This window comes from Pseudomonas sp. TE3895 (assembly GCF_056278855.1).
Window position 1 is genome coordinate 5,419,202 of sequence record NZ_JBWBQE010000001.1, and the last position, 57,671, is coordinate 5,476,872.

Annotated in this window: 45 protein-coding genes and 2 pseudogenes (2 of these 47 running past the window's edge); 11 read left to right on the plus strand and 36 right to left on the minus strand. The window is 59.6% G+C overall.

Annotation, left to right across the window (positions count from 1 at the left end; translation table 11 throughout):
• From ACZ889_RS24540 to ACZ889_RS24555, 4 genes are all read right to left on the minus strand, one after another.
• Positions 1-222, minus strand: partial view of a hypothetical protein gene (locus tag ACZ889_RS24540; protein WP_338443895.1) — the beginning only. Its footprint begins 771 nt before the window's first position; the window shows 222 of its 993 coding nt (coding positions 1-222); its start codon is at positions 220-222; its stop codon lies beyond the left edge, outside the window.
• A gap of 546 nt (positions 223-768) precedes the next feature.
• A complete protein-coding gene (locus tag ACZ889_RS24545; protein ID WP_338443896.1) occupies positions 769-1,290 on the minus strand; it encodes a hypothetical protein in 522 nt (173 codons plus the stop codon).
• Positions 1,283-1,495, minus strand: a complete 213-nt coding sequence (locus ACZ889_RS24550; RefSeq protein WP_209871603.1) for a hypothetical protein — start codon at positions 1,493-1,495, stop codon at positions 1,283-1,285. The genes ACZ889_RS24545 and ACZ889_RS24550 overlap by 8 nt, the downstream gene beginning before the upstream one ends.
• Before the next feature lie 448 nt (positions 1,496-1,943).
• Positions 1,944-2,252: a hypothetical protein gene (locus ACZ889_RS24555; RefSeq protein ID WP_476257899.1), complete on the minus strand. Its 309-nt coding sequence runs from the start codon at positions 2,250-2,252 to the stop codon at positions 1,944-1,946.
• A 136-nt stretch (positions 2,253-2,388) separates the two neighbouring features.
• Between ACZ889_RS24555 and ACZ889_RS24560 the strand changes: the two genes are divergently transcribed.
• Positions 2,389-2,547: a hypothetical protein gene (locus tag ACZ889_RS24560; protein WP_476257900.1), complete on the plus strand. Its 159-nt coding sequence runs from the start codon at positions 2,389-2,391 to the stop codon at positions 2,545-2,547.
• A 7-nt stretch (positions 2,548-2,554) separates the two neighbouring features.
• Here ACZ889_RS24560 and ACZ889_RS24565 read toward each other — a convergent pair whose 3' ends face one another.
• From ACZ889_RS24565 to ACZ889_RS24615, 11 genes and pseudogenes are all read right to left on the minus strand, one after another.
• Complete coding sequence (locus ACZ889_RS24565) at positions 2,555-2,986, minus strand: hypothetical protein (RefSeq protein ID WP_338443900.1); 432 nt, start codon at positions 2,984-2,986, stop codon at positions 2,555-2,557.
• Positions 2,987-3,547: 561 nt separating this feature from the next.
• Positions 3,548-3,874, minus strand: a pseudogene (gene tmk, locus ACZ889_RS24570) (dTMP kinase); the annotation flags it as partial.
• A gap of 9 nt (positions 3,875-3,883) precedes the next feature.
• Positions 3,884-5,119, minus strand: a complete 1,236-nt coding sequence (gene mltG / locus ACZ889_RS24575; RefSeq protein WP_104962282.1) for an endolytic transglycosylase MltG — start codon at positions 5,117-5,119, stop codon at positions 3,884-3,886.
• Positions 5,120-5,123: 4 nt separating this feature from the next.
• Positions 5,124-5,939, minus strand: coding sequence for an aminodeoxychorismate lyase (gene pabC / locus ACZ889_RS24580; protein ID WP_108190437.1), 816 nt, complete (start codon positions 5,937-5,939; stop codon positions 5,124-5,126).
• On the minus strand, positions 5,939-7,183 hold the full coding sequence (gene fabF / locus ACZ889_RS24585) for a beta-ketoacyl-ACP synthase II (RefSeq protein WP_003247162.1): 1,245 nt from the start codon (positions 7,181-7,183) through the stop codon (positions 5,939-5,941). Before fabF ends, pabC begins: the two co-directional genes overlap by 1 nt.
• A 188-nt stretch (positions 7,184-7,371) precedes the next feature.
• Positions 7,372-7,608, minus strand: a complete 237-nt coding sequence (gene acpP / locus ACZ889_RS24590; RefSeq protein ID WP_012053292.1) for an acyl carrier protein — start codon at positions 7,606-7,608, stop codon at positions 7,372-7,374.
• 203 nt (positions 7,609-7,811) lie between these two features.
• The gene (gene fabG, locus ACZ889_RS24595) at positions 7,812-8,552 is read right to left on the minus strand and encodes a 3-oxoacyl-ACP reductase FabG (protein ID WP_003247160.1); all 741 of its coding nucleotides are present in this window, start codon (positions 8,550-8,552) and stop codon (positions 7,812-7,814) included.
• Between the two features lie 15 nt (positions 8,553-8,567).
• Complete coding sequence (gene fabD, locus ACZ889_RS24600; protein WP_012053294.1) at positions 8,568-9,506, minus strand: ACP S-malonyltransferase; 939 nt, start codon at positions 9,504-9,506, stop codon at positions 8,568-8,570.
• A 127-nt stretch (positions 9,507-9,633) separates the two neighbouring features.
• Positions 9,634-10,644 carry a phosphate acyltransferase PlsX gene (plsX, locus tag ACZ889_RS24605; protein WP_021784981.1) on the minus strand — a complete coding sequence of 337 codons (1,011 nt, stop codon included), beginning with the start codon at positions 10,642-10,644 and terminating at the stop codon, positions 9,634-9,636.
• Positions 10,645-10,647: 3 nt separating this feature from the next.
• Positions 10,648-10,830 carry a 50S ribosomal protein L32 gene (gene rpmF / locus ACZ889_RS24610; RefSeq protein ID WP_003247154.1) on the minus strand — a complete coding sequence of 61 codons (183 nt, stop codon included), beginning with the start codon at positions 10,828-10,830 and terminating at the stop codon, positions 10,648-10,650.
• 13 nt (positions 10,831-10,843) lie between these two features.
• A complete protein-coding gene (locus ACZ889_RS24615) occupies positions 10,844-11,371 on the minus strand; it encodes a YceD family protein (RefSeq protein WP_003247153.1) in 528 nt (175 codons plus the stop codon).
• Positions 11,372-11,467: 96 nt separating this feature from the next.
• Between ACZ889_RS24615 and ACZ889_RS24620 the strand changes: the two genes are divergently transcribed.
• Positions 11,468-12,046 (plus strand): Maf family protein, encoded by a 579-nt coding sequence (locus ACZ889_RS24620; RefSeq protein ID WP_014859694.1) that lies wholly within the window; start codon positions 11,468-11,470, stop codon positions 12,044-12,046.
• Between the two features lie 321 nt (positions 12,047-12,367).
• Here the strand turns inward: ACZ889_RS24620 and ACZ889_RS24625 are convergent, their stop codons facing one another.
• Genes ACZ889_RS24625 through rluC form a run of 3 tightly spaced genes read right to left on the minus strand, consistent with a single transcriptional unit; the run spans position 12,368 to position 14,998 of the window.
• A complete protein-coding gene (locus tag ACZ889_RS24625; protein WP_180689467.1) occupies positions 12,368-13,357 on the minus strand; it encodes a S49 family peptidase in 990 nt (329 codons plus the stop codon).
• A 6-nt stretch (positions 13,358-13,363) separates the two neighbouring features.
• Positions 13,364-14,038 (minus strand): HAD family hydrolase, encoded by a 675-nt coding sequence (locus ACZ889_RS24630; protein ID WP_014859693.1) that lies wholly within the window; start codon positions 14,036-14,038, stop codon positions 13,364-13,366.
• Between the two features lie 3 nt (positions 14,039-14,041).
• Positions 14,042-14,998 carry a 23S rRNA pseudouridine(955/2504/2580) synthase RluC gene (gene rluC, locus ACZ889_RS24635; protein ID WP_003247149.1) on the minus strand — a complete coding sequence of 319 codons (957 nt, stop codon included), beginning with the start codon at positions 14,996-14,998 and terminating at the stop codon, positions 14,042-14,044.
• 797 nt (positions 14,999-15,795) lie between these two features.
• On the opposite strand from rluC, the gene rne reads away from it, so the two are divergent.
• Both rne and ACZ889_RS24645 read left to right on the plus strand, forming a co-directional pair.
• Entirely contained in the window at positions 15,796-18,978 is a 3,183-nt protein-coding gene (rne, locus tag ACZ889_RS24640; RefSeq protein WP_476257901.1) for a ribonuclease E, read from the plus strand.
• A gap of 340 nt (positions 18,979-19,318) precedes the next feature.
• Positions 19,319-20,688 (plus strand): IS3 family transposase gene (locus ACZ889_RS24645; RefSeq protein ID WP_372340364.1). Its coding sequence is split into 2 segments (ribosomal slippage): positions 19,319-19,816 and positions 19,819-20,688, totalling 1,368 coding nucleotides; the frame shifts between segments, so codons are not numbered across the junction.
• Between the two features lie 163 nt (positions 20,689-20,851).
• Here the strand turns inward: ACZ889_RS24645 and murB are convergent.
• The 8 genes from murB to ACZ889_RS24685 all read right to left on the minus strand — a co-directional run bounded on the left by murB (position 20,852) and on the right by ACZ889_RS24685 (position 27,762).
• Positions 20,852-21,871 carry a UDP-N-acetylmuramate dehydrogenase gene (murB, locus tag ACZ889_RS24650; protein ID WP_476257902.1) on the minus strand — a complete coding sequence of 340 codons (1,020 nt, stop codon included), beginning with the start codon at positions 21,869-21,871 and terminating at the stop codon, positions 20,852-20,854.
• A complete protein-coding gene (locus tag ACZ889_RS24655) occupies positions 21,868-22,332 on the minus strand; it encodes a low molecular weight protein-tyrosine-phosphatase (RefSeq protein WP_004575950.1) in 465 nt (154 codons plus the stop codon). The genes murB and ACZ889_RS24655 overlap by 4 nt, the downstream gene beginning before the upstream one ends.
• Complete coding sequence (kdsB, locus tag ACZ889_RS24660; RefSeq protein ID WP_003247143.1) at positions 22,332-23,096, minus strand: 3-deoxy-manno-octulosonate cytidylyltransferase; 765 nt, start codon at positions 23,094-23,096, stop codon at positions 22,332-22,334. Before kdsB ends, ACZ889_RS24655 begins: the two co-directional genes overlap by 1 nt.
• Positions 23,093-23,278: a Trm112 family protein gene (locus ACZ889_RS24665; RefSeq protein WP_003247142.1), complete on the minus strand. Its 186-nt coding sequence runs from the start codon at positions 23,276-23,278 to the stop codon at positions 23,093-23,095. Before ACZ889_RS24665 ends, kdsB begins: the two co-directional genes overlap by 4 nt.
• A 44-nt stretch (positions 23,279-23,322) precedes the next feature.
• A complete protein-coding gene (gene lpxK / locus ACZ889_RS24670) occupies positions 23,323-24,324 on the minus strand; it encodes a tetraacyldisaccharide 4'-kinase (protein ID WP_180689465.1) in 1,002 nt (333 codons plus the stop codon).
• Positions 24,324-24,758: an ExbD/TolR family protein gene (locus ACZ889_RS24675; protein WP_014859651.1), complete on the minus strand. Its 435-nt coding sequence runs from the start codon at positions 24,756-24,758 to the stop codon at positions 24,324-24,326. The genes lpxK and ACZ889_RS24675 overlap by 1 nt, the downstream gene beginning before the upstream one ends.
• Positions 24,755-25,390, minus strand: coding sequence for a MotA/TolQ/ExbB proton channel family protein (locus ACZ889_RS24680; protein ID WP_003247132.1), 636 nt, complete (start codon positions 25,388-25,390; stop codon positions 24,755-24,757). The genes ACZ889_RS24675 and ACZ889_RS24680 overlap by 4 nt, the downstream gene beginning before the upstream one ends.
• 155 nt (positions 25,391-25,545) lie before the next feature.
• Positions 25,546-27,762: a DNA internalization-related competence protein ComEC/Rec2 gene (locus ACZ889_RS24685; protein WP_180689464.1), complete on the minus strand. Its 2,217-nt coding sequence runs from the start codon at positions 27,760-27,762 to the stop codon at positions 25,546-25,548.
• 142 nt (positions 27,763-27,904) lie between these two features.
• Between ACZ889_RS24685 and ACZ889_RS24690 the strand changes: the two are divergent.
• A pseudogene (locus tag ACZ889_RS24690) lies at positions 27,905-28,411 on the plus strand (DUF2062 domain-containing protein); the annotation flags it as partial.
• Between the two features lie 9 nt (positions 28,412-28,420).
• On the opposite strand, the gene ACZ889_RS24695 reads toward ACZ889_RS24690, so the two are convergent.
• From ACZ889_RS24695 to ACZ889_RS24705, 3 genes are all read right to left on the minus strand, one after another.
• Complete coding sequence (locus ACZ889_RS24695) at positions 28,421-29,200, minus strand: ABC transporter permease (protein ID WP_003247128.1); 780 nt, start codon at positions 29,198-29,200, stop codon at positions 28,421-28,423.
• Positions 29,197-30,129 (minus strand): ABC transporter ATP-binding protein, encoded by a 933-nt coding sequence (locus tag ACZ889_RS24700; RefSeq protein WP_476257903.1) that lies wholly within the window; start codon positions 30,127-30,129, stop codon positions 29,197-29,199. Before ACZ889_RS24700 ends, ACZ889_RS24695 begins: the two co-directional genes overlap by 4 nt.
• A 133-nt stretch (positions 30,130-30,262) precedes the next feature.
• Positions 30,263-30,886 carry a glutathione S-transferase gene (locus ACZ889_RS24705; RefSeq protein ID WP_003247126.1) on the minus strand — a complete coding sequence of 208 codons (624 nt, stop codon included), beginning with the start codon at positions 30,884-30,886 and terminating at the stop codon, positions 30,263-30,265.
• A 392-nt stretch (positions 30,887-31,278) separates the two neighbouring features.
• Between ACZ889_RS24705 and ACZ889_RS24710 the strand changes: the two genes are divergently transcribed.
• The 4 genes from ACZ889_RS24710 (at position 31,279) to ACZ889_RS24725 (ending at position 35,779) form a co-directional block, all read left to right on the plus strand.
• Positions 31,279-33,726 carry an acyl-CoA dehydrogenase gene (locus ACZ889_RS24710; RefSeq protein ID WP_476257904.1) on the plus strand — a complete coding sequence of 816 codons (2,448 nt, stop codon included), beginning with the start codon at positions 31,279-31,281 and terminating at the stop codon, positions 33,724-33,726.
• A gap of 79 nt (positions 33,727-33,805) precedes the next feature.
• Positions 33,806-34,216 carry a PA2817 family protein gene (locus ACZ889_RS24715; protein WP_003247124.1) on the plus strand — a complete coding sequence of 137 codons (411 nt, stop codon included), beginning with the start codon at positions 33,806-33,808 and terminating at the stop codon, positions 34,214-34,216.
• Between the two features lie 214 nt (positions 34,217-34,430).
• Positions 34,431-34,979: a fimbrial protein gene (locus tag ACZ889_RS24720; RefSeq protein WP_180689461.1), complete on the plus strand. Its 549-nt coding sequence runs from the start codon at positions 34,431-34,433 to the stop codon at positions 34,977-34,979.
• Between the two features lie 77 nt (positions 34,980-35,056).
• Positions 35,057-35,779: a fimbrial biogenesis chaperone gene (locus tag ACZ889_RS24725; protein WP_372340169.1), complete on the plus strand. Its 723-nt coding sequence runs from the start codon at positions 35,057-35,059 to the stop codon at positions 35,777-35,779.
• A gap of 5 nt (positions 35,780-35,784) precedes the next feature.
• On the opposite strand, the gene ACZ889_RS24730 is transcribed toward ACZ889_RS24725, so the two are convergent.
• The 7 genes from ACZ889_RS24730 to ACZ889_RS24760 form a co-directional block, all read right to left on the minus strand.
• Positions 35,785-37,281: a hypothetical protein gene (locus ACZ889_RS24730; protein ID WP_180689460.1), complete on the minus strand. Its 1,497-nt coding sequence runs from the start codon at positions 37,279-37,281 to the stop codon at positions 35,785-35,787.
• 60 nt (positions 37,282-37,341) lie between these two features.
• Positions 37,342-39,540 (minus strand): autotransporter outer membrane beta-barrel domain-containing protein, encoded by a 2,199-nt coding sequence (locus ACZ889_RS24735; protein WP_476257905.1) that lies wholly within the window; start codon positions 39,538-39,540, stop codon positions 37,342-37,344.
• A 137-nt stretch (positions 39,541-39,677) separates the two neighbouring features.
• Entirely contained in the window at positions 39,678-41,696 is a 2,019-nt protein-coding gene (locus tag ACZ889_RS24740) for a hypothetical protein (RefSeq protein WP_476257906.1), read from the minus strand.
• A gap of 204 nt (positions 41,697-41,900) precedes the next feature.
• Positions 41,901-45,890 (minus strand): RHS repeat domain-containing protein, encoded by a 3,990-nt coding sequence (locus ACZ889_RS24745; RefSeq protein WP_476257907.1) that lies wholly within the window; start codon positions 45,888-45,890, stop codon positions 41,901-41,903.
• A gap of 90 nt (positions 45,891-45,980) precedes the next feature.
• On the minus strand, positions 45,981-48,821 hold the full coding sequence (locus ACZ889_RS24750) for a hypothetical protein (protein WP_476257908.1): 2,841 nt from the start codon (positions 48,819-48,821) through the stop codon (positions 45,981-45,983).
• On the minus strand, positions 48,818-51,181 hold the full coding sequence (locus ACZ889_RS24755; protein ID WP_476257909.1) for a hypothetical protein: 2,364 nt from the start codon (positions 51,179-51,181) through the stop codon (positions 48,818-48,820). The genes ACZ889_RS24750 and ACZ889_RS24755 overlap by 4 nt, the downstream gene beginning before the upstream one ends.
• A 59-nt stretch (positions 51,182-51,240) precedes the next feature.
• Positions 51,241-53,085 carry a hypothetical protein gene (locus ACZ889_RS24760; protein ID WP_476257910.1) on the minus strand — a complete coding sequence of 615 codons (1,845 nt, stop codon included), beginning with the start codon at positions 53,083-53,085 and terminating at the stop codon, positions 51,241-51,243.
• Between the two features lie 331 nt (positions 53,086-53,416).
• Between ACZ889_RS24760 and ACZ889_RS24765 the strand changes: the two genes are divergently transcribed.
• Both ACZ889_RS24765 and ACZ889_RS24770 read left to right on the plus strand, forming a co-directional pair.
• Positions 53,417-54,619 (plus strand): hypothetical protein, encoded by a 1,203-nt coding sequence (locus ACZ889_RS24765; RefSeq protein ID WP_476257911.1) that lies wholly within the window; start codon positions 53,417-53,419, stop codon positions 54,617-54,619.
• A 23-nt stretch (positions 54,620-54,642) separates the two neighbouring features.
• Positions 54,643-57,671, plus strand: the 5' portion of a protein-coding gene (locus ACZ889_RS24770) for an RHS repeat domain-containing protein (RefSeq protein WP_476257912.1). Its footprint extends 2,182 nt past the window's final position; 3,029 of the gene's 5,211 nt are visible here — the first part of the coding sequence; its start codon is at positions 54,643-54,645; its stop codon lies beyond the right edge, outside the window.

Below are 57,671 nucleotides of genomic sequence, written 5' to 3' on the forward strand. Positions count from 1 at the left end.
CACCGCAAAATTGGGCTCCTGCTTCTGTGATTGCAGGGCGGCTGCAGCCCCCTTGGTAGGCTTAGGGGCTTTGGAATAATGCTTGTTGATCAGCGGTTGAACGGTTTTCCTCCAGGTGTTGATGAGCTCCGGTGTCATATCCACGAAATGGACACCCAATAGGAGCTTCTCTCCTTTCGCATTTTCTGCTGGAAGATGTGCAACGTGATCGGCTTGACGCATTGAAGAATCGTTCCTGATCCAAATCCCTAGTAACGCTCAGTACTCATTCTGAGCGGCCCTCACACCTACGACACAGTGCGGGACTGATATGCTCTCCAGAATATCATTGTGCCACCAAGCCTCATAGCTACATGCAGCCTTGAGCCCTTAGTTTTCACCTTAGTGTGCGACTTTTCATGATTTCCGGTGCGCTCCATGCATCGTCCTAGCCTGTGAAGTGTAAGACTTTTCGCTTTCCCAGGCTGTGGGAGTGTAGGAGTTTTTGCTCTGGCAGGTGGGGAAAGTGTGGGATTTTTCACGATTGCGCCATCTGAGCGCGCGTTGTTCGAGATCGCACGCTAGGTCGGCGGAGATAGTCAGTATTCGACTGGATGTGCGTATATGTGGGATGGGTGTTTTTGAGTGGTTTGCTATTGAGTTGCTTGCCTTGGGAGGCTGGGCTTTGAGAGGCGTACCCTGGAGAAACCTTTAGTGATTACAGATCAAGATGAGCATGCGCCGACCACGCCACTGAGGGTGTCGGCACATGAAATGATCTGGGAGCAGTTACTGAGCTGGAAGCGCAGCTGTCTCTGGCGCTGAAGTCGCTTGGGGCTGGCCGTTGACGCGCGAAGCAATTGTCTTCAGCGCACTGTCCTTCGCCTCGCTCCATATCGATGGGTCAGAGAAGGCCCACACAAAAACCGCCACAAAAACCGCAGTCCAGAAGTTTCCGACAATGCCCGCAGAGCCAGAGGCATGCCACTTCCAAAGGTTTTTGAACACGCCATTCTTGGGAAGCGAGTCCAAGGTCAGGTTATTGATCTGGTCGGCCAAGCGGGACTGAACCCCCTTCAGCTTCTCATCTGCAGCAGTCTGGAGGAACAGGGTAGCAAGGCCGTCGGCTTCGTCACGGTACTTCTTGATCTCGTGCGGCTGGATCTTGATGCTGGTAAAAGCACCGATGTCCATGCCCCGCTTCACAGCCTCGCGCTTCTCCGTCTTGTAGATCGAGTAGGCGATCATGCCAACAAAGTCTTTCTTGTGCTTAACCAGCTTCTCATGCATCTGGTTGTACTTGTTACTCATCCTTGAAGACCTTGTTCTCATTCTCTCGATTGTACTTGTCGCGCGCTTCGATCATGAAATCGTTGATCTTTTTGGAGGAGAGCTTGCCGACAATTGCCTTGGCCATGTCGCTGGGAATGTAGCCTGACATGACCTTGTCGTTGATTCTTTCCGCAAGCGACTTGTGGCGAAGCCCTAAGGTTTTGAGAATCGTGTCGATAGTCATGTGTGCGTACCTCCAGTCCGTTGTCCTACCAATCATAGCTGCCGCGTATCCATTGAGAGCTGAAGTTGAGCGGTAGGTGTCCTCACCCGCCGCACCGTACACCTTCCTACAGGCGCACGAAGTCCATCTAAATCTTACAATGGATACTGGCATATTGCCATACCCCTACTGGGAAAAAACCCTAAATCCCTGTTACAGCTACTCTTTTCGACTGCCGGATGGGCGGAAGGTTCACCAAGCCACGGTAATGGCCATGTGCCTTCCCAGGCTGAGCTCCCGGTCTTAGCGCCTGCTTAGGGTGACCAGCGGTGCATGCATTTGTAATGCTAAAGCCTCGTATTGAGTGACCTGGCCGAGTAATGGCTAACGGCCATCCTCCGGTTTAAAATCGCATTTCCGACAGAGGCTGTCATGCTGTCATGCGGGCTTGCTCGGGAGCGTACTGGTGCTATGGGAAGACAGCTGGCGGCTGGGATGATGTGACAACCTCTGCGTAGATGAACCCTTCAGTGGTGGTGATTGGGACGCTGAACGGACTGCAGTAAACATCGTGCTTGGGAATATTCATCTCCGCACTGTAGGACAAGTCCAGATCCTCGATGACCTTCTTACTCTCCAACTCGGGAATTTCCCTGCACTTGTCCGCGATAACATTGGTTATATTAAAAACAAATTTGTACATATCAAAACCTAACTCGTAGTTTTTGCCATCCAGATTCAGACTGGGCTTCTTGCAATAAAACAGAAGCCCGCTCATTAATGTAGCCGTATAATCAAACACTTCAGTTATAGCCGCCATCTCGCCTGATACAAATTTAATTTTGGACGTTATTATCCACAAAGGACTTAACACTCTTCGCGAACACTTCCAGCGGTATCAAAAGATGTTGACTATGGCTAACAAATACATTTTCTTGAACCTTGACGTGCAGCCGGATCTCATCGACATCGCCAACGTGGTGAAAATAGTTTCTGATGATTCTGAGGAGCTTGAATTCAGGGATATTCTTGATATTACAGCCAAACAACTCATGCAGTTTATCCGCTGTTGAATGCAGGTTATTGAGATAAGTAAATAGCGTGTTTATGTCGCGCTCTTCGGAATAACGGATATCCATCAATTCGCGTTGACTGTGAAAATACCGGTCGATGAAGGTGTGCTTTTCCATAGGCTTTCCCTGCTTTTCCTGGTGTTTCTTTTGCATTCAAGGGTGAGTTTTCAGCGGTGCGTGCGTATTCATGCACCCAATCTTGAGCATCATCAAGTGTGAGATAGGCCATCCACTTGGCCGCCTCAACCGAGGCTTGCCAACGCGGGAAAGGCGGGCTGTATTCATCCGCATGCTTGACGACCACTACCCAGCGTCCACGAGATTTCGGCGTCAACGTCAATCTGAAGTCATCCACCTGTGCGGTGTATGAACCGTCAGCGAGCGTCGACCAGGCGGTGTCACTGTACGTGCGCAGCAGGCGGCGCTGGAAGTACATCATCTACCTCACCAAGGCGAGAAGTTCACCGGATGGCCTCACCTCCCCTCCAGGGCGCGATAGATACCCCTCAGGATGGTTCTGGGCTTTCGGTAGCCTCCCAGGGCTCTCATTCGATCATCAGAGCAGCCGGCGTCCAACCAAGCTCGTTCAAGCTGCTGTGAAGCTGCTCCATTGGATGATCTGTTTGAATCCGGTTTTGGTGTTCTGTTTGGTCGTGTGGGGTGCGGTTTTTGCCAAGGAGGTGGCGTTTTGTGAAGGCGCTCGGGAAGGGTCTGATTAGGACAACGTAAACCCACAGAAGGCCCGTGTTTACTGGGCTTAGGCGAATTCGCGGTATTTGAGGATGAGCTGCAGAGAAGGGTTTTGAGGGTGAAACGGGCTTTTAGGGTTTACGTTTGCCCTTCAAGCGCTTTTTTTTCGCCAGGGGGTTTACTTTTTGGATTTTTCAGGTGTTAAACTAGAGACACGGAACAAGACACTTCTTTCCAGATCCCTTTATTTACTTGGGTTCTAGGCAGCAAGAACGGTTTTGGCAGGTGGGTGGGGTGAGCATTTTTAGTGTTTACCTTGACTACCAACCGAAACTAAGGCGTCCGTGAAACGGTCACACAGCACCACAGCCCCGCGGGCCAGCGCCGGGCGGATGACCTGCGCCAGGTGCTGGGCGCGAGCGGCGAACACCAGCAACAGCTCGGTGTCGGCCGCCATGCCTTCGTCGCTGGGCGTCAGCAACAGTTCACGCACCTTTTCCGCCAGCGGCGTACCGCCTGGCTCACGGGTCAGTACCACGTCCAGGCCGTGCTCGCGCAAGCGCGCGGCCAGGTAGTCGCGATTGGTGCTCTTGCCCGCGCCTTCGGGGCCTTCCAAAGTAATAAACAAGCCGCTCACAGGCAGTCCTTAATGTTGTTCGTCAGGCGTCGGCCGCTCGGCCGCTTGCGCACCGCCGGCAGGGGCATCCTGCGCGGGCGCTTCATCGGGGGCTGGCTGAGCAGTTGGCTCGTCCGCTGCTGACGGGTCCGCTGCTGGGGGCTCAGGGCGCTGCGCATCGTCGGCGCCCGATGCCTGTTCGGCATCATCGGCACCTGGCTTGGCCTCTTGCTGCGGCGCGGGGCTGGAGCGGTAGTCCGACCGGCGCTTGAGCTGGAACTCGCGCACTGCCGAATTGTGGTCGTCGAGGTCGTCGGAAAACACATGGCTGCCATCGCCGCGGGCGACGAAGTAAAGGCTCGTGCCATTGGATGGGTTCAGCGCCGCGTGAATCGCCTCGCGGCCGACCATGGCGATCGGGGTCGGCGGCAGGCCGGTCATGGTGTAGGTGTTGTAGGGCGTTGGCTCGCGCAGGTCGGCGCGGGTGATCTTGCCGTTGTAGCGCTCACCCATGCCATAGATAACCGTCGGGTCGGTCTGCAGCATCATGCCCAGGCGCATGCGCCGCACGAACACGCCGGCGATCTGCCCGCGCTCCTGCGGAATACCGGTTTCCTTTTCGACCAGGGAGGCCATGATCAGCGCCTGGTACGGGTCACGATACGGCAGGTCGGTGGAACGCTCGGCCCACTCTTTGGCCAGCACTTCGTCCAGACGCATGTAGGCCTGCTGCAGCAACTCGACATCGCTCATACCCCGCACGAAGCGGTAGGTGTCGGGGAAGAAGCGGCCTTCGGGGAACACACCGGTATGGCCGAGCTTGTCCATGACCTCGGCATCCGACAAGCCGTCCAGGGTATGCTTGATCTTTTCATGCTTGGCCACGGCCGCACGCACCTGGCGGAAGGTCCAGCCTTCGACCAGGGTGAGGTTGTACTGCACCACGTCGGCACGGCGCCAGGCGTCGAACAACTGCTCGACGGTCATGCCAGGGGTAAGACGGTACTCGCCAGTGTGCAGGGGGGTGCCGGCCATGTTGAAGCGCCAGTACAACCGCAACCAGACAGCGTCGTCGAGCAATCCTTCCCTTTGCATGCTGTAGAACATGCGGTTGGGGTTAGTGCCATTGGGCACATCCAGCAGGCGTTCCTGCGTGACGTGCAAGGGCTGCTCCAGGACCGAGTTGACCTTCCAGGCCGACCAGCCAAACGCCAGGCCGGCAAGGATCAAGCCCATTTCCAGCAACAGCAGGAATTTACGTCTCACGAATTCAGGTTTCCAGTAACGTACGGGCAACGGCCTGCAGTTTACGAGTGAGCGGGCCCGGCGACCAGTTTAGCGCGGCTACGCCACACACGGGCCAAATGCCGTAAACGCTATTGCAAACAAATACTTCATCCGCTTGCTCCAGCGCCTCGAACGACAGGTCGCAGACCTGTACCCCAATACCCAGCAGCGGGGCCTGTTCCAGCAGTGCGGCACGCATCACGCCCGCCACGCCACAACGGCTAAGGTCGGCGGTAAGCAGCACGCCATCGCGCACCAGAAACAGATTGCTGTATACGCCTTCGATCACCCTGCCCTGCGCGTCACGCATCAGGCCTTCGGCATGGTCGCTGTCCTGCCATTCGGCACGGGCCAGCACCTGCTCCAGGCGGTTAAGGTGTTTGAGGCCGGCCAGCAGTGGTTGTTCCCCAAGCCGGGTCTGGCAAGGGAACAAACGCACGCCATGCTCGGCATGCTCGACAGGATAACGGGGTAATGGGCTGCCTTGCAGGATACGCCGCGGCGCTGCATCGACAGCTGGCGCATAGCCACGCTGGCTATCGCCACGGGTAAGGATGAGTTTGACGACACCCTCACCCAGTTGGCTGGCGTAGCGCAGCAGCTCGTCGCGTACCAGCGCCAGATCGGCGTTGATCGCCAGGCGCTGGCAGCCCAGTGCCAGGCGTGCGAGGTGGCCGTCCAGCAAGCTGGGCCGGGCACCTCGCACGGCGATGGTTTCGAACAGGCCATCGCCGTAAGCCAGGCCGCGATTCTGCAGGTTGAGTGCAGTCGCCGGCTGGCCGTCGATCCAGCTGTGCATCAGTCGGCAAACCGGCGGAATACCAGCGAGCCGTTGGTGCCGCCAAAGCCGAACGAGTTGGACAGCACCACGTCGATCGGCATGCTGCGCGCCTGGTGGGGAACGAAGTCGAGGTCACACCCTTCGTCCGGCTCGTCCAGGTTGATGGTCGGTGGGGCCATCTGGCTATTGATTGCCAGCACGCTGAAGATCGCTTCCACCGCGCCCGCGGCGCCCAGCAAGTGGCCCGTCATCGACTTGGTCGAGCTGACCGCCAGCTTGTAGGCATGCTCGCCGAACACGCGCTTGATCGCCGCCACTTCGGCCACATCGCCGGCTGGGGTAGAAGTGCCATGGGCGTTGATGTAGCTGACGTCTTCCGGCTGGATACCGGCATCGCGCAAGGCGTTGGCCATGCAGCGGGCAGCGCCTTCGCCAGAGTCGGGCGGCGAAGTCATGTGATAGGCGTCGCCGCTCATGCCAAAGCCAACCAGTTCGGCATAGATAGTCGCCCCGCGGGCCTTGGCGTGCTCCAGCTCCTCGAGCACCAGGGCTCCAGCACCGTCGGACAACACAAAGCCGTCACGCCCCTTGTCCCACGGGCGGCTGGCCCGGCTTGGTTCATCGTTGCGGGTAGACAGCGCGCGCGAAGCGCCAAAACCACCCATGCCCAGACCACAAGCAGCCATTTCGGCGCCACCGGCGATCATCACATCAGCTTCACCGTATGCGATATTGCGCGCGGCCATGCCGATGCAATGGGTGCCGGTGGTGCACGCGGTGGCGATGGCATAGTTCGGCCCTTGCAGGCCCAGGTGGATCGACAGGAAACCGGAGATCATGTTGATGATCGAGCCCGGCACGAAGAACGGCGAAATGCGGCGCGGCCCTGAATCGTGCAGGGTGCGGCTGGTTTCTTCGATGTTGGTCAGGCCACCGATACCCGAGCCCATGGCCACGCCAATACGCTCGCGGTTGGCATCGGTGACCTCCAGGCCGGCATTACGCACGGCCTGGAAACCAGCCGCCAGGCCGTACTGGATGAACAGGTCGAGCTTGCGGGCCTCTTTGGCCGACAGGTACTGCTCAACCTCGAAGCCTTTCACCGAGCCGCCAAAACGGGTGGAGTAGGCAGACAGGTCCGTGTGTTCGATCGGACCAATGCCACTGCGGCCAGCCAGAATGCCCTGCCAGGTGCTCGGTACATCGGTACCCAGTGGCGACAGCATACCCATACCGGTGACCACGACGCGTCTACGCGACACAGTACTCTCCTTTTCTAATAACAGAGTCTCTTGCCATTGCATTCAAGTGCTGGAATGAAATGGCAACAGGCTCTTGGTGCGCGGTGAACGAAGCCGCCTGAAAAAATGCGAGGCGCTCGCAAAGAAAAAACCGCACGCCGGCGAAGGCAGTGCGGTTTTCCCCGACAAGAAACGTCGACTGTAGCGTCTTAGGCCTGGTGGGCTTTGACGTAGTCGATGGCAGCTTGAACGGTAGTGATCTTCTCGGCTTCTTCGTCAGGGATTTCGGTCTCGAATTCCTCTTCCAGAGCCATCACCAGTTCAACGGTGTCAAGCGAATCGGCACCCAGGTCATCGACGAAGGACTTCTCAATAGTCACTTCTTCTTCCTTGACGCCCAGTTGCTCGGCGACGATTTTCTTGACGCGTTCTTCGATGGTGCTCATACCTAGTTTTCACTCCTAATGGATATATGTCAGGCAGCTGGCCGGTGGCTAATTTTATAGAAAGACGTTCGCTTTTCAAGCGAAACGCACCTTCAGGCTAGTCACCACACCCGCTGCCTGGAATCTGGTTGCAGCTTTATAACGGATTTTAGGCTCGCAGTATGACTCTTTTTTTACGAAACCCGTCACATTGAGTTGCAGTATTACATGTACATCCCGCCGTTGACCGGCACGGTAGCGCCGGTCACGTAGGCGGCGCCGTCGGACGCCAGGAACGAAACCACCTTGGCAATTTCGTCAGCCTGGCCCAGGCGGCCCAGCGGAATCTGGGTCTGCAGGGCTTCGCGCTGAGCCTCCGGCAGCTCGCGGGTCATGTCGGTATCGATGAAGCCCGGGGTCACCGAGTTGACGGTGATGCCACGCGAACCCACTTCACGCGCCAGGGCGCGACTGAAGCCTTCCAGACCGGCCTTGGCAGCCGCGTAGTTGGCCTGACCTGCGTTACCCATGGCACCGACGACCGAGCCGATGCTGATGATACGACCCCAACGTGCCTTGGTCATGCCACGCAGCACGCCCTTGGACAGACGGTAGAGGCTGTTCAGGTTGGTGTCGATGACATCGAACCACTCGTCGTCTTTCATGCGCAGCATCAAGTTGTCGCGGGTGATACCGGCGTTGTTGACCAGAATGGCCGGCGCACCGAACTGCTCGCCAATGGCGGCCAGCACGGCTTCAACCGATTCGGCGCTGGTCACGTTCAGCTCCATGCCGGTGCCGGTGATGCCGTGTTCTTTCAGGGTGGCAGCGATGCGCTCGGCGCCGGACGCCGACGTGGCGGTACCGATCACGGTCGCGCCCTGGCGGCCCAGCTCGAGGGCGATGGCCTGGCCAATGCCACGGCTGGCGCCGGTAACCAGTGCAACTTTACCTTGCAGGCTCATGCAAGCTTCTCCAAATCAGGCCAGTGCCGCGCGGGTGGCAGCAACGGCGTCAGGGGTGTTGAGGTTGTAGGTGGTCACGCCGTCGGCGCAACGCTTGTTAAGGCCAGCCAGGACCTTGCCCGGGCCACACTCGACCAGGTTGACCGCACCGTTGGCGGCCAGGGTCTGCACGCACTCGACCCAGCGTACCGGCTGGTACAGCTGTGCCAGCAGGTCGTGCTTGAGGGCATCGAGGTCGGCGGCGACGGCGGCAGTGACGTTCTGTACCACCGGAATCTGCGGGGCCTTCCATTCGATGGCATTGACCGAATCGGCAAAGCGCTCGGCGGCGGGCTTCATCAGGGCGCAGTGCGACGGGACGCTCACCGCCAGTGGCAGGGCGCGCTTGGCACCTTTGGCCTTGCACAGTTCCATGGCGCGATCTACCGCTGCCTTGTTACCGGCGATGACCACCTGACCAGGCGAGTTGAAGTTCACGGCACTGACCACTTCATCCTCAGCGGCTTCGGCGCAGATCTCCACGACCACAGCATCGTCCAGGCCGAGAATGGCAGCCATGGCGCCGTGACCGGCCGGTACGGCTTCCTGCATCAGCTGACCGCGGCGCTCGACCAGGCGAACGGCATCTTTCAGGCTGATGCTGCCGGCGGCGACCAGGGCGCTGTATTCGCCCAGGCTGTGACCGGAAACGAAGGCAGGCTTGGCACCGCCCTCTTCCAGCCACAGGCGCCACAGTGCGATGGACGCAGTAAGGATCGCCGGCTGGGTCTTGTCGGTCTGGTTAAGTTGCTCTTCCGGGCCGTCCTGGACCAGCTTCCACAGGTCATAGCCGAGCGCTTCGGACGCTTCCTTGAAGGTTTCGATGATCACTGGCTTCTCGGCGCCGAGCTCGGCGAGCATGCCCAGCGACTGGGAACCTTGACCGGGAAAGACGAATGCGAGGGATGCAGACATTGAACAAGCCCTTATGATCTTGTCGTCGGATAGTGTGCGCCAGGCCCGAGGCCAGGCGCGGAATCTGAAAACTTGGATGGAAACATAGACCAAGCGGTCACATTTAAGCACTTCATCGGCGAAATGCCTAAGGCAACAGATCTTCAAGGCGGCCGTGCAGCCGCTGCGGCAGGTTTTCCTGAATTTCGATCAGCGCCCGCTGGATGGCACTCTGAAACCCCTGCACGCCCGCCGAGCCATGACTCTTGATGACGATACCCTGCAGCCCCAGGAAGCTCGCCCCATTGTGCCGCGCCGGCGCCAGGTCGGCCTGCAGACGCTTGAGCAGCGGCATGGCAACGGCCCCGGCAACGCGGGCAAAAGCACCGCCCTTGAACAGTTTTTCGATGCGCGCACCGATCATCGTCGCCAAGCCCTCGCTGGACTTGAGCAGTATGTTGCCGACAAAACCGTCGCACACCACCACGTCTGCCTCACCCCGATACAGGCCATCCCCTTCGACGAAACCGACATAGTTGAGGCCGCGGGCGTTCTGCAACAGCGTGGCAGCCAGCTTGACCTGCTGGTTACCCTTGATGTCCTCGGTACCGATATTCAACAGCGCCACGCGTGGCCGATGCACACCCAGGGCCTGAGCGGCCACCGAGCCCATTACCGCGAACTGGTAGAGGTTTTCGGCACTGCAGTCGACATTCGCGCCCAGATCGAGCAGTTGGCAGTAACCCGTCTGGGTCGGGATCGCCGCCACCATGGCCGGCCGGTCGATACCCGGCAGTGTCTTGAGCACGAAGCGCGACAACGCCATCAGCGCCCCGGTATTGCCGGCACTGACACAGGCCTGGGCTTTTCCGTCGCGCACCAGTTCGAGGGCGATGCGCATCGACGAATCCGGCTTGCCGCGCAACGCCTGGGATGGCCGCTCGTCCATGCCGACTACCTCACTGGCGGCCACAATCTGCAGGCGCGCGCGATCCGCAGCTGGCAGGCCACTGACGAGATCTTCAAGGAGGGAGGGTTGACCGACGAGGGTCAGGTGAAGCGAGGGAGTAGCCGAAAGGCAGGCAATGCTAGCCTGGACAATGCTGCGGGGACCGAAGTCCCCGCCCATTGCGTCGATCGCGATGACCTGAGCGGACAAGGATTACTCGTCAGCGCCCTTGTCGACCACTTTACGACCGCGGTATACGCCTTCTGGCGAAACGTGGTGACGCAGGTGAACTTCACCGGTGGTTTTCTCTACCGACAGCGCGTTTTCCGACAGAGCGTCGTGCGAACGGCGCATGTCACGGGCAGAGCGGGATTTTTTGTTCTGCTGAACAGCCATAATTGATTAACTCCTAAACGTTTGGGTCACGCTTTAACTGCGCCAAAACACTGAACGGGTTGGACCGCGATACCTCGTCCTTGCTCGATTCGGGCTCGTCTGCGCCCGCCGGCTGCTGGCATTCTTCCGGATGATGAGCAGGCACGATTGGCAAGGCGAGCAAAAGCTCCTCCTCGACCAATGCCTGCAGATCCAAAGGATCTTCGCCCAGTTCCAGCACGTCATAGCCTTTCGGCAACGACTGGGTATTCGCACCCTCCTTCACCACGGCGTATGTACATTCGCTGTGGACCGGTAGGGTGACCAGCTCAAGACAACGCTGGCAAACCATCTTGACTTCGACGTCCAGCTCGCTGTGGATAACCACCACGTGCTGTTCATCTCGTTCAAAATCGAACTTCGCCTGCACCGTACCGACATTGTCGGAAAGCGGGTCGCAGAGTCTTTCCAAATCAGCGAGTTGCAGCGAACCGTTAAGGGTTACGCCACGATCGGCTAATTTGCGCGGGTCAACGTGAGGTGGAATCGGGTCATTCAACATAGGCGCAGCATTCTAGGGATGCCCCCCGCCCCTGTCAAAGGAAATTAGGCGGCATCGTGCGTGATAGAATTGGTTCAACCGAACCCGGAGTCTACCATGCTTCCTTTGTTACTGGCTTCCAGCTCTGCCTATCGCCGCGAACTGCTCGCACGCCTGCACCTGCCCTTCACCTGGGCAAGCCCCGATATAGACGAGCAGCGCCGGGAAGACGAGCCAGCCGTTGAACTGGTACGCCGCCTTGCCAGGCAAAAGGCCGAGGCCTTGGCGGGCAGCCATCCCGGGCACCTGATTATCGGGTCGGACCAGGTAGCCGTGCTGGGCGAACAGGTGCTGGGTAAGCCGCACACCTTCGAGCGGGCTTGCGAGCAACTGCTGGAGTGTAGCGGGCAGCAGGTGAGCTTTCTGACCGGGCTGGCACTGCTGAACAGCGCCACCGGGCAATGCCAGGTGGATTGCGTGCCGTTTACCGTCACGATGCGCGAATTGAGCCGCGAGCGCGTGGAGCGCTATGTCGCGACGGAACAGCCGCTGGATTGCGCGGGGAGCTTCAAGGCGGAGGGGTTGGGGGTGAGCCTGTTCCAGAGCACCCATGGGTGCGATGCAACCAGCCTGATCGGGCTGCCGCTGATTCGGCTGGTGGATATGCTGACCAAGGAAGGGGTGATGGTTCCGTAACCTGGCTGGAGATTTTGGCGCCCGACAGATCGAGCGCCGCCCGGGAGGGTGAACGATCGGGGATATTGGACGGCGGATCCGGCCTATTCGCGGGTAAACCCGCTCCTACAACGGGCGTAGTGACACCACCTCATGCCCGCGAATGCGATGGTGCTGCGACGGTGAATGGCCAGGGATATTGGCCGGCAGGTCCGGCCTATTCGCGGGTAAACCCGCCCCTACAACGCACCGCTGGGCACCCCGATCGATGAGCGAACCTGCGCGCAATGCGCCGCGCGGGCGGCGCTCGATCTGCCAGGCACTACAAAAACTGCGACGAACTCAACGCAACTGCGGCCCCTGGAACCCCATCCACATCGCCAGGTGCTCAGCCACGCTGGCACCCACGCGTTTGGAGAAGCGATCGAAAGGCGACTCCTGAACGGTGAAGTCAACCAACTCCTTCTCGCCCACGACCTCACGCGCCACATAGCTGGCACTGCCCAAGCCATCCACCAGCCCCAGCGCCTTGGCCTGCTCACCCGACCAGATAAGGCCACTGAACAACTCCGGGTGCTCCTTGTCCTTCAGACGCTCGCCCCGCCCCTGCTTGACCATGGCGATGAACTGCTGGTGCGTGGTATCCAGCACACCCTGCCAGAACCGGGTCTCTTCTGGTTTTTCCGGCGAAAACGGATCAAGGAACGCCTTGTGCTCACCCGATGTATAGGCACGCCGCTCGACCCCTAGCTTCTCCATGGTGCCAACAAAGCCATAACCCGCCGCCGTCACACCAATGGAACCCACCAGGCTGGCCTTGTCGGCATAGATCTCGTCCGCCGCACTGGCGATGTAATAGGCACCGGAAGCACCAAGATCAGCGATCACCGCATACAGCTTGATGGCGGGATATTCGGCACGAAGGCGGCGGATTTCGTCATACACATAACCCGCTTGCACCGGACTGCCACCCGGGCTGTTGATGCGCATCACCACAGCCTTGGTCTTGTCGTCCTTGAACGCTTCGCGCAGGCTCTTGACGATGTTATCGGCGCTGGCAGCCTCCTGATCGGCAATCACCCCGCGCACTTCGACCAGCGCGGTATGGCTGGCACTGCGCGAAGCGGCCTTGTCCATGTCCATCAGCGGCGAGAACAACGCCAGAATGCCGAACAGGTAGACGAAGGTCAGCAGCTTGAAGAAGATCCCCCAGCGCCGCGACCGTCGCTGCTCCTGCACGCTGGCCAGCAAGGTCTTTTCCAGTAGCTTCCAGCTGTTGCGCTCTTCGCGCTCCCCAGGCTCGGCCTCAGGGGCTTTCCATTCGTCTGCCATGCTTACCTACCTTGGAAGTGGAATTGCGGAACCACCCAGCCACTCGCGCAACTGGGAAAAGCGATCGATGCATACCTGCGGACCAAACTCGGCCAACGCCTGCAGCGACATGGCACCATAGCCAACCGCCACCGAATGCATGCCGGCATTGCTGGCCATCTGCAGGTCGAATGCCGAATCTCCGACCATCAGCGCACGCGACGGTTCGACGCCACAATGCCCGAGGATTTCCTCAAGCATCAGCGGGTGTGGCTTGCCACGGGTCTCGTCAGCGGCGCGGGTGATGTCGAAGAACCGCTCCCAGCCATTGGCCCTGAGCACCCGATCCAGCCCGCGACGGGCCTTGCCGGTGGCCACCGCCAGGCGGTAACCCTCGGCGCGAAAGGCATCCAGCGACTCGACCACGCCATCGAACAGCGGCGAAGGTTGCTGATCCAGCGCAACGTAGACATCGGCATAGTGCTGGCGGAAGCTGGCAACCTCTGCAGGCACCAGGTGCGGGTACAAGGTGTGGATCGCCTCGTCCAAGGCCAGGCCGATGATGCCCTTGACCGCATCGTCGCTGCTCTGTGCCTCGCCGGCACGCTCTGCGGCGACGTTCATGGCCTCGACGATACGCCCAATGGAGTCGGCCAGGGTGCCATCCCAGTCGAAGATCAGTAGCTCATAGCCTTTTTTCATGGGTCAGGACGCACTCAGACGTTCAACGGTTTTCGCCCAGACCTCATCCACAGGCGCCTCGAGCTTCAACTCGCCACCGTCGGGCAGCGGTACAGTCAACGCGTAGGCATGCAGGAACAGGCGCTTGCCACCCAGCTCGCGAATTTCCCGACTGAAGTCTTCGTCGCCGTATTTGCTGTCGCCAGCGATCATGTGCCCGGCATGCAGGGTGTGCACGCGGATCTGATGGGTACGACCGGTGATCGGGCGCGCCTCGACAATGGTGGCAAAGTCACCAAAACGGCGCAGGACGCGAAACAGGGTCAGCGCCTCCTTGCCTTCATCGTTCACTTCGACCATGCGCTCGCCGGAACGCAGGTTGCTCTTGAGCAACGGCGCGTTGACCTGCTTTTTCGAGGTTGGCCAGTGGCCGCGCACCAGCGCCATGTAGCGCTTGTCGACACCATCGCCGCGCAGGGCGGCATGCAGGTGGCGCAGCATGCTGCGCTTCTTGGCGATCATCAACAGGCCAGACGTGTCGCGATCCAGGCGGTGCACCAGCTCCAGCTCCTTGGCGTCCGGGCGCAACTGGCGCAGCGCCTCGATCACCCCGAAGCTCAGGCCACTGCCGCCGTGCACGGCGATGCCGGCCGGCTTGTTCATCACGATAAGCGCTTTGTCCTCGTAGACAATGGCGGCTTCCAGACGCTGCAGCAGGCCTTGGGCCACCGGCGCCGGCTCGTCTCGTTCCGGCAAGCGGACGGGCGGAACCCGCACGATGTCGCCGGCCTGGATCTTGTACTCCGGCTTGACGCGGCCCTTGTTGACCCTCACCTCACCCTTGCGCAGGATGCGGTAGACCAGTGTCTTGGGCACGCCCTTGAGGGCCGTGATGAGGAAATTATCGATGCGTTGGCCGGCAAGCTCCGGCGCGACTTCGATCAGCTGAACGCCGGAAGTCGGAGGGGTATTGGTCGTCATTGCGAGATCATAACAATTTTTTATGGAATTGAAGCACTTAATCATTGCTGCTATAGTCGCGAACGCCGCCAAAAGCGGCAGGCCAGCGGCACCAGGCTCTTTGCCGGTCCTTGACCTTCGCAATTCTCCAGGACGCGAGGCCGTCCTACGGGGTTTTCGCCAGTTTACCGAAATGCCTGGAATCGCCACCAGCGCCGTGTAGAGAAGACCGAAAAAAAACGACAAGTGCGGTGTTTCACCTGCTTACCCGATTCTTTTCGCTGCACCTCTGCCCGCGAGTCGCTTCCACGCATCGCCCGGCGAATGCTTCGGAAATACCTGCCTTGGACATGAATGGCGCCAGCGCAGAACCAGCGCTGGCGAAAAATGCAACCCGTTGCGGATTCAGCGCGCGGCAGCACCCGAATTATCAGGGATACGTGCAGGGTGGAGATGCACAGCCCTCGGACCGTGTAGCACCGCGTCCGGCCACCAGCCCACTGACGGCTGGTGAGCGGATAAGGTCCTGAACAGATGCCCTCCGGGCGTCCACGGCTGACGGTTGATTCCTCCTCCTGACTGAGTGCACAAGGCCCGCTTGGTTGATTCGGATACCTATTCGAAGCCACCGGGGCCTTGTTGGCACCGCAGCAAACAGGACGCGTCGTCGCGACAACGGCAGGCTGGGCAACCGGCTGGTGCCGAACGTCGCTCGACACGGGGGTGGCCCGGCCACCCTTTGCGCACCTTGGCACCGACCATGAGACGTCGTGTGTGCCGAACGCCGTTTCCGGCAGCCCGGAAACCGACGGTACAACATGAAAAGAATGCTGATTAACGCGACTCAACCCGAAGAGTTGCGTGTAGCCCTGGTGGACGGCCAACGTCTCTACGACCTGGACATCGAGTCCGGCGCGCGCGAGCAGAAAAAGGCCAACATCTACAAAGGCAAGATCACCCGCATCGAACCCAGCCTCGAAGCCGCCTTCGTCGACTTCGGTTCCGAACGTCACGGCTTCCTGCCGCTGAAAGAAATCTCCCGCGAGTACTTCAAGAAGGCCCCAGAAGGCCGGGTCAACATCAAGGAAGTGCTCAGCGAAGGCCAGGAAGTCATCGTTCAGGTCGAGAAGGAAGAGCGCGGCAACAAAGGCGCCGCCCTCACCACCTTCATCAGCCTGGCCGGCCGCTACCTGGTGCTGATGCCCAACAACCCGCGTGCCGGTGGCATCTCGCGCCGCATCGAAGGCGAAGAGCGCAACGAACTGCGCGAAGCCCTGAACGGCCTGACCGTACCGGGTGACATGGGCCTGATCGTGCGCACTGCCGGCCTTGGCCGCAGCAGCGAAGAAATGCAGTGGGACCTGGATTACCTGCTGCAGCTGTGGACCGCCATCAAGGAAGCGTCCCTGGACCGCGCCGCGCCATTCCTGATCTACCAGGAAAGCAACGTCATCATCCGCGCCATCCGCGACTACCTGCGCCAGGACATCGGCGAAGTGCTGATCGACAGCATCGACGCCCAGGAAGAAGCGCTGACCTTCATCCGCCAGGTGATGCCGCAGTACGCCAGCAAGGTCAAGCTGTACGAAGACAGCGTGCCGCTGTTCAACCGCTTCCAGATCGAAAGCCAGATCGAGACCGCCTTCCAGCGCGTGGTCGACCTGCCGTCCGGTGGCTCGATCGTGATCGACCCGACCGAAGCCCTGGTGTCCATCGACATCAACTCGGCGCGCGCCACCAAAGGCAGCGACATCGAAGAAACCGCCCTGCAGACCAACCTGGAAGCGGCCGAGGAAATCGCCCGCCAGCTGCGCCTGCGTGACATCGGCGGCCTGATCGTCATCGACTTCATCGACATGACCCCGGCGAAGAACCAGCGCGCCGTTGAAGAGCGCGTTCGTGAATGCCTGGAAGCCGACCGCGCCCGCGTGCAGGTAGGCCGCATCTCGCGCTTCGGCCTGCTGGAAATGTCCCGTCAGCGCCTGCGCCCATCGCTGGGCGAAAGCAGCGGCATCGTCTGCCCACGCTGCTCCGGCACCGGCATCATCCGTGACGTCGAATCGCTGTCGCTGGCCATCCTGCGCCTGATCGAAGAAGAAGCCCTGAAGGACCGCACCGCCGAAGTACGTGCTCAAGTGCCGATCCCGGTAGCCGCGTTCCTGCTGAACGAAAAGCGTAACTCGATCACCAAGATCGAGCTGCGTACCCGTGCGCGCATCATCATCCTGCCGAACGACCACCTGGAAACCCCGCACTTCGAAGTCCAGCGCCTGCGCGACGACAACCCCGAAGTGCTGAACAACCAGTCCAGCTACGAAATCGCCGCCGCCGAAGCCGAAGAAGCGCCGCAACCGACCGCCACCCGCACCCTGGTACGCCAGGAAGCCGCAGTGAAGACGGCCCCGGCCCGCGCCAACGCACCGGTACCGGCCGCCGCTGAAGAGCCCCAGGCTGCCGCGCCGGTCGCCCCTGCCCCGAGCGTTCCGGAGCCAAGCCTGTTCAAAGGCCTGGTGAAGTCGCTGGTGAGCCTGTTCGCCGGCAAGGACGAGCCTGCCGCCGCACCAGTGGTGCCCGCCGCCGAAAAACCGGCTGCCGAGCGCAGCCCGCGCAACGAAGAACGCCGCAACGGCCGCCAGCAAAGCCGCAACCGCAACGGCCGCCGCGACGAAGAACGCAAGCCGCGTGAAGAGCGTGCCGAGCGCGCACCGCGTGAAGAGCGTGCGCCGCGCGAGGAACGCGCCCCACGCGAAGAGCGTGCACCGCGTGAAGAACGTACTCCGCGCCAGCCACGCGAAGACCGCCGTAGCAACCGCGGCGAAGAGCGCGTTCGCGAACTGCGCGAGCCGCTGGACGCTACCCCACCAGCCGAACGCGAAGAGCGCCAGCCGCGTGAAGAACGTGTAACCCGCGAAGAGCGAGCTCCACGTGAAGAGCGCGCACCGCGTGAAGAGCGTGCTCCACGCGAAGAACGCGCACCGCGCGAAGAGCGTGCCCCTCGCGAAGAACGTGCTCCACGTGAAGAACGCGCACCGCGCGAAGAGCGTGCTCCACGCGAAGAACGCGCCCCGCGCCCACCACGCGAAGAGCGCCAACCACGCGCTGCCGAAGAAGCAACCGAGCAGGCTGCCGAACTGGCCGAAGAGCAACTGCCAAGCGAAGAGCTGCTGCAAGACGAGCAGGAAGGCACCGATGGCGAGCGCCCGCGCCGCCGCTCCCGTGGCCAGCGTCGTCGCAGCAACCGTCGTGAGCGTCAGCGCAATGCCAATGGCGAGCTGATCGACGGCAGCGAAGAAGAAGGCAGCGAAGAGCAGCCACAACAGCACCAGGCCACCGAGCTGGGTGCCGAACTGGCTGCCGGCCTTGCCGTGACGGCTGCTGTCGCCAGCAGCAACATCAGCTCCGACGCAGAAGCCCAGGCCAACCAGCAGGCCGAGCGTGCTACCGCCGAAGTCGCCGCCGTTGCAGAAACCGACAACAGCGAAGCCGCCCAACCGGTCGAGCAGGTCGAAGCGGCCACCAAAGCTGAAGATGCGCCCGAGGCCCCAGCGGTCGAGCAGCCGGTCACCGAGCCAGTGGCCGCAGCCGAGGCAACTGCCGAGCCTGTGGTCGAAGTGGCCCCGCAGCCTGTCGCTGAAGATGCACCTGCTGTTGAGCCGGCCGTGGTTGCAGAAACCGTGGTCACTGAAACCCCAGCAGAAGCCCCAGCGGTAGAAGCCGGTGAGATCGAACAGGCCCCGGCCGTGGTCGAAGTCGCTCCGGTTGCCGCACAGCCTGCCCCGGTTGTCGAAGCCCAGCCAGAAGTGGTGGCCGAGCCTGCACCTGCAGTGGTCGAACCTGCCACTGTCATGCTGGCCAACGGCCGCGCACCGAACGACCCACGTGAAGTGCGTCGCCGCAAACGTGAGGCCGAGGCTGCTGCCAAAGCCGCACAGGAAGCTGCTGCAGCTTCCCAGGAACCAGCCCTGGAAGCCGCCGATGAGCACAAACCTCATCACGGCTGATAGCCAAAGCTGAATGAAAAAGCCCCGCCAGTGCAAACTGGCGGGGCTTTTTTTGGTTTGCCTGACGGGCCTCTTCGCGGGTAAACCCGCTCCTACAATGGCCTGTGTCCAACCCCCGATGTGTGTCCACCACCGATCAGCGTGTAGGAGCGGGTTTACCCGCGAATACGGTGGCGGCGGCAACGGTGAACAGCAGGTGGAAATTGGCCACTAGGCCCGGCCCTTTCGCGGGTAAACCCGCTCCTACACGACGGCCTGCGCCCAATCACCGATGTGTGTCCATCCCCGATCTGAGCTGCGCCCCAGATGTTGGACATCTGTCCATCATCTGGGGGTTTTCATGAGCAAGTACTCAACACAATTCAAGCAGTCAGCCATCCAGGCTTTCCTCAAGCGTGGCCGAGGCTTTCGCCACATCGCGGCGCTGTTTCAAATCGATCCGACTTTGCTGCGCCGTTGGGTCATGTCCTATCAGTTACATGGTGAGGCCAGCTTCGAGAAGCCTGGCGGTCATTACAGCAGCGAGTTCAAGCTTTCTGTGCTCTACCGTATGTGGCGCGAGAAGCTGTCGCTCCGGGCCACCGCAGCGTTGTTCAACCTGGGTAACTCATCTCAGGTGCGGCACTGGGAGGAACAGTATTACAGTGGCGGCTTCCAAGCCCTGTCCTCAAGCAAAAAGATATTGGTTAACCCTATGCCTAAAGCCCCGCGCAAGCCCGAAGAGACCGCTCCCAAACCTATCGAGGAGCTTACCCATGCGGAGCTGCTCAAGAGACTTCGCCAGCTTGAAGCGGAGAACGCCTACCTAAAAAAGCTCGAGGAGCTCGACGAGGAGAAGGCGAGGCTGAAGAAAGCCAGGAAAAAACCCGGCTAGTAAGGGCTTTGCGCGAACACTACCCGTTTGCCGATCTGCTCAAGGCTGCCGGCCTGCCACGCAGTACTTACTATTACCAGCTAGGGCTGCTTGAGGCCGGGGATAAGTGTGCCTCTCTCAAAATCTCGATCCAGGAGATCTGCGACCGACATCGCGGTCGTTATGGTTATCGGCGGGTTACCTCTGCGCTGCGCAGTTCTGGGCAGTTGGTTAACAGTAAAAAGGTGCGCCGGCTGATGGCTGCTCTAGACCTCAAGTGCACGGTCCGTCCGAAGAAGTACAAGGCGTATCGGGGCCTGATGGGAGAAGCCGCGCCTAATATTCTCAAGCGTAATTTCCAGGCTGATCAGCCTAACCAGAAGTGGGTTACCGATGTCACTGAGTTCAAAGTGGCGGGTGAAAAGCTGTACCTCTCGCCTGTAATGGATCTGTACAACGGCGAAATCGTGACGTATCGCACCGACACCAGACCGCGCTTCACCTTGGTCGGCGAAATGCTGGAGCGCGCGATTCAACTGCTTCCGGCGGGCAACAAACCACTGCTGCACTCGGACCAAGGATGGCACTACCGATACCCTGATTACTGTGCACGTGTGAAGGAAGCAGGGCTTGAGCAAAGCATGTCACGCAAAGGTAACTGCCTGGACAACGCCGCGATGGAGAGTTTTTTCGGCACGCTGAAATCGGAATACTTCTACCGTGAGCGCTTCAAAAGCGTCGCAGAGCTACAGGCGGGACTGGATGAGTACATCCACTATTACAACCATGACCGCATTAAAATGAAACTCAACGGCCTGAGTCCTGTGGCTTACAGAACTCAAGCTGAGGTAGCCTAGCACCGACCGTCCAACATCTGGGGCGCAGCTCAATCAGGTGTAGGAGCGGGTTTACCCGCGAATACGGTAGCGGCGGCAACGGTGAACGGCGGGTGGAAATTGGCCACCAGGCCCGGCCCTTTCGCGGGTAAACCCGCTCCTACGGGGGTTCACAGCCGGCAAATCAGTAAAGATTAGGCTCCATCTCCAGCTCAACCCCAAACCGCTCGAAGATATCCGCCTGAATCTTGCGCGCCAGCGCATACATCTGCGCTCCGCTCGCCTGGCCATAGTTGACCAGCACCAGCGACTGCAAGCGATGCACGCCAGCATCACCGTCACGATGACCCTTCCAGCCCGCCTGCTCAATCAACCAGCCCGCCGCCAGTTTCACCTGGCCATCCGCTTGGGGGTAAGCCACAACCGCGGGATACTGCGCACGAATTCGCTCGACCAGATCAGCCGTTACCACCGGGTTCTTGAAGAAGCTCCCGGCATTGCCAAGCTCTACCGGGTCTGGCAGCTTCTCGCGGCGAATGCTGCAGACTGCATCGCTGATCGCTTGCGCGGTCATCTCGGTCACACCCTGCTCAGACAGACGATGGCGCACCGGGCCATAGTCCAGATGAGCGTGCAGGGTGCGGGTCAAGGCAAAGCGCACACGCAGGATCAACCAGCGGCCGGGATTGCGCTTGAAAAGGCTGTCGCGATAGCCGAAAGCACATTCCGCCAAACTGAAGTCACGCAGCGCGCCCGTCTCACGGTCCAGGGCTGTCAGCCCGGCGAATACGTCCTTGATTTCCACCCCGTAAGCGCCCACGTTCTGCATCGGCGCAGCACCCACGGTGCCGGGGATCAGGCTGAGGTTCTCCAACCCGCAATAGCCCTGCGCCAGCGCCCATTGCACAAACGCGTGCCATGGCTCACCGGCCTCGGCTTCGACCACGATACGCTCGCCATCGTCACTGAGCACACGCCGACCGCGGCTGGCCATGTGCAGCACCAGTGCATCGATATCGCGGGTCAGCAGCAGGTTGCTGCCACCCCCGATCACCAGTACCGGCAAGCCCCTCTGCTGTGCCTGGCCCAGTGCCTGACGCACCTGCTGGTCGTCCTGCACCTGGCTGAAATAGCGCGCCTTCACGTCGATGCCGAAGGTATTGTAAGGCTTGAGCGATACCTGCTCCTGCCACTGCACTGTCATAGACGCCCCTTGATTTCCAGTACCAGCGCCTGGCAAGCCGCTTCCACCAGGTCCAGCACCTGCTCGAAGCCGTCGGCGCCACCGTAGTACGGGTCTGGCACTTCATCCAGGGCTGCACCGTAGCGGCGCAGGAACAGGTCGAGTTCGCCCACTGCCGTGGACGGGCGCAGGGCGCGCAGATCGCGCAGGTTGTGCTCATCCATGGCCAACACCAGATCGTATTCGGCGAAGTGCGATGCCTTGACCTGTTGGGCGCGTTGCTGCGACAGGTCGTAACCGCGCGCCAGCGCCGCCTTGCAGGTGCGGCTGTCTGGCGCCTTGCCGACATGCCAATCGCCGGTGCCGGCAGAAGCCACCTGCACCTTGTCAGCGAGCCCGGCGGCGTGCAATTGATGGCGCAGCACGCCTTCGGCGGTGGGCGAGCGGCAGATGTTGCCCAAGCACACGAACAGGACGCGCATCAGGCCTCCAGCAAGCGCCGTACGCGCTCCAGATCCTCAGGGGTGTCGACACCCACGGCTGGCGCCTCGATGGCGTCCTCGATGTGAATGCGTACGCCGTGCCACAGGGCACGCAGCTGCTCCAGCGCTTCAGCCTGCTCGAGCCAGCATGGGCCCCAGCTGACGAAGTCGTGCAGGAAGCCGACACGGTAGGCGTACATGCCAATATGACGGCGATAGGGCACCCCTTCCGGCAGCACGTCGCGGGCCTTGGCAAAGGTATCGCGGGCCCAGGGCAGCGGCGCTCGGCTGAACGTCAGGGCCAGGCCGTTCTTGTCACTCACCACCTTGACCGCGTTCGGGTTGAACACGGTTTCCGGTTCATGGATCGGCTCGGCCAGGGTGGCGATACCGGCTTCCGGATGCGCCGCCAGGTTGGCCGCCACCTGGTCGATGATCACCGGCGGGATCAGCGGCTCGTCGCCCTGCACGTTGACCACAATGGCGTCAGCCGGCAACCCTAGGTACGCGGCCACTTCGGCCAGGCGGTCAGTGCCCGATTCATGATCGGCACGGGTCATCAGCACTTCGGCACCGAAGGCCTGGCAGGCTTCGAGGATGCTGGTGTCGTCGGTGGCGATGACCACACGGCTGGCACCGCTCTTGCGGGCCTGCTCCCACACATGTTGCACCATTGGCTTGCCGGCAATCAGCAGCAGCGGTTTGCCTGGCAGGCGGGTGGAGCGCAGCCGGGCGGGGATTACTACCGTAAATTCCAGGCTCATTTGTCAAGACGCTCGTCGTCGGTCAGGGTGCGTGCCTCGCTTTCCAGCATGACCGGGATACCGTCGCGAATCGGGTAGGCCAGGCCAGCGCCTTTGCTGATCAGCTCGGTCTTGTCGGCGCTCAGCTTGAGCGGGCCCTTGGTGATCGGGCAGGCCAGGATATCAAGCAGTTTGGTGTCCATTGGAGGCTTCCTTTAGGCCAGGTGGCCGGAAATTGAAAACGGGCTCAGGGTTTGCGCAACAAGCGTTGCAGCTGGTTGTCGAACCAGGCGCTGAAAGCCGGCGTAGGCTGCGCTTCGACGGCCAGGTACCACCAGTCGTCAGCGGCAAAGGCCCGGCATTTCACCGCGTCCTTCTCGGTCATGACCAGCGGCAGTGGCGGGCTGAAAACCAGGCTCCGGGCACTGAACTGCGCATGGTCGGCGAAGGGATGCGGCACCGGCTGCCAGTTTAGCCCCAGCAGGGTGTTGAAGAAACGTTGCGGGTTGCCGATACCGGCCACCGCATGCAGGCGCTGGCCGGCGGGGAAATGGTCGAGCGCACGGCGCTCGCCAGTGCGCACGTTGACCAGGGCCGACGGCTGCAGGCGGAAACCAAAACCCTCGGTGCGGTCTTCGCTGGCGCCGTTGAACAGCACCGCGTCAGCCTCACGCAAGCGGTCGGCCGGCTCACGCAACGGCCCCGCCGGCAGGCAGCGGCCATTGCCCAGGCCGCGGGCAGCGTCGATCAGCACCAGTTCCAGGTCACGGGCCAGGCGGTAATGTTGCATACCGTCGTCGCACAGGATCAGGTCGAGGGGTTCGCTGGCCAGCAATGCCTGCACGGCACGGGAGCGATCGGGGTCGATCATCAGTGGCACGCCGGTGCGTTGCACGATCAGCAGCGGCTCGTCGCCCGCCTGATCGGCCGCCTGATCGGCCTGCACCCGCCAGGGCAGCTGTGGAGGCTTGGCACCATAACCGCGGCTGACCACACCCACCTTCAGCCCCTGCTGGCGACAGCGTTCGATCAGCCAGAGGATCATCGGCGTCTTGCCGGTGCCACCGACGGTGATGTTGCCCACCACAATGACCGGTACCGGTGCCCGGTAGCTGGCACTGTCACCCCTTAGAAAACGCGCGCGCTTGCGCGTGACCACGCGGCGATACAAGGCCTCCAGCGGACGCAGCAGCGCCAGCGCCGGATGCCCGGCGTACCAGGCAGCGAGCAAGCGGTCGGCGAACGCCATCAAGGCGTGCCCTGGGCCGCCTCGACGGTGGTCATGCGCAACTGGCTGAAACCGAGCTTGCCGGCAGCATCCATTGCGGTGACCACAGCCTGGTGCGGGGTCTTGCCGTCGGCGCTGATGGCCAGCGGCAGCGTGTTGTCGCCGCCCGACTCGCGCGCTATGGCCTCGCTCAGGGTGGCCAGATCGCTTTTGGGCAGCAGGTGGTTATTCACCGAATACACGCCTTCGGCGCTGATGGTGATTTCCACCAGCTTGCCCGGGTCGGCCGGCGCCGGCTCGGCGCTGGTGGCTTCGGGCAGCTCGACGCGAAGTTGCGTTTCGCGGGTGAAGGTGGTGGTAACCACGAAGAACAGCAGCAGGACGAACACCACGTCGATCAGCGACGCCAGGTTGATGTCGACGTTCTCCCGCTGGCGATTGCGCCGGAACTTCACGCCTTGCCTCCGGCCACTTCCACTTCACGGTCGCCCTGGATCACTTCCACCAGCTTGATCGCCTCCTGCTCCATGCCGACCACCAGCTCATCGATGCGGCGCAGCAGGAAGCGGTGGAAGAACACCGCCGGGATACCGACCATCAGGCCTGCCGCAGTGGTGACCAGGGCCTTGGAGATACCACCGGCCAGCACGGCGGCGTTGGCGGTCATCTGCGAGCCCATGAAGGCGCTGAAAATGTCGATCATGCCCAGCACGGTGCCCAGCAGGCCCAGCAGAGGCGCCATGGCGGCGATGGTGCCGAGGGTGCTGATGTAGCGTTCCAGTTCGTGGATGACGCGCGAGGCGGCCTCCTCGATGCACTCTTTCATGATTTCACGACCATGGCGCGAGTTGGCGAGGCCCGCTGCCAGGATTTCGCCCAGTGGCGAATCGGCCCGCAGCGCCTTGAGCTTGTCACTGGTCAGTTGCTTGTCCTTGATCCACATCCACACCTGGCCCAGCAGGTGGGGCGGGGTGACGCGGCTGGCACGCAGGGTCCACAGGCGCTCGACGACGATAGCCATGGCAACGATGGAACTCAGAATGATCGGCAGCATCATCCAACCACCGGACTTGACCAATTCCCACACAGTAAACGCCCCTTCGGAAAAAGGCCGCCACTCTACCATAGGCGCGCCGAGGGCTCATCTGCCGGAGGTCAGGGAATTAGGCTGTCGGGCTACCGGGTCGGCCCTCTGGGCCGTGCAGTACCTGTGGCAGCGGCTTTACCCGCGAAAGGGCCAGATCAGCCACCCCCCACATCACGCCAGAATCGCCGCTGTCGGCGCACACCCTCAACCTCCCCATGCCGCCCCAGCACCAACCGCAATGCCCCCTCCACTGCCGTATCATGCATCACCACCCCATGCCGCTTATACCGCTCGACCACCTGCACGTGGGGGTGCCCGAAGCTGTTGTTGCGCCCCCGCGAAATCAATACCCCGCGCGGTGCGGTAGCCCGGACGAACGCCTCGGTGGACGAGCTGCGACTGCCATGATGCGGCGCCTGCAGCCAGTCGATACGCGGCACTTCAGTGTCCGCCAGCCAGGCCCGTTCGGCAGCAACTTCCATATCCCCCGCCAGCAGCAAGCGCTCGCCCTGCGCCTCGACCAACAGCACACAGGAACGGTCATTACTGCTCTGCCCGTCCACCCAGCGCCACAGCGAAAAGCGCACGCCATCCCAATCCCATTGCTCGCCACTGGCACAAGGCTGCAAGGGAATATCAACCAGCGCTTCCCCACCGATTATCCGCTTGATCGGCAAACCACGCGCAATGGCCTCGGCCCCGCCCGCATGATCGGCATGCGCATGGCTGATCACCATCACGTCAAGGCCGCCCACCCCCAGCTTGCGCAAGGTTGGCAGCACCACGCGTTCCCCCAAGTCGCTTTCCCCCCTGGCCGGCCCGGCATCGTAAAGCAGGCTGTGATGCCGCGTACGCAAGAGCACCGCCAGCCCCTGGCCGACATCCAGCTGCCAGACCTCGATTTGGCCAAACGGCACCGGCTCCCTGGGTACCCACAGCGCCAGCAGCATCACCCCTCCCAACCCGCGCAGCGGCACACCACGAGGCAGCAAAAGCAACAGCGCACCCAGACATACCAGCAGCCAGGCCCACCACGGCAGGGCCGGCGGCACCCATGCCGGGCGCTGTTGCGCCACCAGCGCCAGCCCGCGGAACAGCACATCCAGCAGGCCACCTGCCAGCCAGAGCAACGCCTCGCCAACGCCCGCCAGCGGCAACATCAGCGTGCCCAGCAACGCCAACGGCAAGACCGCCAGGCTGACCCACGGCACCGCCACAAGGTTGGCCAGCGGCGCACTGAGGCTCACCGGCAAGCCGGTGGCCAGCAACACCGGCAGCAAGCCGACGGCGATCACCCATTGCGCTCGTGTCCAGGCCTGCCAGGGCCGCCAACCACCCAACCGGGCACTGAAGCAGTAGATGAGCGTGGCCACGGCGGCGAACGACAGCCAGAACCCAGGCAGCAACGCCGCCAGTGGCTCGAATACAAGCACAGCGACCAGTGCAAACAGCAACGGAAAAAAAGCGCCAAGGTGGCGAAAGCGCAGACGCCAGAGCAGCACCACGGCCAGCATCAGACAGGCCCGCTGCACTGGCACCCCACCACCCGCCAGCCACCCGTAGGCCAGCGCTGCGGCCATGGCCAGGCCACAGGCCCAGGGTAACCACGGTAGCCTTGCCGGCCATAGCCCCCAACGCGCCAGCCCGGCGACCAGGCCATAGAGTAAACCGGCGACCAGGCCGATGTGCTGGCCGGAAATCACCAGCAGGTGCACCGTGCCGGTGGCCTGCAACGTCTGCCAGTCCTCCCGGGCCATGCCCGCACCATCGCCAAGCACCAGTGCCACCAGCGCTGCCTGCCGGCCATTGGCTTCGACCATCAGCAAGCGCTGACGCAGCGCATCGCGCCAACCACCGGCGACTGGCGCCAGCAACTGCCCCGCCTTGACCGTACCCGTAGCCCCCACCCGTCGCGCCAGCAACTGCGCTTCCCGGTCAGGCCCGTGCGGGTTCAGCAGCCCGGCCGGGCGTTGCAAGGTCACCGCCAGCCGCCACTGCTCGCCCGCCCGCAGCGGCGGCCCATCGAACCAGCTCAGTTGCAAACGCTGAGGCAGTTCGGCCCGCCGCGAGCGTGGCGCTTCCAGCTCGAAACGCACGCCTTGTGCAGTGCGGGCCGGCAAACCCGCCACCCGCCCCTCCAGCCACAAGGTGCGCCCCTCCAGGCCGGCAGCCAGACGATCATCAAGGGCCTGCTGAGCAGACCCGCACGCCCAACACAAGCCCAGCAGAAACCATCCCAACGGCCATACGCGGGTAAACAGGCTGCCGACAGCGCAGGCTGCCAGGGTTATCAACCATCCGACCGATGGCAATGCGGGCAGAAAGCCCAGGCACAACAGCCCGAGCGCGAGCGCAAACATCCCTGTGCGCATGAGGTAGAGCTCCAGAAGGCGAGTCACCTCCTGAGGCATAGCTCAATTGCCGGCATCGCTTGCTCAACAATTGTCACAAACTCTAAACGAGGCGGAGCAGGATTAAGGGCATACTGCCAGGGTCAACGCTCCGGGAGCCTACATGCCGCGCCGACTTTTCAAACGCTACATGCCGGACCCGACCAGCATTCGGGAACACAAGTCCTTACGCTTTTTCGGCAAATTGCTGCACGACCCCAACCTCTGGCACCTGAACCGCCATTCGGTGGCCAGAGCCATGGGTGTGGGCCTGTTCGCGGCGCTTATTCCCATCCCGATGCAGATGCTGCTGGCGGCGGCCCTGGCGATCCCGGTGCGCGGCAACCTGCCGGTCGCCGTCAGCCTGGTGTGGCTGACCAACCCGTTGACCATGCCGCCGGTGTTCTTCGTCACCTACATGACCGGTGCCTGGCTGATGCAGGTACCGCCGCGCACCCTGCCCGATGAGCTGACCTTCCAGTGGATCACCGACCAGCTGTCGACGCTGTGGCAACCCTTCCTGCTCGGCTCGGTGGTGTGCGGCGTGGTGCTGGGCATCCTTGCCTACTTCACCACCATGTTCTACTGGCGCTGGTGGGTGGGCCGGCAGTGGCGTCGTCGCCAATGCCGGTGCAAGGCTTCAGGCCCGCATGCCACGGCCGCTGACCAGCAAGCGAACGCAAACAACGTAGAGCACCGCAGTGGCCACCAGCATGAAGGTGATCGCCGTGCCAATGCTGATATCCGACACCCCTAGAATGCCGTAGCGGAACGAGTTGACCATGTGCAGCACCGGGTTGGCCAACGACACGGTCTGCCAGAACGGCGGCAGCAGGTTGATCGAGTAGAACACCCCGCCCAGGTAGGTCAGCGGCGTCAGCACGAAGGTCGGGATGATCGAGATATCGTCGAAGTTGCGCGCGAACACTGCGTTGACGAAGCCAAGCAGCGAAAAAATGGTGGCTGTCAGCAGCACCACCACCACGGTCACGCCCAGGTGGTGCACCTGCAGGTCGGTGAAGAACATCGACAGGATGGTCACGATCACCCCCACCGCCAAACCACGCAGCACCCCACCCAGCACATAGCCGACGAGAATGGTGTGCGGCGACACCGGCGACACCATCAGTTCTTCGATCGAGCGCTGGAACTTGCTGCCGAAAAAGCTCGACACCACGTTGCCGTATGAGTTGGTGATCACCGACATCATGATCAGCCCCGGCACGATGTACTGCATGTAGGTGAAGCCACCCATGTCGCCGATCTGCCGGCCAATCAGGTTACCGAAGATGACGAAGTACAGGACCATGGTGATCGCTGGCGGCAGCAACGTTTGCGGCCAGATGCGCAGGAAGCGCCGCACTTCGCGGTAGACGATGGTGTTCAGGGCGACCCAGTTAGTGCGCAGTTCCACACTCATACGGCCACCTTCGACAGGTTTTTTTCCACCAGGGACACGAACAGCTCCTCAAGTCGGTTGGTCTTGTTGCGCAGGCTCTGTACCTCGATGTTCTGCAGCGCCAGCTGGCCGAACAGCGCGGTGATGCCGATGTCCTTCTCCACCTGCACTTCCAGGCTATGCGGGGTCAGCAGCCGGCACGGGTAGCCCTGCAGTACCGGCGCCGTGGCCAGGTCCTGCTTGAGGTCGAGCACGAAGGTTTCGACATGCAGCTTGCCCAGCAACTCGCGCATGCTGGTGTTCTCGACGATGGTGCCATGGTCGATGATGCCGATGTTACGGCACAGCTGTTCAGCCTCTTCCAGGTAGTGCGTGGTGAGGATGATGGTGATGCCCTTCTGGTTCAGCTCGGTGAGGAAGCTCCACATCGAGCGGCGCAGCTCGATATCCACCCCGGCGGTGGGTTCGTCCAGGATCAGCAGACGCGGTTCGTGGATCAATGCGCGGGCAATCATCAGACGCCGCTTCATGCCGCCGGACAACGAACGCGACTGCACATCACGTTTGTCCCACAGGCCCAGCTGGGTCAGGTACTGCTCGGCGCGCTCCTTGGCCAGCTTGGGCGGGATGCCATAGTACCCGGCTTGGGTCACGACGATGTCGAAGGTCTTCTCGAACTGGTTGAAGTTGAACTCTTGCGGCACCACGCCCAGGCAACGCTTGAGCGCGGAGGGCTCGCGGTCCAGGTCGTGACCGAACACGCTCACTGTGCCGCTGGTCTTGTTCACCAGGGTCGAGAGAATGCCGATGGTGGTGGATTTGCCGGCGCCGTTGGGGCCGAGCAAGGCGAAGAAGTCGCCTTCGGCAACATCGAGGTCGATGCCTTTGAGGGCCTGAAAGCCATTGCCGTAGGTCTTGGTCAGCTGTCGGATGGACAGGGCGGAACTCATAGCGGGTCACTTACCGAAGAAAAAGGTGCAGGACACGCCAGGTAAAGTCACTGGCGCAGTGAGTGCAGCCATGGTGCAAGGCCAGGCTGCACAAGTACAGTCACATCTATTGATAATGACTATCGAAGCGGGTTCAAGTGAGCGCGGTCATCACGGCGGCCTGGTAGGCCGGGCGTTGCTTCAGGCGCTCATACCAGGCTTGAAGGTGGTACATGTCCGGGCGCTCGATGGGCAGTTCGAACCAGGCATAGATGAAGCTACCCAGTGGGATGTCGCCCATGCCGATCTGGTCACCGGACAGGTACGGCTGATTGGCCAGGGTTTCGTCGGCAATGGCCAGTAATTGCGCGCACTGCTTGTGCGCGGCGTTGATCGCCACCCAGTCGCGCTGGTCTTCCGGCGTGCGCAGCAGCCCCCAGAACAGCGGGCGGAAGGGTGCGGCGAAGGACGATGTGGTCCAGTCCATCCACTTGTCGGCCAGGGCGCGCTGGCGTGGGTCTGCCAGATACCAGCCCTGCTCCGTGCCGTACTCCGCGCACAGGTAGCGAACGATGGTGTTGGATTCCCACAAAGTCAGGTCGCCGTCTTCGAGCATCGGCACCAGGCCGTTGGGGTTGCGGGCGCGGTAGTGCGGCTCGTTGACCACGCCGAAGGCGCCGCCGGCGTCGATGGATTCGAAGTCCAGGCCCAGCTCGTGGGCGATCCACAGCGCCTTGCGCACATTGCTCGAATTCTTGCGGCCCCAGATCTTCAGCATGGCAACATCCTTTTGAGTGCGGAGGTGGCACAGTCTACTCCAGACCTTCGCCGCCTGTACGGGCCTCTTCGCGGGCAAGCCCCTGCATCGCTCGGTGATGTTGCCACGTACCGTCGTAGGAGCGGGTTTACCCGCGAAAGGGCCGGCCCTGCCGGCCAATATCCCAGATCATTCACCGTCGCAGCACCATCGCATTCGCGGGCAAGCCCGCACCTACATCGATCGGGGGGCTCGCCACATACCGTTGTAGGAGGGAATGGAACGGTACAGGCGAACACATGAACTGAAACTCCCACCGCCACACCCTGTCACTGTTCTGAACATGCCGTTCACAGCATTGCGTCTAAGCTGTCTGGGATGGCTCAAGCCCTTGGTTCCAAGGAGGACCGATTATGTTGCTGTTGTGGTTGGTGGTGCTGGTGATCGGCGCGGCGTACCTCACGCACCGGCGCCTGGCGCCCTTGCAGATTCTCGGCATCCTGGCGGCCTATGTGCTGTTGATGGGCATTTTCAGCAGTGCCCCCGGCTGGCTGCTGGCCCTGATCTGGGTGGTGCTGGCCCTGAAGATCGCCCTGGTTGCGCTCCCGCAGTGGCGACGCAAGGTGTTTACCGCCCCAGTATTCCGCTGGTTCCAGCGCACCCTGCCGCCCATGTCCCAGACTGAGCGCGAAGCCATCGACGCCGGTACCGTGTGGTGGGACGGCGAACTGTTCAGTGGCCGCCCCGACTGGCGCACCTTGCTGGCCTACCCGGCACCGAAATTGACCGATGAAGAACAGGCCTTCATCGATGGCCCGACCGAAGCACTGTGCGCCATGGTCAGCGACTGGCAGATCGGCCAGGACCTGGACTTGCCGCCCGAAGCCTGGGCACATATCAAGCAGCATGGCTTTTTCGCCCTGATCATCCCCAAGGAATACGGCGGCAAGGGCTTTTCCGCCTACGCCCACTCTCAGGTGGCGATGAAGCTGGCCACCCGCAGCGGCGACCTGGCCTCCACGGTGATGGTGCCCAACTCCCTGGGCCCTGCCGAACTGCTGCTGCATTACGGCACCGACGAACAACGCAACCACTACCTGCCCCGCCTGGCCCGAGGCGAGGAAATCCCCTGCTTCGCCCTCACCGGCCCACTGGCCGGCTCCGACGCTGGCGCCATGCCCGACACCGGCATCATCTGCAAAGGCCAGTGGCACGGCGAAGAAGTGATCGGCCTGCGCCTGAACTGGGAAAAGCGCTACATCACCCTCGGCCCGGTCGCCACCCTGCTGGGCCTGGCCTTCAAAGCCTACGACCCCGACCATCTGTTGGGCGAACAGGAGGAGCTCGGCATCAGCCTGGCCCTGATCCCCACCAACACGCCCGGCGTCGAAATCGGCAAACGTCACCTGCCGCTGGGCGCCGCCTTCATGAACGGCCCCAACAGCGGCAAAGACGTGTTCGTACCGCTGGACTTCCTGATCGGTGGCCAGGCCATGCTCGGCAAGGGCTGGATGATGTTGATGAACTGCCTGTCGGTGGGCCGCTCCATCTCACTGCCGGCGGTCGGCACCGGTGCCGCCAAGTACACCAGCCTGGTCACCGGCCAGTACGCCAATATCCGCGAGCAGTTCAACGTGCCGCTGGCCGCTTTCGAAGGCATCCAGGCATCACTGGCACGCATCGGCGGCAACGCCTGGCTGATGGACAGTGCCCGCCTGCTGACCGCCAAGGCCGTGGACCTGGGCGAGAAACCCTCGGTGCTATCGGCGATCCTCAAGTACCACCTGACCGAGCGTGGCCGCGAATGCATCCAGCACGCCATGGACGTGCACGGTGGCAAGGGCATCATCATGGGCCCGAACAACTACCTGGGCCGCAATTGGCAAGGGGCGCCGATCTTCATCACGGTCGAGGGCGCCAATATCCTTTCGCGCAACCTGATGATCTTCGGCCAGGGCGCCATCCGCTGTCACCCGTTCGTGCTCAAGGAAATGGCATTGGCCGGGCGTGAAGACCACGATCAGGCGCTCCAGGAATTCGATGACCTGCTGATGAAGCACATCCTGTTCGCCGCCGGCAATGCGGCCAGCACCCTGGTGTTCAACCTGGGGTTGGGGGTTTTCGAGAAAGTACCGGGGGACACGCTGAGCCAGGGGTACTTCCGGGCCCTCAACCGCCAGGCCGCGGCCTTTGCCCTGCTGGCAGACCTGTCGATGCTGCTGCTGGGCGGCGCGCTCAAGCGCCGGGAACGTCTGAGTGCTCGGCTGGGCGATGTACTCAGCTACCTGTACCTGTCCAGTGCCGCGCTCAAGCGCTACCACGATCTCGGCTCGCCAGAGCACATGCAGCCCCTGCTGCGCTGGGCCATGGAAGAGAGCCTGGGCCAGGCGGAGCACGCTCTGGACCGGTTGCTCGAGAACTTCCCCAACCGCTTCGTCGGCTGCGCGCTACGGGTGTTGGTGTTCCCCTTCGGTCGCCGGCACACCGGGCCGAGCGATGAGCTGGACGCCGAGGTAGCCGCGCTGATCGGGCGCAGCAAAGGGGACCCTGCACTTGAGGAGCTGCTGGCCGGTTGCTTCCGGCCGCACGCTGACGGCGACCCGGTGGCAGCCCTGCAACGGGCCTGCGACCTGCTGGCTGAGGCGACGCCAGTGCACCATGCGCTGCATCGGGCAATCAAGGAAGGCCAGGTAAGGCCCGCACCTGGGCAGTCGGTGATCGATGCGGCAGTCGAAAGCGGCGTGCTTCAGCCTGATCAGGCGCAACGCCTGCACGCGGCCGAACAAGCGCGCCGTGCGGTGATCGACGTGGATGCCTTCGACAAGGCACAGCTGCTGCCGGAGCAAGGCAAGGTACGCTGAGACAGGGGCCGTTTTGCGGCCCCTTCCCCAACCGGCGTATACTCCGCGCCCCGTTTCAACCACCCCGAGGACCGCCCCAATGGCTAACCCCCACCTGGAATATCACCTGCAACTGCTGAACCACCTGCGCACCATATTGGTGGCCCTGGGTGAAGCCGAGCAGGTGCCGGAGGAAAGCCACGCCCTGTTCCTCGAACGCTTCGACGAACTGCTGACCCTGCTGCCGCAAGCCCCGCTCGAAAGCCAATACCTGGGCCAGGACCTGATCTGCCAAGTCATCCAGCGCTACCCACAAATCGCTCACCTGGTGCCCCGCGATTTGCTGTGGTTCTTTGCCGGAGACTGCTTGCATTTCATGCCAGACGAGGAACTGGACCTTTACCAGAGACTGGAGGAGCGTCGCTACGAAGCGGAGCAGAGCGATGAACCCTTCGACTGGAATCAGGAGAAGCAACTGCTGAACGCCTCGAACCAGGGCCGCAGCCACTAAGCCGGGTTACGGCTGCCCAGCTTTCTGGGCAGCGCCCCGGGCTGTGTATTTGTGACACGCACACTGTTCTTAAATCTCGCCAAAACGAAAACCTTCTCCTACAGACCTTACCTTGCGCCTTCTCTACCCTGCATCAGGTGCCATCCCCCCAAATACGGGCACGAATGGAACATACCTGTTCAAGCTTCACGCTTGGTTTCACTTAGGAAGACGCATGAAAAAAATACTCTCCATACTCGCCATCACGTTGACCAGCAGCGCAGCAATGGCCAACAACGGCACGATGAGTTTCACCGGAACTGTCAGCCCTGGCGGCACTTGCCCAATTGATGTCGTGACACCAGGCACCGGCGTCCCCATGCCACTGTTGAACTTGGGCAACTACAAGGCAATAGACTTTAAAGGTGTCGGTCAAGAAACCCCACGGATCGGTTTTGCGCTACGGCTCACCCCAGGCGGTGGCTGCCGCCCCGGCTCAAGTGCAGTCGCGAACGTCACCTTCACCCCAGTATTCGGCCAGGCCGGTACCAGCAGCGACCTCTACGCTCTGCAGGATGGCCTCGGTTACACCAAGGGCTTGGCCCTGAAAATTTCTGACCGAACCGGTGCGCTGCTTGCGCCAGACACCCCATCCATGGACTACCCGCTGAGCGATAGCGATCCGACCGAGATGGTTTTCTCGGCCCGCCTGCAGCAAATAGCGCCAGCGGTGGAACAAGGTGATATAGCGTCGACCGTCACCTTCGTGGTCGCGATCAACTGATCATTGCCCCACGTGCTGGAACTCGGCACCTGGGGCCTCCAGATACAAAAAACCTTGAACGAAGGTTCACCCTCTCGATGTCCATCATTCAGCGATTCTTCACTTTACGGGTTGTCGCATTTGCAAGCTGCCTGGCGACCACGGTATCTCCAGCACAAGCAGCGTTGACAATCGATTCCACACGTATCGTACACGGTACCGATTCGCGCAACTCATCGGTAATCGTCGCCAATCCCAGTAACTCCACCTTCGCCGCACAGGCTTGGGTCAACACTGAAGAAGACGACACTGTCACCCCCGTCCCCTTGATCGCTTCACCCGCACTGTTCCGCCTCGACCCGGGCAAACAGCAGATGGTCCAGATCAATCGGTTGCCTAACGACTTGCCGGAAGACCGGGAGTCATTGTTCTACTTCAATGTGCAGGAGATTCCCCAGCAGTTAGAAACCAACGCGAACCTCCTTAACATCGCCCTGCGCACCCGCATCAAGCTGTTCTATCGCCCTAGCCACCTGAAAAGCCGACCCGAAGAACACCTCAAAGCGCTGAAATGGTCGGTGCAGACACTCAACGGCAAGGCCAACCTGGTTGTCGACAACCCCTCGCCTTATCATTTCACCTTCAACCAGGTGCAAGTCGGTGCGCACAACCTGCAAGCGAGAGCGATGGTGGCGCCCTTCTCACAACAAATGTATCCGTTACCAGGCAAACAGCTTGCACCCGATACCAAGGTAACCTTCTCGATCATCAACGACTACGGCGCGACATCCGAAAAACTGACAAGCGATGTTCATCTTTAGGCGGATCAGGGGACCAATGTGAGCGAGGTTCGGAAACTGCCGCTTTCAGGCCATGTCTGACCGCCATCCAGGCTCACCGTGGTCCACACGAAGAATGTAATGTCCGCTTTCAGCGTATCAAAAAAGGACCGTGGCAGGATCAGCGTTCCCCCTTGCCCAAACCCGTCCAGCATTTCCGGCTCGGTGACTGCATGCTGATCGAGCACGATATGCTCCTGCAACTGGGACTGCGCGTCATAAGCGAATGCCCTGATCGTGACACGCTGGTCGGTACTGATGAGCCCCCAAGCGACTTGGGTAACATGAACACCCTCCCCTATATCCCTCAGGCTTAGATATTGAGTGCCCGCTTCTTCTATCTGAGGCCCCGGCGCAGAGGGCCTGAATACAGTCAGCCTGACCTGGCGCTTGATCGACATATCGCCGCTGGCCAAGTAATACAGCGGGATGGTCTTGCCACTGTGGGCGGGCACATGCTTCAGCGGGACCATAAAGCTTCGGGTACCAGGCGCACCCTGAATGGTCACAGCCCCGACCTGGCCTGGTTCGCCCCACTGCATCTGCACAGGCTCCAGGCTACCGACGCCTGCATCCTCGGGGATCAATGCCTCCAGATCTTCCTCTAACGAACCGGTTTCCAGCACAATCGTTTCTTCATCACTCTCCACCCCCGACAGTTCAGGCCAGGAGAGCGTGCGTGGAGCAGGCGTGGCTGCCACTGTCAGTTGCAGGGCAGTGGATGCGGCGCTCTGATTGCCAGCACGATCATCGACTCGATAGTGCAGGAATCGCGGACCATCTCCACGCTCACGAATCATTTCACCGCCGTATTTCAACTTCGGTAGCGTCCCCGCCGCCACATCAGCCTGGGTGAGGCTGAGCACATCAACCAGTTCGTCACTACCCAGCTGCCGGTCCCAGTAATAGCTGATGCGGTCACCTACCTGGGGGGTATCGTAGGCGGGCAACGTCGCCAACAACTCATCGCCGTTCTGTTCCAGGTACACCACGGTCACACCGCCGGTGACCACCTCGGGAGGCGGCTGCACCTTATTGTCGCTCGCCAGGATTGGGGCCTGGCGGTCGATGGTCAGCATAAGTGGGTCTGAGTCTTCAGGTACACCATTGAAGATTTTTACCTGGTATTTCAGAACAGGCTCGCCCTCCCCGAGCCAATTGGCAGGAACATGCATGATGAGGTCAGCGTCCGTGACTGGAACGGTGAATGTTCTTTGCTCGACGACATCAGTGTTCCAGAACAGCGTGAGCGTTTCCGGACCCAGGTCAGGGTTGCTGTTTGGCCACATCGGCACTTCGACCCGCAGTGGATCCTTCAGCGCACTGACAGGCAACAAGTTCATCTGCCCGCCGGGCACGTTTTCCAGCATCTGGGGGACACGCGGCGTCTTGTCAATCGACAGCCCCCGCCTACCGTCTGACGACCTGACCATAACCTTCAGCCAGGTACGAAGCTTTGTGAACCACCCCTGAGCATTGAGCATGATGCATGCCCTCCCGCAATCCCAAAAAAAAGGGAAAGCAACGCTTTCCCTTGTTCAGTATCACCAGCTGTAATGCAAACCGACGTTAGCGCCCCAAGGCTGCTCGATCCGCTCACCGTTGCTGTAGTCAAAGTCGGCATGCAGCTGCCAGCGCTCAGCCAACGATACGGCGAGGCCAACGCCCAACTCCCCCCGGGAGCCTGCCAGGTCGCTGTCGAATTGATGGTCATTGACCTTGGCATCATTGTTAGTGGCAAACTCATGGGCATAAGCCAGGCGCACATAGGGCTGGGCGACGTGCCCGTTACCCAGGTCGAAGTTGCGCCCCACGGTCGCTCCCGCCTTGCCCAGCAGTGAACGGGTGTCACCGCCCTTGACCCGCAGACCATTGTCCAGGCTATAGCTCGCGCCCTCGATGCTCACCACCGACCACTGCGTATACGGTTCGACGAAGTACCCATCGCTCAGCGGGATATTACGACCGAACTCCAACGAAGCGCCGAGCCCGTGGTTGTTGAAATCACCATCACTGCGCTGGCCATCGCTCAGGTTGACCTCGGTGCTGTTATCGAACCGGTTGAACTTGACCACGCCATCGAAGTAATAACCGCTGGCGGCATCCAGCCACGTTGTGTACAGACCCACGTAATAGCTTTTAACCTCTGCAGAAGCCCCCCGCGCCACATCCAGGTCAGAGCTGCTGTAACCCGCCAGTACACCGGCCATCCATTGCCCGTCCCCCAAGGGTAGGGGGGCGTCGGCGCCCAACGATATGCCCTGCTGCACCTGCGAGTAGGCCGCCCCCGAAGCCGGCGTGGCGTTGTACTTGTTGCCATAGGTGCGTATCCAGCCACCCGACTTGCGCTCATCCATTCGCAACTCGCCCATGCGCGTGCGCAACGTGCTCAATTCGCCGTACCACACGGTAGGTGCGGTGTTGAACAAGGCAAGGCTCGCCGCCGTCCCCGGGCTGATGACTTTGCGCGAACCATCGAGGAACCAGTCATTACCGCGCTGCGCGAGTTCGTAGGAGAAGGCGCCCAGGTCAACCGAGCCATTGAGCAACGAAAAGCTCGCATCCCCTGCACCTGCATGCACCAGGTGCAGCGAGTTCTGCTCGCTCGGCTCGTTGCCGCTACTGCCCACTTGCAACGTGTGGCTGCCGGTTGCGGTGCCTACCTCCAGAAAGTCGGTCTGGCCATTGGCAAAATCGGCATCCATGATGAAAGTACCGTTGCCACTCAGCGTGCCCAGGGTGAGGCGCTGGTACTGCCCTGGCTCACCAAAACGCACCGAGCCACCGTTCATCGCCATGCTCCCCACCTGGCTGTCTTCCACCATGTTCCAACGTGCCTGGCTGTTGAGCGTAAGGCCTGCAACATTTTCCAGGCGGCCGGTAAGGCTGGCCTGGTTCTCCAGGGTCAAGTTGGCAGTGGAACCCGCTTCGGCGACTACATCCCCAAGCAGTTGGCTGGCATCGACGCGCATGTTGGCCGTCGAGCCGCCCGCCACTTGCAACAGTACATTGTCACCACCCACCAGGGTCGAGCCCGGGCCAACCACGATATCCGCCGTCGCCGCCGGTAACGTATCGCTGCCCACGACGATCGCCGGGCCCGTCAAACCTTCCACTCGGCTATTCACCAGGGTCACCTGCGCCGTGCCGCCAGCGGCATCGCCAAACAAGCGGATGCCCGCGCCACCGCCGGTGAACACGCTGTCCTGCGCGGTAAGTTCGCCATTACCGAACAGGTCCACCACCGCTCGGCTACCGTCCCCCACAAAGGTACTGCGCAGCGCGGTCAGGGCCGAGTTCGAGGATACATAGGCCCCGCCACTGGCCCCTTGTACATGGCTATCGGTGACCAGCGCCGAAGCCCCGACAGTGCCGTCCTGCAACAGGCGGATGCCGTACAGGTCCGACTTGATCGAAGCGCCCCCCTGCACTGTCGCGCTGCTGCCAGCCATCAGTCTGACGCCGTCGTGGGCACCGGTCGCGTTGATCGAGCCGCCCGTCATGCTAAAGGTCGAGCTCGATCGCGCTACCACATAGTCGATCGTGGCGCCCGTGGCGGTCAGTGACGCGCCATCGCTCAACAGGTAGTCGTCGACTGGCGTCGAGGGGCCAATCACCCGCTCCCCCGAGACCGGCGTCGTGGCCATCGCCAGCGGGCTCAGTGCAAGCGCCAGGGGCGCGAACACGGCCCAGGCCAATGCCTGCGTCGTGTGGGCAACAGGACGATAACTGCTTGGGGACATTGGGCAACACCTCTTCTGCTGGAAAACTCGCGACCCAGCTGGGCAGGCCGCAAGAAAAGACGGCAAATCTACTCAAACCAGCCGACTGGTTATGTCAGAAAAGTCTGAATTCATCGTTGCAATGAGGCGCCAGCTAATTATTTGGGGCGGTTGAACACTACGGGACATGGGTCGAACGCGCCATGCATGGCAATTTTTTGCTCAATGACCTCAGATACGATCAACGCATTCAAACCTTGTTCGCGCAGCGCAGGATCTTCAAATTCGTACCAGCAATACGCGCGCCCGTTGTGCACATCCGTATCGAAGTCATACAGAGGCAGGATGTAATCTTCGTACGGTTCAACCCGCCAAGTGAAGCCGTTGGGTGAGTATTCTGGTCCGAGTGTAATCGGTTCATCCCAAGTTAGAACTACCACATCTCCTGACTGGGCATGCAGCAGTTTCCAGTACATTGTCACCTGATCATCTTCCTTCAGGCCATACTGACTAAGGTCCGCGACTTTGACCCTCACCGCCGCTGGCAAACTCGGATTATCAGGGTCTACAAGCGCCTCGCAGGACAGCCACCCCGTCGACGGGTTCACACCCTGAAACTCAGGCGCGTCCGGATGCACCAGAACTGCGCTCACCACTACACTTTGATTCTTGGAGGTGGGCTTGTTCGGAACGCCAGCTCGGGTAATCTCGTAGTGCACGGGCACGGTGGTATTACCGGTTCTCTGGATGTAGCTCCACAGAATTTCCGCCGTGATAGTGTCACCCGCGTTATCGGTATCCTTCACCTGGTAGTCAGCTTGCGTGATGTGGGTATTGCCCCAGTAGAACTCCATGAGATCATGCTCTTCCAGCCCCTCATACAAGTCGACTTTCAACGTCGCGTTCAGACGGTCATCCACGGGGAGCAACTCGTTTGCCTGGTTCGAATTTGCGCCGTATACACTGCACAGGGGGAGCCGCGAGTTGATCGGGTCTGGCCAATCCGGGTCTGGATCGGGACCAGGGGCCACCGGCCCGAACGTCTCAAAGTTGACCTTGACGTTTATCGAACTGGTGCCGCGCGGTTTCCCACCCCGCAAGACCTCATAGCTCACCTTGACAACCTGGGTACCCAGGGCGCCCTCGTCATACTCCCCCCTCAGCACCGTTGGGTCGATGCTGAAGACCACAGGGAAATTCTGCCCTTCTCCAATCGGTCGCTTTTCGAGTGGCGTCGCCCCCCAGCTCACGCTGATCTCGTCGGTAGACTTCCAGTTATCGTATTCCAGCACATGCACCTGAACGCCTTGCTTGGCATCCAGTCGATCGATCAGATCATCGGCAGCCAATGGCACCTCAGGTGACTTGAGGTTCGCCGGCATCGCCCCCAATGCCACGACAACCGACATCGGCTTGGACACTCGACTGATGTTACCGGCCTTGTCCACAAGCACGTACACCACGAACCACTCACCGTCGCCGCCCGCCTTGATCAGCGTATCGGGGATGGGAAGGCTCTGATTTGCGGCGGTGACTTCGACCTTGTCAACCGGGGGGATGTTGTCAACATTCTCGGGCACACGGTCGAGCCAGTAATAGTAGACAACATCCTTGGGGACACGGTCCGGGTAATCCGGAAGATTGGCAATGACCGAATTCACGTTGCCATCAACTATTTCAACAATAGGGGGCACCGCGTCAGGTGGATTGTCCAGGTTCGGAGGCATGCGGTCGAAGATCAGCGTCAACGGATCGGAACGCTCTGGGATATTCGTGTGGAATGGAATGACCTCGTAAATCAACTGGTGCTGCCCATCTGCTCCGTATTCCTCCTCGTGTTTGGCCAGTACCACTCGAAGCGGAAAATCATCCTGATGGTCCGTGTTAAAGGCTCCGGAGAAGATCTCCTGCTCGAACTCTCCTATACGGTGATAGACATTCAGGACATCCTCACCATCGGCTGGCGATGGCAGAAGCCATGGTTTAATCAAGATGGCAAGCTCTTTGGCCGGGTCTTTCAACACAGATGCCTTCACTGTGAAGTCACTTTGATCCGCCAGCACATCATCAGGCTTATCCACACCAGGCCCGGCCTTGATCACTGGCGCCTTGCGAACCTTACGCGCGTCCCGGCGAACTCGCTGGGCTTCCGCGAATGCTTCCCTCGAACTTTTCATTACGATCATCTCCATAGTCAGGGGCCGAAACCAGCCACCACAAACCTGCCGATGAACACTATTGAACGCGCCGCAAGTTACAACTACAACTGGCATTTTTATCAGTTTGACAGTGCGCGTTATAGGCACTACCGCCCTATAAAAAACAAAAAACCTGCACAGTGGCCAAGATGCCTCTCAGCCACCGTGCAGGTGAGGAACCGCTTATTCAGATGATGTTGCCTGCTCTTTCTCCGTGGGCGCCGCCAGCGCACTCGCGCCCTGGCTAGCCAGGCGATCAAGGGGATCGTAAGCGTACAATGCGTACTCACCATCCGGCAGATCGACACGCTCCAATTGCCCCAGGGAGTTGTAAGTCAGTGTGCGCCCCTGCTCGTCATTGGTCAGGTTACCGTCACCGTCGTAATGCAGTTCGACGGTGGTACCGGCACGGGTTATGCCGGTCAACTGTGCTGGGTCCAGGGGGTTGCCGAATAAGTATTCCACACTACTGTGATCTTCTCCCCCCGCGCCATCGGGCGACCACGTGTCCAGGAACTTGATATTGTCCAACTCATCGAAGGTAAACTCTTGTGCAGCTATGACCTTGCCGTAGTGATCAACCGGCGACAGCTCACCTTCACATTCGTAATACTCCAGGCGTGCACGCACGTCATACCAGTAGTTTTCCTGCCGCAGGGTGGCGCCGTCCCCGGTTTTCAAATGGCGTTCGGTGAGCGCATCGGCAGCGTCATACTCTTGTTCGAGCACCTGGACTTCATCCTGCAACTCGAAACGGCGCTCGATTTCGCGGTCGAAGTCATCGTAGGTCAAGAAGGTGCCCAGGCGCTGTGCACCGTCGGTGGTCACATAACTTTTCGTGCGCCCCAGTTCGTCGTACTCGAACTGCGCCTGAGTGGTGCCAAGCTCGGTGCTGATCAAACGCCCCGTTGAGTCATATGTGTAAATCTGCGCGCCACCCAATACGTCCACATAGGCCAGCTCCCGACCGAGTAGACTGTAGTTGTACTGCATGGTATAGGTCTTGGCTTCCGCCCCGTCCTCGCGCACCGTGCGTTTTTCCACTTTCATCTTGCCCGTACTGAAGTAATCACGCTGCAGCACCGTCTGGCCATTTTCCTTGCATTCTTCCAGGCGTGCATTCAAGGAGTTGTAGATGAAGTTGAGGTCGCTGTTGCTCACGCGACGCTGGGTGGGTTCCTCACCCAACTGCGGCTTGTAAACGTAGTCGATCCGTGCATTGCGCGGGGTGATCACCCAGCTTGCCTGGCGGTGGCCCGGCAGGTAATGCATCACTCGCTTTCGCCCGCCGGTCTTGGACTCGATCATGCGGTCCAGGCCGTCGAAACGCTGCTCACCCAACAGCTTGCCATTTACCGCAATACTGGTCGGCAAGTCTTCACCACTGTGCTGAGCGTACTCGCGATGTACCGTGCTGCCATCGGCCAATATTTTATCGACCACGCGGTCAAACACGTCGTACACCGAGCGCTCCGTCGCACCACGGGCATCGATCTCCCGCACGTTGCGACCCAGGCCATCGTAGAAGTACCGATGGCGGCTGATTCGCTTGCCTGTGGTATCCACCCGTTGTTCTTCGATCGGGTGGTCGAAGGTGTTGAGCCATTGCATCGTCTTGCCCCCCTTGATCTTGCCATCGGGGGTTTGCTTCCAGCTGGTGCGCAATGCCTGCGGGCCGTCCGCGAGCGCCTGGCCTGGGTGCGGCCCATTGGCATGCCGGGGCGCTTTGCGTGGGCTGTCGACGGCGAGTGCCTGCGCACTGGGCGATGAACCAATCAGGTCGGTTCGCTCCACGATCATCACGCCGTCGGCACCGATCTCGGCGTACTGTTGATTCCAACCGTCATACTTGATGGTTTTGGGCAATTCCAAGGTGATGCGCGTTACCGGTCCGCCTGGGTTGTCAGGATCGATTTCGTCCATCCAGTCAAACTGCACTTCCTTCACCAGGTTGCCGAACACATCGTAGTCGGCGGTGTAGTTGGTACGGAATTCGACCTTGCGCTTTTCATCCTGGGCGTCAGCGTCATGCCGCTCGGTCTTGACCACCCGACTCATCCCATCGAGCTCGGCCCGCGTGGCCACACCTTTGACGTCGACTTCGGTTTGTCGCGCCAGCTGCCCGTCGGTCGCCACCAGGGTATAGCTGTAGCTTCGCGACGCTGTGTACTCAGGTTCTCTGGGCGCAACGGTTTCCTTGGTGACTCGACTCAACTCGTCGTATTCGTATGCGATTTCCACCTCGTTGTCGTCGAGATTGAGCAGCGGCTGGTTGATCAGCACGCACTGGCGCAGCGTAATCTGCTTGGTCGAGTTGCGCGGCTCCGCTTCGCCCTCGACCGGCTCACCGTCATCGAAGCCGATCACTGTCTGCAGCGTTTCCAGCACGGTACTGTTGTCGAGGGTGTCATATTCGAATTCAGTCAAAGTCATGGCCTCTGGCTTGCCATGCATGACGACTGTCTGAGCCTGCACTCGGCCGTGAAGCAGCGAATCAGAGGGGTTCGCGATGTACTCGAACGTGGTGTCACGCACGGTCGTTTGCATCGACAGCCACGCATTGGCTGGCAGCTCGATCAGCTTCTCCTGCTTGGGCTGCAACCAATATTCCCCCACCTTTCGCCGCAGTGTTCGCTGGCGTGACGGTAAAACCGAACCGTGACGGCCATAGCGGTAGTTCGTGCGCAAAATGGGCGCCGGTGGTTGAGCCTCGAACCCGGGCGATGGATAGACCGTGCGGTTTTTCAAGTGCCGTACGAAGCCGTGCGGGTCTGGCGGGCAATCCTCCTCGTTGTCTCCAGGCTGGTAGTACTCGCTGACCGTTCGCACACCATTGGCCTGAACTTCCAGCGTCTGGTTGCCGGCATCGTCATAGCCGTATTCGCGCACCTCGCTTCGTTGGCGCGTCGAATCGTGGCGCATTCGCCATTGCTCGGTAATCTGCTTGGGTAGCTGGAAGTAAGGTGGTTGCAGGGCGAATTCTACGTCCGCGTTACCGTGGTAGGCTGTAGTGGTCTGCGTCACGTACCATTGCTGTTCGGGTGCATCGGCCTTGTCGTAATCGAGCACGTCACCCAGTTGTTCGGTTACCTGCCGGGTCATCAGATGATGGCGGTCATACGTGCGGACGATCTGACGCACGACCTCATCTTGTACAACCAACTGCTCGGTGCTGGAATACACGTACGACGCGCCAACTTGATAGAGGTTGTCCTCCCCCTCCCTCCAAGAGGCTGAGCTGTTCCCGCCCATGAAGTTCTCGGCGCTGTAGGTATACTCCGTTTCGATCAACTTCTGCCCGCCCTGAGGGTCAAGCACGTGGCGCTTCACCCGCGGCAGCCGTTCGACAGGCGCACCCGCTGGCAACCGATGGCCGGCATTATCATAGGTAATGGTCTCGACGCTGCCGGTCGGCGCGGCCACGCGCTGCAGACAGGTCATGTTTTGCGTGCTCGGGTCCTTGAGGTAGTCAAACCGCCAACTGCCTTGGTCCTGGGTTGGCAGTACCACTTTCCTGACGTCCCTCCCGGCCAGTTGCACCGAGTAGGTCGCCCGTGACGGTCCGGTCTTCGCTCGGGTGGCCACATGGAAGTTGTAACGGTCGCGGTTAACGTATTCCACCTCCAGCAAGGATTTACCGGCCATGTCCTTTATGGACTTCAGGCACTTGTGAGTGGTGTCCGGTGGATCGGTGTAGTCCAACTCGACCCAATGCCCACTCTGTGCATAGACACGATGGGGCAGCGCCACCGGTTTGCCATTACTTGAGCGGACACGCAGGTGTTCCACCTGGCCAGACTTGTGCACCACCCGATAATTATTGTCGTCGTCACGGTAAAACTTGAAACTTACGAGTTTCTGTTCATCGATGACCGCCGGCTGGCTAGTGATGCTGGAAACGACGAACTGCTCGCCCGTATACAAATACAAGGTGCGGGTCAGGGGCATGTATTGGCTGAGGCTCATGTTCCAGCCTTTGCCATAACCACTGTCTTCGGTATTCAAAGGGTTGAAGGCCAGCTGCACAGGCAGTTCAGGCCCCTGTAAATGGTTGGCTGGCACAGTGGGTAACTTGAGTGTAACCGTATATTGCCCCGTACGCGGATCGACACTGTTACTGATGAAACTCATGAAATTGAAGGCGTTGGAATGCACAACCGATGTGACTGTCATCGTATTGATCTCTGGGAATTCATGTTCGGCGGTGGCTTGCCAAGGCAAGCCACCGCCCTGTGGCTTCAGCTATGCGGCTTCAGCTAGCGGCTACTGCAGATCAAGCATGAAATGGTTGCGATTCAGCCCGACATACATCACTCTCAGATAATGGCGGTTGCCTTCCTGATCGAGCAGACTGAACTTGAACGGACGTAATAGGGTAGGCCGCACTTCTTCCTCGAAATCGTACAAGGCGTCAGGGTGATGCTCCAGTTGGTGCCGAAAAGGGAAGTTTATTATCCGCGTCAGGCTGATCATCAAGGCATTATCATGGGGAGCATAATTCAGGTGCAATGCCTTCAATGGCACACCACGATGTGCTGACATGAGAACCAGCTGGGGATCATAAATCATCTCTTCGTTCGAGTTTCCAAATACGTAGCCGCTGTAACTGCACAGCGCGTCCTCGTATTCCTCGGTCTCCCAGCGCATCACTGACAGGTTATCATCCGTCTCGACCTTTATCTCCACGAAGTAGATGATATTCAGCTCCCTCGTGAGATGTTTCAAATACCAGTAGTCTACCGTTAGGGTTTTATAGCTGAACGTATCACCCCCATGCTCCGCGCCTTCATGCTCGACCCGAACAGGTTGCTTAGACCAGTCAAAAGCTTCGATGGCAACACCCGGCCGCATGATGCCTGTTACCTTCACCTCGCCATCTTGGTGACTTATTCTTTGCGAGTGTTGCCACTGCCCGCCCAATCCCGCTTTTTTGAACTGAGCGTATATAGTGACGTCCTGCGTAGCAGTGGTTTGGAGCCAGAAGTGTCTGATCAACTCGCCTTGTTCTTCCGCAGGTGCGCCCCCCCGAACCCCCCCCGGCTGCGTTTTCAACTTCGGGTTTTTTGTACGGCGCACCACCCAGGTTTCTGGCTTATCCCCTGGCTCGATACCCTCATCCACGAAGTCTAACTGACCGCCTCCTTCCAGATAAAAACCGAACGTTCGCATATCGTCTTCGCCGATCGGTTCAACAATCGAATCCCCCTGTTCGGTGATAATGCTAACTTCCACCTGAATTTGCTGCATGCCGTTGGCGAAGCACCTAGGCGCCGATAATGTCCTGAGCGTGAAGCTCGATAGCGCCTTCCAGCCTGATGCGATTGACGACCGCGTGCCAGTACCCATGCCATCTTCGCCATGTTCGACAATGGCGTACCCGAAAGCCATGCCCATCAAGTCTGCCATCACCACGCTTGCTGAAGACTCCGGCTTGAGCGGTGGGGTGTACAGCCCGTCAGGTGTGATCTCACCCTCGCCGACCACTGTCCATTCAATTTCAGCTTCCTGCAGGGTGGCTGGTGGCGTCTGACCCGCGGCCAACAATGCCTCGCGCCAATTCAAGGGAGAGAACTGAATGGGTGCTTGCGCGTTCTCGCGGGGCACATGAAAGGGCTCAACGTATACGGCAGCGGATGAGTTGACGATGACCACACACGCCTCGGCGGACGACTGAATACCTTCGTTCTCGTACCTCACACGAATTCGCTGACGCTGAATACCCGATGTGTGTTGTGCCGTGTAGGTGAATGTCGCCTTGTTCCCGTTTTTATCCAACTTACCCAGTTCTTCGCCTTCGAGCGACCAGTCTACGGCCGCACTACCGCTCACGACGAACTCGATGGGCCCGTCACCGTTTGACCAGTTCACGGTCTGTGGGGCAATGGTCAGGGGCTTGTCGGTTTCCACCACGAGTGCGGATGCAACCAAGGATTCGTCATCGTCCAAAGCATGACCCGTCACCAGTATCATCTGTGTCGGCCTGGCGAAGCTTTCCCGGGCAGTCGCTTGATAAAGGCCGCCATTCATCGTGCCCGTCGCCCCCGGACGGAATAAATTGCGCGCCTGCCATTCAACCCCCCCGCTGCCGCCTGACATAGCGAACGGCTGTTTCATAGCAGCCCCCAGCGTGGAGATGGCAGGCTGCACTTCACGACTGAGCGCGCCACGCGCCAGCGCCCCGAAACTTACCGAGGCATCAGCCAGCAGGTGGGTTTCACTCAAGGCCACCCTACGGTCATTTCCCAGCGCTAACGAGCGCACTACATCGGCGGGCTCGCCCAGCTGGAGTTCCTGCATAATGGGTGGCGTAAGCAGCATGACGTCGGTGCTGGCTTCATTGGGCAACGGATAAGGGTAGGGTTGCGACGGCATATTACCCCCCTTGAAGTCCACGCCTTTTTGCATGAACACTACCAGTGCACCATCACCCTCAAAGCCTGGGGTTGCCGCCCATGGCGCGGGAAGGGTTATCAAGGCCCCCTTGCGCAGGTCCAACGGCTCATAGTTGCGCAAGTTGAACGAGCCCATTTTCAAAACCCTGCGCTCTTCATTCTGTCGAGCCAACCACTGGCCCAGGCGCTTGCCAATTTGGGTGCGTTCGTAGTTGTTTAAACCAAGGTTGCAGACATAACGACTGGCCTGGGCGATGTCGATCACGATCTCTTGCTTCATGCTGATCGGGTCTAACCGCAGTTCGAATTTGCACTGCGCCTCCAGGTAGTAGCCATGTGTTTCGCGAAGAGTGAAGCTGCGATGCAAACGAGGTGGTTGGCCGGCCAGCTGCAGTCGGTAGCGGAAATCCCCAGCCAACAGGCTCATGCGTACGGTGACGAGCCGGTCTGTCGACACAGCGCCCTCGAACGATACCTGTGCAGCGCCCAGGACCAACCCCTCGATCTCGATTATCTGCTCACTGCCTTCATTGATCGAGAAGGCATCATCAAAAGGCTCGAGATAAGTCAGTTTGCCCAACGACTGCAAGTAGTGGTCCTGCAGCGAACTATTCAACGCCTTGCGGCTGAGCGCCATCACGGCACCCCAGCCGAAGAACCGATCTTCCTCACTTAACCGCTGTAAAAGCGCCGATGTAGAGAACGGATTCATAGGTCACGCTCCTGCAAGCTCACTGATGGAGCGAGGGGGAGTGGAATAATGACGAAGTTCCAAAATGGGATGATGTAGTCATAAAACGCAGCCACGGCGAAATAATGCTCCCCCCCGGCAGCCGGCGGCGTATACTTTCCAGACGAGCTCAAGTCACCCTTACCACTCAGCTTGTACCAATTGACAGGCGACAGTTCCATCTCGCTGCCGTCGTTTTTTGTCGCCCAAAAGGAAAATTGTATTCCATCCTCCTCTTCGGTGTATTTGAAGAAGCAATTGGGTGTGGCCAGTTTTGGAAGAAACATTTCGCATACGACTGGTGGACCGTCGCCCTGTTTGACTTCTATTCTGTCGATGCGAATCGCTTGGTCCAGCTCCTCATTGCTATCATCCGGGAACTCTATTGGGGCGTAATAGACGCGTGCATCCTGAACGTCGGCATTTTCATCCAGCTCCAACCTACCGCCGGCATTGCCGGAGAGAGTCCAATCAAGTGCCTGCTTGTTGGCGCTACCGGCCCAGACCACATACCCTGCATCAGGGTCACCTGGTAGGGTCAAGTTGACCGTGTTGACCATAGGGAATACCGAAACCGAAGAGGCAACCACATGGACCATGGCCTTGGCGGACCAGTCGCCTTTGCTGGCCGTTACAATCACTCGCCGGTAAGCGAAGTTGAAACTGGCCGCCGTTGGGGCTCGATAGATACCGTTCTCGATTGCCCCCACGTATTCTTCACCTGTCGGGTCACCCTCCAGCGCGGCCACGGACCATTGCACGCCCTCCAAGGGAGGGATCACCTCGAAGGTAAAGGTGCCATTGGCCACCACGACGGGTTCATTGTTAGACAGTCGGTTGGTTGTCAGCTTCGGGGCCAGGTCGCCCAATGCCGTTAAGTCACCGGGCTGATAAATGACGCGAGGCTCCACCACCGAATCGTCTGCGAACAGAAGGCCATTGAGACGGAACGCGTCAATGGAAAGTGAAACGTCTTCGAGTTCCTCAGCAAGTTGTTCCAGCCGCATGACAGGTAATTCATACGTTGCGAGGAAAGCGTCCAACTCCGATTTTAGATCATCGTGCCCCGTTCCGCCTTGGGTCTCAGTTGAGAATTGTTTCTCAACGTCAGTTTGAATCCGGATCACAGAGCGTCCGGCCTGATCTTTATCTAGCACTGGAGTGAACCTGCACTTTAAGTTCCAGTCAATCAGAACGGTAGCTTCATACTCATACTCTATCCACCCGCCCGCTGAAAAAACTGTTTCGGCCGCAAGCCCCCGCGTCTCGACACGGCCGGCCCACCGTATCTCCATCGCACCATTGACCAACGAGAAAGACCATGGGTCGCGACTGACAAAGGGAATTTCAACACCCTCTACCCCCGCGACCGGCCCCGTCCCAGGTATAACTATGGGTAATTTACTTTCACTATCAACCCCCCCTTTCGTAGCCTCGTACCGCATGAACTTTCCTGCGACGACACTCTGATATTCGAGCGTCTCGAACATTTTTAAACCTTTTATCGTCTTGAGCAGCATACGGCTGACGACCTGCTCAAAACTAATAACCAAATTACTTGAAAAACCCTCCGGCAAAAAATAGGGCAAGCTGCCTTCCCCAGAGGGGATGTCACCAGATCTGTCATCCAAACCAATGAGCAGCAGCACCTCACCATCACCAAAATTATCGGCGCCACGTACAGCCGCACCGCGCGCCGGCCGCGTCAAAACTCGAAAATCCCCAGGTTGTAAAGCGTCCTCGGGGTTCGGGCGCAACTCACCCAACGTGAATTTTTTCTGGGAATCCTCCAGTGTTTTAAACCATTCAAGAAGGTGTGCGCCCAGTTTACCTTCTTCGAATCGAGTATCGACGCCGGTGAAAAGAAACTCCGTGGCTCCATTGCCTGCCAGGTCAAGCTCCACCGAGCCCTCATTGGTCACATGTCCAGGCGCATTCACTAAAAAAATAGTCATCGTCATGATAGGCCCGACAAGGCCATCAACAAAGCCTAAACGTTTAATCTGGGCGCGCTGGATCCCTTGCGTATTTGAGGTCTCGTAAACAATGCCCCCGACAGCTCGCATCATGCAGCGGGCTCGTCCATCGGTAAGGGTGGCCCCCTCAAACCGCAGGCGCGGTGAGTCGAATTGTACATCGCGCAAATAATGCACAGTACCTGACGTCCCCACAAAACTATCGTAAGGCGGAATAATCGATGCTGTATTGAAGCGAGAGATATACTCTTGCAACAATAGGTAGTTGGTCTTGTCACGGTCAAACGCAGCGATCACGTCCCATCTAAGCGTTTTGGACTCCGCCGCCATTTCCTTCAAAAAATCGTCCAACGATTGCTTGCTCATTTAACTATTCTCCGTTGACAACAGATCTTTCTATGCTTGTTGGATACACAGAGTCGGGGTCAATCTCTGATCATTACCCTGCCATTCGGCAGTACGTGGAATGATTCGCCGTCATCGAAACTGATCGTTGCCCACAAGTGCAGGTCAGTGTCGCTCTTTAAGTTTTTCACGTCCGCCAGAGGAACCGTCGCTACCACCATCCCTTCTTTAACATCATCAACTTCAACTTTCACGGCGTCACGTATGGTTCTTTCGTAAGTAACACCAGTCGTCAGCATGCCGGTGACCTTTAGGGTCACTGTGTTACCCACCGCCATGAATGGCCAGACAGGCAGCACAATGTTAGGGTCTGTCACTAATTTCTTTTTAGAGAGTTCGCCGTTTGATTCCGCATCATCACAGAACGCCGGATGGTATCCACCTGGCGGCACTGGCTGTATTCTTAACTTCAACGCATCCGAAGTGAGTTCGCCCTCATTGGTAACGAGGGTGTAGGTCACCGGAAAGCGCTTGAGCGAACTCGCATTGTTCAGCTCCATGTTGGCCGCGATGTAGTCGGGGGGTATCGTGAAGAGCAAAGGGGCTGTTGGGTCGTCAGGCTCTTCGACCGTCACGTTGCCGGCGTAGGCATTGCCTTGCCAGTTCACTTTGATGCGGTCCCCTTCCCTTACCCCACTGCTAGGGACTTGTACCTTGGCCCCCTTCTCGAACTGGGTGGCGGACCCCACAGCTCCGTCGTCCTCCCCCGTGGTATCGATTACGTTCGGTGGCAAAAGGTGCCCGCGCACGCGCTCGACCTTGAACGACAACGGCTGCGAATTTACCGCCCAGCCCTGGCGCGCAATCTGGAAAAACACGTCAACGTCATCGCCAACACTGACGTCCAGTGACGCGGGGCTCACGCCGAACTGCATGACGCCATTCGGCTGGCTGCTAGCATCCAGACGCTGCACCATGACGTGGCGGTTATCCACCGTGTCGCCTAGCCAGTGGCAGAGCACTACGTCACCGGCTTCGGCGCGCACGGGGCACTTAGCCTTTATCACAAGCCCGGTCTTGAAGGCCTCCGGGTCCAGCACATCGCCTGAGAAACCCACGATCTCCATGGCCGGCAGGTAGGGTTCGGTGGCAGCGACCTCTAGCACTTCGAACGTTTGAGTCGGCGAGCGCAGCGCGATTTTGCTGCCCTTCAATATGATGGTGTAGTGAAGGTCGATGCTACGGCCTTTAAAATCACGCAACTGGCTCCTGGGGATCGAGCCGCTCAGCACAGCCGCTGCACCACCTTCTTTAGGTGAAACGTTGAACTCCTTCTGAACTGGCGAGCCGCTATCGTCCTCGCCATTGAGCACCACCTTGACCACATCACCTATTTGCAAGGCCTGGTAGTAGGGGATAATCACGGTGGCACCCGAACCCAGCGTATTGTAGTCAATGACACGGTCATGGGATTCGAGCACTTGCACCACTGGCAATTGCTCATTCCATTCGGGTCTTTCGACTAAACCCACCAAACAGTGCAGCCGCAGCGACTCAGGTTGCTGGGTACCCTCCCAATCAAGCACCTGATAGGAATAAAACGCCGCCCCACCCCTGGCCCACAGAAGTGTCTCTTTTTTGATCTGCACCCGTTGGCCCAGCACCGGATCAGGATTAAAGACCAGGGTGGCCGAGTCGATGTCGTCGAACGGCAGGCCCTGCCCATCCGTGCCTCGCCATTTCACGGTGATGGTATCGTTATTGTGGATTCCGGGATAATTGACATAAGTATCAAGATCCCCCTCCAACGCATCCACATCGATTTCACGTCTGTCCGTCAATGTGGGAATAAACGGCAACGGCGGATTGATCGTTTGGGCGCGGGTAGCGGCACGCCCGCCATCTCTCTGATTTTTCAAGCTCATGCAGTTGAACTCCACAGGTTTGAAGTCTTTTTACCCCGTGATTCAACACCTGCCTACTAGCAGAAATAACAGGTAGCGGCTGATACCCCGGGGGGCAGCGAGCAGCAGGTACCTAGTATTTCTATCAGGTGCGCGAATGAGCGCGTGCTTTTACTCTCCAGATTCGTAGCACTCGACACGCGGCGGAGCGACCACGGCGCCACCCGCAGTTCAGGCTTATTACTTCGATAGCAAGCCCCCGTCAGGAGACATATCTATGTTATTCAACCCACCCGCAAACCCCCTGCTCATACGAAGCCTCATGGTGCTAGCCCTTGCCACAGTCAGCACCGTGAACAGCAACTTGGTACACGCCACCACGCCCACCAGCACAGTCCCGGGGACCATCACGTTGTATGGCAAAACAGGGGACATTTCAGACCCTGAAAACGACAGTAATAGCCACTGTGTTATTGAGGTTCTGCCCGGTGGCACTGGCCGAACAGTTGATTACATGCTCAGCAACCCAGACTCGAAATGCTTTCAATTGCGGGTTGAAAGTATCTCAATGGAGCACATGCCGCCTGCCACGCAGGTGCTGCTGACGGACGATTACTTTTGCGACACCACGCTGGGTGACGATTACCAGCCGAAACTTGATCCTAGCACGAACAAGAACTTCTGGATCAAGCTAAAAACCGGAGCCGACGGTTCCATACTTGCAAAACGAAGTATCAGCGGACTGAACACGAAAGGGTTCCTTTACAACCAAGCAGAGGAAAAAGTCACCAAAGGCATACAATTGGTGGACATGGCCCTGTCGGGCTCCCCCCAGGAAATGACCCACACGCTATCCTGCGTGCGCGTCATAACTTCCAGCAACAAGGATACGAAATTTGGAGAAATCTTAACGCTTGGAAAACAAGAATGGACGTCCAAATGGAGAGAAGGTGATGAAGATGCTGCGCCGAGGAAGGAGTGCGCAAAAGGCGTCATGTCCGGGCGTTATCACTTGGGTAGTGAACAAGGTGATACTATGCACAAGTGTGCTGAGTTCAATACAGCTGTAGCCATTGAAAGAACGCCGTGGTCAACTATGTTTCGCGAATGCGGTATTCCCTTGAGCGGCGCTTACGTCAGCGACAAGGGCAGATACCAGGACTGTAATGAGGCTGACGTGACTGATTGGGAAAGTTTTGAGTACCGCTACTTCACCTGCCCTGTCGACCAAGTCATGGTTGGCCGCGGCCACGCCTATCAAAAATACGACGATACCGATGATACCGGTGCCGACGTAGGCGATGAAAACGGGCGTACTGACTACCGATGTGCAAAGCTTTATGAGGGTGTCGTATCCGAAAGTAATCGGATCAGTGTGTTGCCAGGTAAATGGACCGACCCCATAACCGAGGACGGCACTAACCATCATGGTGATAAGCATGATGGTTATTTTAACTGTCCTGCAAACGAGGTGCTGGTAGGCCGTGCCCACCGCGGTGACGAAAGGAACTTAACCCGTTATCAATGTGCCAAGTTGCGCTTGCCCGCTCATTAATCCATTCACCAGGGTAAACTACCATGATCGCCACCTCGTCCGCGCACTCCAATGCGTTCAACTTTCTCGGTTTCATGCAAGGCGGAGTTGATCCGCGCACCGGCCAGTACACACTGGGCATCGAACTGCCCAAAATAGTCGCCAACAACCTGATCGGCCCTAACTTACCCCTTGCACTGAACTACAGCCCGTTGCAAGATGAAGACCATGGCTATGGATCAGGCTGGAGCATCAACCTCAGCCGCTATGATGTCAGTAGTCGGGCCCTGTCGCTCATCAACGGTGAAAGCTATCGTGTGACCAGCGTCTCATCCAAACCTGCTTATATTCATGAGCAGAAAATTGTGAGCTTCGAGTTTTACAAAGACGACGAATTCAACTACCGCGTCATTCATCGCTCGGGCATGATTGAACACCTGCGCACTTATTCTGAAAATGGCAAGCAAATTGCGCTGCCGTATCGAATCTATTCCTCGACTGGGCACTGGGTCGAACTCACCTACGAGGCCAAACCTGAAAACAGAAATCACCAGTGCCTAAGCGAAGTTCACGATGCAACGGGCAAGCGCCTGTTATGGGTGGAATACCAGAGCGTCGACCGCTACAGCATCCATTTGTACCCGGACGATAACGCCAGCACTTATGTGGTCTCGCTCAAAGCACGCGACGTCAGCGAGGTCTTGCTACCCGATGACCGCGGTGCGAAATGGCGTTTCGGCTATCTCAAAGATGCCTCTACCCAGAACATGCAGTGCTTGCAGACCATACACACGCCTAGCGGCAGCTTCGAACACCTTAGCTATGACAATGCAGGCCACCTAATGCCCAAAGGTAGCCCCATACCCAGGCTGCCCAGGGTCGAAACACACCAGGTGAACCCGGGTTTCGAACAGCCTGCAATGGTGACCCGTTACAGCTACTCCGCAGAAAATTTCATGGGCGGAAATAGCAACATGCCTTGGACGGAGGGGGAAGATACACTCTTCAAGCTACCAGGGGTTTATACCTACAGCTCCTCGCAACTACATGAAGTAGGTGGTGAGCTGGTTCGAAAGGTCACTCGCATTTACAACCGCTACCATCTGATGACCAAAGAGATTACCGAAGAGTTCGGCCGGGTCGCTCAGCCAGTAGCGCCGCTGGATGGCACAGCCGCAGAGCCGAAGGACGACTGGCACATCCGTGAGACCGAGACGTCATACCACGAAAACCCGAACGTGGAGTTCGCCCTGCAGCCTCGGTACTACCAGGCGCCAAAGTTCGTTGTCGAGCGCTGGAAGCTAAAGGACGATCCCACTCAGCTGCGCCAGGAAGTCACCACAACCCTGTACGATGACCACGGTAATCAGACCCTGGAGCTACAGCCTGACGGTGTGTTTACCGTCAGCGAATACTACGAGGCCGGGGAGCAGGATGGCTGCCCTGCAGACCCGCTAGGCTTCAAGCGCAGCCTCGCCAAGCGCACGGTGTACCCATCGGGGACACAGCCACCCTCCTGGGTCCCGCCCGAGGACATGCCCGCCACCGTCCCCGCGCCTGTGGCGGTCGAAAGTGGCGCACCGATAATGACCACGTATCTGCGCTATCAGCTGTTCGACATGCTGTCCGAAGAAAGCCGTCTTGTCGGTGCACCGAGCCAATACCTGGTTGAAGAGAGCATCACTGAGTGCAGCGGCCTCGGGGACGACGAGCGACTGCTGGAGCGGACCACGCAGGGTTACCACCATGCGCCAGACCAACCGGCGCTGCACGGCCGTCAAATCACTGAAGAAAAAATCCTGTACAACCCCCAGGCCAAAGGCTTGCTGGCCAGCGAGGAAAAAGTTTCCACACGCTGGAGCTACCCGGGCGCGACCACGAAGAAACGTGAGGCACCGCTTGAAATCAAAGAAACCGTAACCTGCAGAGGCGTGCAAAAAAGCTTTGTACGCTCGGTTTCCAGCCTGACAGGCCAAACGCTGATGGAGCAAGATGTCCACGGTATAGCCATCGAGTACGAGTATGACGCGCTGCAACGGGTGATCAAACAAACCCTCGCTGCGGGCAGCCCGAATGCGTCCGTTCGCTCGTATAGTTATCGCTTGGTCGCCGCCGAGGGCCAGCAGGCCGGGATGACGGTAACCGACCCCTCCAACGTGGTCACCCATACCTTTTACGATGGCCTCAACCGCACCATCAGCCAGACACGCCAAACCGAAAATGCAGAGCTACCCCAGCTGGTTTACGAGGCAATGCATGACGCATTGGGGCAGTTGATCCGCGATACTACCTATGACTACCATCCTCGCCTCAAGGGCGGCATGCTGGCCATCGATACCCACTACAGCTATGACGCCTGGGGCGAGCTTTGCGAAACCCTGAATGCTGACGGCACCCGACAGCACACTGCCTTCTCCCCGTTTGGCGCCCAGGGCGACATGGTCGCCAGCTGGGTTACCAATCCCAGCCAGCCGGAGCTGCGCCAGCATTTCACCCTGACCCAAAGCAATTTAAAGGACAAACCGTGGCAGATAGAGCGATTTGATGCCAACCGCAAACAAGTCGGACGTCAGAACTTCTTTTACGACGGCGTAGGCCAGAGCACCCGTGAAGAGCAGCGGATTCGAGACCCGCAAGGCAACAACGAAACACTGACGGTCAGCAAATACCAGTACGATGAGTACGGCCGCATGACGTACACCGAACGACCAGACGGCACTGCGATGAGCAGAACATTTGCGCCGCACAGCCGCAATGAACTGGTCGAAACGGTGTATGTGCACGAGAAACGCAAAGGTAAACGAACGCTGGCTGCTGGCGTGTTGGCCCATGCGCGTACGTACGATGGGCAAGAGCGCATGCTGACCTTCAGTGACGGTAAACGCACGGAACACTACGAGTACAAAGACAAGGCTGGCAACGACAGCGAGCAACAACTGGCCAGCAAACGTATCACTCAAAGCAAGCGAGAATTCAACTTCAGCTACGACCCCACCCTTTCCCTGCAACCCACTTCCATCACGGTAGGGCAAAACCAGCCGACCGCTTATGAATACGGACGTCATTCCCCTGC

Excerpts from the sequence above, each read along its gene's own strand:
- acpP (WP_012053292.1), bottom strand. The coding sequence starts at position 7,608 with ATGAGCACCATCGAAGAACGCGTCAAGAAAATCGTCGCCGAGCAACTG.
- ACZ889_RS24625 (WP_180689467.1), bottom strand. The coding sequence starts at position 13,357 with ATGGCAGACGAATGGAAAGCCCCTGAGGCCGAGCCTGGGGAGCGCGAA.
- ACZ889_RS24745 (WP_476257907.1), bottom strand. The coding sequence starts at position 45,890 with ATGACAGTCACATCGGTTGTGCATTCCAACGCCTTCAATTTCATGAGT.
- ACZ889_RS24705 (WP_003247126.1), bottom strand. The coding sequence starts at position 30,886 with ATGCTGAAGATCTGGGGCCGCAAGAATTCGAGCAATGTGCGCAAGGCG.
- ACZ889_RS24695 (WP_003247128.1), bottom strand. The coding sequence starts at position 29,200 with ATGAGTGTGGAACTGCGCACTAACTGGGTCGCCCTGAACACCATCGTC.
- fabD (WP_012053294.1), bottom strand. The coding sequence starts at position 9,506 with ATGTCTGCATCCCTCGCATTCGTCTTTCCCGGTCAAGGTTCCCAGTCG.
- ACZ889_RS24565 (WP_338443900.1), bottom strand. The coding sequence starts at position 2,986 with ATGATGTACTTCCAGCGCCGCCTGCTGCGCACGTACAGTGACACCGCC.
- ACZ889_RS24700 (WP_476257903.1), bottom strand. The coding sequence starts at position 30,129 with ATGAGTTCCGCCCTGTCCATCCGACAGCTGACCAAGACCTACGGCAAT.
- ACZ889_RS24555 (WP_476257899.1), bottom strand. The coding sequence starts at position 2,252 with ATGAGCGGGCTTCTGTTTTATTGCAAGAAGCCCAGTCTGAATCTGGAT.
- ACZ889_RS24630 (WP_014859693.1), bottom strand. The coding sequence starts at position 14,038 with ATGAAAAAAGGCTATGAGCTACTGATCTTCGACTGGGATGGCACCCTG.
- ACZ889_RS24550 (WP_209871603.1), bottom strand. The coding sequence starts at position 1,495 with ATGACTATCGACACGATTCTCAAAACCTTAGGGCTTCGCCACAAGTCG.
- fabG (WP_003247160.1), bottom strand. The coding sequence starts at position 8,552 with ATGAGCCTGCAAGGTAAAGTTGCACTGGTTACCGGCGCCAGCCGTGGC.
- ACZ889_RS24685 (WP_180689464.1), bottom strand. The coding sequence starts at position 27,762 with ATGCGCACAGGGATGTTTGCGCTCGCGCTCGGGCTGTTGTGCCTGGGC.
- lpxK (WP_180689465.1), bottom strand. The coding sequence starts at position 24,324 with ATGGCGTTCGCCGACCGCTTGCTCGCTGCCTGGTACGCCGGGCATCCG.
- pabC (WP_108190437.1), bottom strand. The coding sequence starts at position 5,939 with ATGCACAGCTGGATCGACGGCCAGCCGGCGACTGCACTCAACCTGCAG.
- ACZ889_RS24665 (WP_003247142.1), bottom strand. The coding sequence starts at position 23,278 with ATGGACACCAAACTGCTTGATATCCTGGCCTGCCCGATCACCAAGGGC.
- ACZ889_RS24620 (WP_014859694.1), top strand. The coding sequence starts at position 11,468 with ATGCTTCCTTTGTTACTGGCTTCCAGCTCTGCCTATCGCCGCGAACTG.
- ACZ889_RS24545 (WP_338443896.1), bottom strand. The coding sequence starts at position 1,290 with ATGAGTAACAAGTACAACCAGATGCATGAGAAGCTGGTTAAGCACAAG.
- ACZ889_RS24760 (WP_476257910.1), bottom strand. The coding sequence starts at position 53,085 with ATGAGCTTGAAAAATCAGAGAGATGGCGGGCGTGCCGCTACCCGCGCC.
- rne (WP_476257901.1), top strand. The coding sequence starts at position 15,796 with ATGAAAAGAATGCTGATTAACGCGACTCAACCCGAAGAGTTGCGTGTA.
- ACZ889_RS24730 (WP_180689460.1), bottom strand. The coding sequence starts at position 37,281 with ATGCTCAATGCTCAGGGGTGGTTCACAAAGCTTCGTACCTGGCTGAAG.
- ACZ889_RS24740 (WP_476257906.1), bottom strand. The coding sequence starts at position 41,696 with ATGAAAAGTTCGAGGGAAGCATTCGCGGAAGCCCAGCGAGTTCGCCGG.
- ACZ889_RS24755 (WP_476257909.1), bottom strand. The coding sequence starts at position 51,181 with ATGAGCAAGCAATCGTTGGACGATTTTTTGAAGGAAATGGCGGCGGAG.
- ACZ889_RS24615 (WP_003247153.1), bottom strand. The coding sequence starts at position 11,371 with ATGTTGAATGACCCGATTCCACCTCACGTTGACCCGCGCAAATTAGCC.
- kdsB (WP_003247143.1), bottom strand. The coding sequence starts at position 23,096 with ATGAGCCTGGAATTTACGGTAGTAATCCCCGCCCGGCTGCGCTCCACC.
- ACZ889_RS24735 (WP_476257905.1), bottom strand. The coding sequence starts at position 39,540 with ATGTCCCCAAGCAGTTATCGTCCTGTTGCCCACACGACGCAGGCATTG.
- ACZ889_RS24560 (WP_476257900.1), top strand. The coding sequence starts at position 2,389 with ATGGCTAACAAATACATTTTCTTGAACCTTGACGTGCAGCCGGATCTC.
- rluC (WP_003247149.1), bottom strand. The coding sequence starts at position 14,998 with ATGACGACCAATACCCCTCCGACTTCCGGCGTTCAGCTGATCGAAGTC.
- murB (WP_476257902.1), bottom strand. The coding sequence starts at position 21,871 with ATGACAGTGCAGTGGCAGGAGCAGGTATCGCTCAAGCCTTACAATACC.
- ACZ889_RS24715 (WP_003247124.1), top strand. The coding sequence starts at position 33,806 with ATGGCTAACCCCCACCTGGAATATCACCTGCAACTGCTGAACCACCTG.
- ACZ889_RS24750 (WP_476257908.1), bottom strand. The coding sequence starts at position 48,821 with ATGAATCCGTTCTCTACATCGGCGCTTTTACAGCGGTTAAGTGAGGAA.
- ACZ889_RS24655 (WP_004575950.1), bottom strand. The coding sequence starts at position 22,332 with ATGCGCGTCCTGTTCGTGTGCTTGGGCAACATCTGCCGCTCGCCCACC.
- ACZ889_RS24725 (WP_372340169.1), top strand. The coding sequence starts at position 35,057 with ATGTCCATCATTCAGCGATTCTTCACTTTACGGGTTGTCGCATTTGCA.
- rpmF (WP_003247154.1), bottom strand. The coding sequence starts at position 10,830 with ATGGCTGTTCAGCAGAACAAAAAATCCCGCTCTGCCCGTGACATGCGC.
- ACZ889_RS24710 (WP_476257904.1), top strand. The coding sequence starts at position 31,279 with ATGTTGCTGTTGTGGTTGGTGGTGCTGGTGATCGGCGCGGCGTACCTC.
- ACZ889_RS24720 (WP_180689461.1), top strand. The coding sequence starts at position 34,431 with ATGAAAAAAATACTCTCCATACTCGCCATCACGTTGACCAGCAGCGCA.